Here is a 57,671-nt window from a genome sequence, read left to right on the forward strand (position 1 = left end):
ACTCGAACCCGAACTACAACGAGATTAGCTGGAACTCTGACCACCGCATCATGCTCGGCTTCGCGGACGGCACCTTCCGCCCGAACGCATCGGTCAACCGTGCGCAGCTGGCAACCTACCTGTACCGCGTGGCTGGTCGCCCCGCTGTGAACGCACCGGCTGTTTCGCCGTTCAACGATGTTCCGGTCAACCACCCCGCGTACAAGGAGATTTACTGGCTGAGCCAGCAGGGCATCACCGGTAGCGACTTCCGTCCCCTGGAAGCCGTCACCGAGTCCACCATGGCTGAGTTCATGTATCGTGCCGCCGGTTCCCCGGCACAGGATCAGGGCGGCTACGCATCGCAGGCCCTGGCCTGGACCGCCTCGAACGGTATCGGCACCGGCTCGACCTCCTCGGCAGCCATCACCCGCGACGCTATGGCAGGCTACCTGTACATCTACGCTAACTAAGGTGCAGAGCCCTAAAGCATAAAGAACCGCCCCGCTCCTGAACTTCAGGAACGGGGCGGTTACTTGTATGTGACCTACAGGGGATGCGCCTAGCGGCGCGCTACCGTATTAGAGAGCCTGGGTGGGGGTGTCGCCACCGATAGCGGGGGCCGGCTTTGCCTTCAGCGCAGCCAGACGGGCGTCCAGCTCGCTCTGGCGACCCATCTCCTCCAGGGTGTTGAACTGTGCGTCCAGCGAGGAGGAGGCCAGCTCCTGCTGACCAATAACGCGTGCCTCTTCGCGGCGAACCTTCTCTTCGAAACGGTAGATTTCGCTGGTCGGGTCCATCACGTCGAAGGCCTTCAGCGCGTCGTTGACCTGGCCCTGAGCGGCGGCGGTCTTCTGACGGGCGGTCAGCTCATCACGCTTGTACTTCAGCTCGTCGAGCTTGGTACGCATCTTGTCCAGGCCGTCCTTGAGCTGGTCCACGATCTGGGTCTGAGAAGCCAGCTGGGGCTCGAGAGCCTGGGCAGCCTTCTCTGCCTGCATCTGCTTGCCCAGAGCAACCTTAGCGAGGTTGTCGAACTTGTCAGCGTTGGCGACGTCGCCAGCGGTGCGGAGCTCATCTGCCTTGTTAGAAGCGGCCAGAGCCTTGGCGCCCCACTCCTGAGCTTCCTTGAGGTCCTCTGCGTGGTCCTTCTCCAGCAGTCGCAGGTTGCCAATAGTCTGGGCGACGGCGGCCTCTGCTTCACGGATGCTGTTGGTGTAGTCGCGAACCATCTGGTCCAGCATCTTCTGCGGGTCCTCGGCAGCGTCGAGCAGGGCGTTGATGTTTGCCTTCGCCAGCTGTGCGATTCGACCGAAGATAGTCTGCTTAGCCATGATTTCCTACTTTCTGTTCAACGGGCTGCGGGGGAGCGCTACGCTCCTCGTGAGCCGTGCCCGTACAACTTATTATGTGAGAGGTTTCTGGGCGCAGGCTGTGAAAATCATGCACGCCCGATGGCCTCAACCTGAACTTTGGGTAAATTGGGTGACCTAGAAGCTTCCGCCGTCGCCACCGCCGCTGCCCCAGTCGCCGCCTCCGCCGCTGCCCCAGTCGCCGCCTCCGCCGCTGCCCCAGTCGCCGCCTCCGCTCCAACCGCCGCTGGAGGAAGAGCCGCCGGAGCTGCTGCCCCAGCTGTGGGTTGAGCCGGAGCCCAGGGTATTCAGAATCGCACCCAGTAGCAGGCCCTTCGCGAGGTCGCTACCCCAGCTATTGCCACCGCCACCGCTGGACCGTTCGGAGAACTGGCCCATCTCGCGGGCGGCACGGTTCTGCGCATCGTTGGCCTGTTGAAGGGCAATATTTGCTTCGTTGAGGGCTTCTAACGGGTTGGAGTTACGCATCTGGTTGGCGTTCATGAGGTGACGCTCAGCTTCAGAGATCGCGGTCAGGGTCGTGGGACCCACGGCGCCGCGACGATTCTCGATGTACCCGCGGGCACCGGTGACTGCGGCGTGCGCCGAGCGGAGGGTACGGTCGAGGGTCTGGCTTGCGGCGCGAGAACGATCGCGGGTGGCGCGCATTTCTGTCATCGACTTGTCCAGTTCGCTCGAGAGCTGGCGCAGCTGATTAGCCAGTGCCAGCGGGTCGTTCGGGCGGGCGGTGGAGCTCTGCGTCACCTGTCCGAGGACCGCCTCCATACCTGCGGCCACGGCGGCCAGGTCGGAACGACCCTGAGAAGTAGCCAGGCTCTTAGCCTCGGCCACGTCACGCTGAATACTCAGCAGATCGGTGCTCAATGCCTCCTGCGCCGCGTTGAGCTCGTTGTTTCGGCTCGTCACCGCATTGGACAGCGTAAAAATCTGCGCCGATGCTTCCTCGGCAGAGCGCAGGTGGGCAACAGCCTCGGTTCGGTTGGTATCCACCAGCTGATGTGCCTTCTGAAGCTCATCGGTGCACAGGGCCAGGTTCGATTCCAGCAGGCTGGCGGTCTTCGAGATGGGCTCCAGAGCCGAGGACAGAAAGCGCTCCTTCATCTGGGCGTAGCGGGTAGAACATTCCTCTACCGTGCTACGCAGCTGCGGGAGACGCTCGTTCAGCGCTGCGATGGCCTGGGGGGCCTGCTGCTCCAGGTCGCGCATCTGGGCCAACTGGGCGTCCTGCTCCTGCGAAATGCGGGCCACGGCCTGGGAATTGTCGATAATCTCGTTCAGCCAGGCGCGCTGCTCCGCGGGGGTGTCCGGGATGGAATCGGTCAGCAACTGCTGGCGCTGGAAGGACCGGCGCATCAGCTCTTCGGCGCGAACGATTTCCTGCTCAAAGCGGGTGACCTGCTGATCGCCGTACTGGGCGCGCGCGAACTCCAGCTCCTGCTTGGCGCGGCTCATCGTAGTGTCAGCCTGTAGCAGGGCACTACCGGCTCGGGTGCGCAACTCCTCCAAGGGGATCTCCGGGACCTGCGGATGCGGAACCGGCCGGGGAGCATTATAGGCGGTCTGCCGCGGGGCGTTATTGCGGCGCCTACGGCGACGAACTGCGTACACGCCACCACCAACGGCAGCTACCGCACCCAGACCCAACACACCGGTCACCACACCCGAAGAGCTACCACCCTTCTGCGCCTCAATACCTTCGACCGCGGCCAACGCCGCACCGGAGTAATCGCTGTTCTGCAACTTGGGCTTGACGTAGTTCTGGTACACCTTCGTCTGCTGATCACTGGACAGGGTCTTGGTACTACCGGCCATGAAGTACGCCTGGCGGGTCTCAGTCGCAATCACCAGCACCACATCGGCCGAGCCCCAGTTATTCTTCGTGGCCAAGGCCTTCGTCCAGGCCTGGGAGCCCGAGGGATTCTCGAACTTATCGATGGTCACCACGTGCAGGTCCACGTTGTGCTTCTTCGAAAGAGCCGAAATCTTGGAACTCAGCGTGGAGGTATTGCCCAGCGAATTCGTGGTGTCATAGATGCGAGTACCGGTAATCTGCATGGGGTCGGCGGCCTGCGCGGTCGAGGGGCCGGCGGCGGTAAAGAACGCCGAACCAGCCGGTGCCACGACGGGGGCGAAGGACAGACCTGCGGCCAGCGCTGTGGCACCTACTACGGTGCGTAGGCGCGGGTACTGGATGCGAGAGTGACGCGCGGGGGTGTGGTCGGTCATACTATTTCCTCCGTTATCGTGACGTATTTATGTGCTCGTTCGTGCAGGTAGCGGTCATTGCGTACCCTCAACACCGGTCACACTATTAGTGTAACCGTGGCCCTGCGGCCTAGGCCCGATGATACGAAGCCTTCAGCGAATATGACCCCATTATTGTGTGGATGTTTGCCGCCCGTTTACCGGCTTCCCAGGCTTTATACAGGAAAGCCGGGGTCCAACCTCATCCCAAATCCCGACCCACCGGTTATTCAGTTAGTACCGGCGCGCAATCTCCAGATTGCTCATCAGGTGACCCACTACCTCCGCGGCATTAACATCGTGGATACTCTGTGCTATGCCGTTCACCACCTTAACCCGCGAAGACGAGGCGTACATCCAGCCCAAGAACTGCACATGATTCAGCAACCTAGAACTGCGATCTGCCTGCTTCCGTATCTGCGACCACAAAAAGGGTGTAGTCGGCACGCCACGGCCCTTATACACCTGGGAGTTAGAATGGGCGTCCAGAAGCTCAGCGAGCGCCTCAATATTTTCGGTCAGCTCCTTCAAATCCTCATCCCCGGCAGAGGGACCGACGAAATACCGTTCAACCAGGGACCAAGGCATGTAGCCGCTACAGCTGCTCACCCATACCAGCTTCAAACGCAGATTCTGCAGGCGAAGCACCTGCAGCAGAAGCCGCGAATGGGTGCGCAACACTGACAGCGGCGTGGAAGATAACTTCACCTCCTCCGAAAGCAGACCCTCGGAGAGACCCTCCCCGGAAAATGCCTTATACGGATCTGGGACGCCCACCAGAAGCACCGGCCCCTCGTAGTGAACGAACGCCAGAACCTCGGGAACGCTCGATAGGGAACGGATGCGCTCGCCAATGGTCGGCAGATCCTCCCCAACCGGGGCGTACTGTTCGCGGCTGAACATCAACGTCTGGATAGGCTGCTCGGCAAGGTCGGGCGAGTCATGAGCAAGCGCCCGCAAATCAGTCACAACCTCCGCCAGAACGCCGTCCTGCTCGACCTGTAGAAGCTCCTGGAGAAGCTCAACGACAGAGCGCGCCTGCAAGCTCAAGACCGCAGCGCAGAACTCCGCATCCTGAAGCTCAAGACGCACCTTCTCCAGGCGCTCTTCCAGCGTGGACTGCACGCCCTTGAGCTCAAACTCGCTCAGCTGCTCCGGGCGGAGCATACGGTGCGTACCATCCTCGCCGGGACGGTAGAAAAGCTCGCTAAACTCCAACGTAGACTGAATGCCCTTCAACGCCTGCTTTCGCAACTCGGGCAGAACGTCAAAGGCAACTTCCATCATCTCATTCCAGACCTTGACCTCATCGAGATTTGAATCCTTACGGACAGTCTTCTTCCAGGTCTCGGCAAGCTGCATAGCGCGGTCAAATTCGCTCAGCTCCACAAAAGCCGCCAGCTTCTGCGCACTCTCACGCAGATAACGCACCGCGTATAGGCGGACATTCAAAGAATCCGGGAGGGTATCCTCCAACAGACGCCGACGGAAGGTACGCTCAAAGCACTCTTCGGTCAGGCTAATGACGGTGGCGCTTAGGGAGAGCGCGTGGTCGCGGGCAAAAGCGAAAGAGCCCGGGGCCTCCGCCAGACGAGGCAGGGACGTATAGAACTCCAACGCCCCGCTCAGCTTCAGCCGAGACTTTCGGATGGTCTCTTCCAGATCTGCGGCAAGCACCGCGCGGTCAGCCTGGGCAGTCTCCTTGAAACTGTGCAACGGAGAAACTTGCGCACGCTCGAGCGTCTGCAGGTTCATGACCGCACGCATGAGGTAGTTCTCCAAGATCCTAACCTGCTCCCAGCGCTGACGCTGATTCAGCGGAACATGATTCTCCTGCGTACCGACCAGCAGATGCTGCGGCACACCGCTAATCGACGGCAGCGCAAAGACTTCATCCTCAGATGTACTGACAGAAAGCACCATGGGGTAGCGGCTGCGCTGCGCGTTCTCTAGAGGGGGAATGAGCTTGAAGTTGGTGCTCAAAGAGAAAGGGTCGGAAGGCGCAGGCTTGGGCTGGTCGGCCTCGTCCTTCTGCGTAGTTTCTTCCTGCTGAGGGGGAGTGGTCTCCTGCCGAACGGCGGCCTCCGACCGGGATTCTTCGCGCACGCCGGCGTCTTGAGCGTCCGCGGGGTTTTCCACCTGAAGGGGAGCGAGCGGGGAGGGCACCGCCTGCTTCGCCGCGGTGCTCTCAACACGGTTCTGCTGTGCATCGTTGGCCGGGGCGGTACCCTGCGGGGCACCCGAAGGCTGCGGATTCGGCAGGTACTGCTGCGGATAGCTGACGGCACCCCGGACGGGCTGACCCTGCCGATTCTGGGCCTGCGGAGGCTGAACATGCGGAGGGTACCCGTGCTGGGGTTGTCCCGGAGCATGGGGAGGTGCCTGCGGTGCGCTCGCCGGGTACGGGCCGTACGGAAGTGGCACCTGCTGGCTCTGCTGCGCGTCGTTTTTGCCCCGCCGTTTCTGGGCACGGAGGCTAACCAGCAGAACGACAAGGGTGATAGCGAGTACGCCCCCGAGGAGGGTGTACAGGGGTGCGGGGCCCGCCGCCGATAGCGAAGGTAGCGTGGCGAGAAGAGCGAACGCGGCGCAGGAAGTACTCATGTCATTACGATAGCCCAGCAAGCCGGGCGGTGTTGGGGCATCGGCCAGATTGCCGCATACTAAGCCTCCGTATTCGGAGCGAGAGGCGTAGGGCAGAGACGCAGAGCGAGACAACAAAAATGCGGTCCCCACCCGTATTCGGGGTGGGGACCGCATTCTCATCACTCATCACTAAACACATATGCCCCGGCTCGGCCTCACCCGAGCCAAAGGCCACCTCGGGGATACACCCCATCCGTTACGGGCCTCTCAACTCCCGTACCGGAAAACTCGTTTGACGGATAGGTTCTCGTCCGTCGTCTTGGCCAAGGTTATCTGGAGATAGCCGTGCTCTGGTGTAGCTCGTGGAGTCGTTCCTCCCGATGGCGGCGGTACACCATGCCTGAGCAGCAGGCCACTACGCCGACACCGATGCCGATTGAGCCCACTAAGATGGCGCAAAAGATCATGGTTGCAATCACTGGAGTTCCTCCTTCGTAAGTCATCTGCCCTCCACGCTACGGGCCTTCTCTGTGCCTCAGCTGTGCGTAGAGGTGAGTGCCGCTGTGTAGATTACGGTTCGTTAGACCTCCTTGTACGGGATCTTCGCATGTGGGGCAGCGAAAAATCGGTACTCAGAAAATTCCCAGGGAACTCTACGCTGAGTGACAGTGAAAAAACGCTGAGGGGCATGAACAACCCTCTACAGTAGATAGAGACAGTGCGCCCGAACGACGCACGGGTAGACTTCAAGGAGAACAACCCATGACTCAGAACACCGGATGGTCTCAGGGCGGCAACGACGGCACCTCCGATGCGACACGGCCTCTGCAGAGCGTGAACGGGCGACCTATTTACCAAAACTCGGGTTACCAGCAGGCCGGGTATCAGACCACCCAGAACGCTTACTCGCAGGCGTACCCTCAGAACGGCTATGGGTATCACACTACTGCCGCGGCTGCTTCTCGCACCCCGGAAAAGAGTAAGCGTTATGGAGGCGGGGTTATTCTCACCGCTGCCGTGCTTGCAGCTCTCGTGGGCGGTGGCGTGGGCGCCGGTGTTGGCTCCTTCACCGCCTCGGCCGGCTCTTCCTCGTCGAGCTCCTCACGCGGGTCGGTGAGCTCGAATATCAGTAATTCGTCAACTGTCACCGGTGTTGCCGAGACCGCGAAGAAGGCTCTTCCCTCAACCGTCAGCATTGTGGCTTCTAACGGGTCGACTGCTGCCGGCGGCGGTAGCGGCGTTGTTCTGGACAAGGAAGGCCACGTCCTGACGAATAACCACGTGGTGGTTTTCTCAGATAGGGAAGCTTCCGTTGTCGAGGTGCGTCTGAACGACGGTACGGTGCGCACCGCTAAGATTGTGGGGCGCGATGAAGCCTCCGACCTGGCTGTCTTGAAGATTGACCCTTCCGGGCTGAACCTGCAGCCCATCACCTGGGGAGATTCTTCGAAGCTGGTCTCGGGCGAGGTTGTGGTGGCCCTCGGCGCGCCCTATAGCCGGACCGACACGGTTACCTCCGGCGTGGTGTCGAACGCGAACCGCGTGCAGCCTGCCGATGAGAAGGGCCAGAACTACATCCCCATGGTTCAGACGGATGCCCCCATCAACCACGGTAACTCCGGTGGACCGCTCGTGAACCTCAAGGGAGAACTGGTCGGTATTAACGCGCAGGGCCAGGCAAGCCAGGACGGCGGTACCGCCGACGGTATGGCCTTCTCGATTACTTCGAACTACGCCAAGCGCATCTCTTCTGAGATTATCGCCAGTGGCAAGGCCACCCACGGTTACCTGGGCGCAAACGTTAAGAATAGCCCCGCCGACACCGGTAGCGGCTCCTCGAAGCTGATTTCCGGCGGCGTGGAGATTAGCTCCGTGACCTCCGGCAGCCCCGCAGCCAAGGCAGACTTGCGTGCCGGCGACATTGTGGTGGAGGCGGACGGACACCCCATCACGAAGAGCGACGAGCTCAATGGCACGGTGCGTGCAGCGGCGGCCGGCTCGAACATGACGCTCAAGGTCAAGCGCGGCGGGACGACCAAGGACATCACCGTGACCCTGGGTAGCGCCAACTCGTAACGCTAACCTGTAAAGCTAACCCGCCTCTTTGGTTCCGCCTCCGAGACGGGGACACGAGCCGATAGATACGGGCAGGTAGAAGAGCAAACAGAGACGAAGCTCCCGACCCTCGGTGTGAGGGTCGGGAGCTTCGTCGTACTAGTGCCACGGAAACGGCCTTGCGGGAAGGCTAGGCGTTCTTGAGAATCTCGGCCACGCGCTTCTGCAGAGCCGGGATGACCTCCTGCTCGAACCAGGGGTTCTTCGCCTGCCATCTAAAATTCAGGGGCGAGGGATGCACGAGCGGCAGGAACTTCGGAAGATAAGACTCCCAGGCGCGCACTGTCTCGGTCAGGTTACGCTCAGCCTTCGGGCCGCGCTTACCGTTCAGGTAGTACTTCTGGGAGTACGCGCCCACCAGCAGAATCAGCTGAACGTCCGGCATGAGATTCAGCAGCTGCGGATGCCACTTCGGCGCAAAATCCTTGCGCGGTGGATTATCACCGTGGGCGCCCTTACCGGGGTAGTAGAAATCCATCGGCAGCAGCGAAATCAGCTCGGGGTCGTAGAACTGCTCATCGGTGACACCCATCCACTGTCGTAGCTTCTCGCCACTGGGATCATTCCACGGAATACGGCTCTCCTGCGCAGCCCTACCGGGCGCCTGACCAATTACCACGATGCGTGCCTTGGGCGAGGCCGAATAGACCGGCTCCCAGCCCAGCTCGGTGTACTCTTTATTCTCCGGATCCTGGCGAATCTGCTCGGCCAAGGGAGGAGTAGAACTCAGAATCTGCTGAACCATCTGCTCGGACAAATCGTGGTGCGCGGTAGCCATGCTAGATGGCGCCTCCTTCAAATCCGTTCTGACGCCAGGCCTCAAACACCGCAATCGATGCAGAGTTAGCCAAGTTGAGGGAACGGCGGCCAGGCTTCATGGGAATCTTGACCCGTTCGGTAACGTGCTCATCCCGCTGTACCTCGGCGGGCAGGCCCACCGACTCGGGGCCGAACATGAGGACGTCTCCGGGACGGTACTCGATATCCGCATAGGAGGTCGAGGCCGTGGTCGTGAACGCGAAGACGCGCTCCGGCTTGAGAGCCTGCCAGGCATCCTCGAGGGTCTTGTGGACGGTCACCACGGCCAGGTCGTGGTAGTCCAGGCCTGCGCGACGCAGGTGAGCGTTATCGAAGTTGAAGCCCAGCGGCTCTACCAGATGCAATTCGGCACCGGTAATCGCGGCCAGTCGGATGGCGTTACCGGTATTACCCGGAATCTCGGGGGTATAGAAAAGAATCTTGAACACAATCCCAGTGTACCCCGCGGCCGTGCGGGGCTCGGTGGTCGCCTCCACCGCACGACGCAAGCGAACGGGGAGTGAAGCAGGGAACGGACAAAGCCAACGCACATAAGGGGACGCGCTAGAATGGCCAAGTGGGCGTGCACACCCGGCGCGTGCGGTCCCGCACCCCAGCCAATCGTGTCCCGTTGATTCGCGAGCAACCAGGAGGAACCCATGAGCACAGCATCCGAGCAGCCGGCCCGCGTCTACCTCGACCACGCCGCAACCACCGACGTGCTTCCCGCCGCCATCGATGCGATGGTCGAGCAGATGCGCGCCGGCGGCAACCCCTCCTCCCTGCACGCCCTGGGCCGCGACGCCCGCGCTACCGTCGAGTACGCCCGCGAACGCATCGCCCGCGCCATTGGCGCCGACCCCGCCGAGGTTATTTTCACCTCGGGCGGCACCGAGGCGGATAACCTCGCCGTCAAGGGCATTTACTGGAAGCGCCGCGAGGAAGACCCGCAGCGCACCCGAATTCTTGTCTCCTCCATCGAACATCACGCGGTAGAAGACACCTGCGAGTGGCTTGAAAAGGCCGAAGGCGCACACATCGAATGGATTCCCGTGGACGAACGCGGCCGCGTGAACCCGCAGACGGTCCGCGAGCTCATCGAGAAGAACCCCGATGACGTCGCGCTCGTGACCGTCATGTGGGCCAACAACGAAGTGGGCACCGTGCAGCCCATCCCCGAGATTGCCGCCATTGCTGCCGAGTACGGGATTCCCATGCACTCTGACGCCGTGCAGGCCTTTGGTGCAGTGCCGATTGACTTCCACGCTAGTGGCACAACCACCCTCGCCATTTCTGGCCATAAGATTGGCGGGCCCATGGGCATCGGCGCGCTGGTCGCCACCCGCGCCGTGCAGATGACCCCCGTCCTGCACGGAGGCGGCCAGGAACGCTCCGTGCGTTCCGGTACCATCGACGCCCCCGCCATTGCGGGCTTCGCCGAAGCCGCCGTGCACGTGGTTGAGCACCTGCCTGAGGAATCGGCCCGCATCGCCGCGCTACGCAACGAACTGGTGGCCGCCGTCAGCGCGCTCATTCCGCAGGCGCACCTGAGCGGCGAGGACCCGCTCACCGAGGAATACCCCGGCCAGAAGCGACTGCCCGGCAACGCGCACTTCACCTTCGAGAACGCAGAGGGCGACACCCTGCTCTTCCTGCTGGACATGCAGGGCATCAGCAGCTCCACCGGCTCGGCCTGCAACGCCGGGGTGACCCGCCCCTCCCACGTGCTCATCGCCATGGGCATGGATGAGGACACTGCCCGCAGCGCCCAGCGCTTCACCCTGGGGCATTCGAGCACCGGTGCGGATATTGCGCGCCTCATCGCGGCCCTGCCCACCGCCTACACCCAGGCCGCCAAGGCCGGGTTGTCGTCTCAGCTGCCGGACGCATCCCGCTGGCACTGAGTATTCTCGCTTAGAACGTCCCAGAACCATCCAAAACACCCCGCCGCCCCGGATTCCACCCTTAGACCGGAGGTTCGCTGAGGGTGCACTGCCCGGTACCGGGGCATCGCTCTGCGTACAATAGGTAGCTACAGCCCCGGGCCCGTGCTTCTGCGCGCCCGCGCATCCGAGGCAGCCGATAGAGCATCGGCGTGTAGACGACACCAACACATGACAGGCCAAACATCCCTCCGCGCACCGCGTGGAAAGATACGGCCACGGAAACGAGGAATAGCGTAGTGAAGATTCTGGCAGCTATGAGCGGCGGCGTTGACTCCGCCGTGGCCGCGGCCCGCGCCGTCGATGCGGGTCACGAGGTCGTGGGTGTGCACCTGGCCCTCTCGCGCATGCCCGGAACCCTGCGCACCGGCTCCCGCGGATGTTGCACCCTCGAAGACTCCATGGATGCACGCCGCGTCTGTTCCCAGCTGGGTATTCCCTTCTTCGTGTGGGACTTCTCGGAACGCTTCAAGGAAGACGTCGTGGACGACTTCATCGCCGAATATGAGGCCGGGCGAACCCCCAACCCCTGCATGCGTTGCAACGAAAAGATCAAGTTCGCGGCCCTGCTCGAGCGCGCCGTCGCCCTCGGCTTCGACGCCGTGGTGACCGGCCACTACGCCCGCGTCATCACGAACGAGGACGGTAACCGCGAACTGCATCGCGCCGCCGACTGGGCCAAGGACCAGTCCTATGTGCTCGGCGTGCTCACCCACGAGCAGCTCAAGCACGCTTGGTTCCCCCTGGCCGACACACCCTCGAAGGCGCAAGTACGCGCGGAGGCCGCCGAGCGCGGCTTCTCCGTGGCGAAGAAGCCGGACTCTTACGACATCTGCTTTATTCCCGAGGGCGACACCCGCGCGTGGCTCGGCGAGCACATCCAGATGCGTCCGGGCCTCATCAAGGACACGAGCGGTCAGGTACTCGGCGAGCACCCCGGCGCCCAGGCCTACACGGTCGGCCAGCGCAAGGGCCTGGCCCTGGGTCGCCCCGCCCCCGACGGCAAGCCTCGTTTCGTGCTGGAGGTGCGACCCCAGGAGAACGAGGTGATCGTCGGCTCCCGCGAGCTTCTGGCCGTGGACGAGATTCGCGGCATCCGCGCCACCTGGGCGGGAGTCCCGGTGGATCAGGCAGCCCGCTTCCTGCAGGAACCGGAGCAGCCAGGCGCTCGCAGCGAAGAGTTTGAGGTGACCGCGCAGGTGCGTGCACACGCCGACCCGGTGCGCGCCAAGGCGTACCTGACCTGGGCCCCCGACCCCGAATCTGAAGAAGAAGGCGCGCTGCGCCTGGAAACAGTAGTGCGCCTGCTGGACCCGCTCTCGGGCGTCGCCCCCGGCCAGACCATGGTGCTCTACCAGGGCACCCGTGTGCTGGGACAGTCCACGATTGCCCGCGCATACTCCCTGAACCGCGAGGATATTCAGGAAGCCCTCAACGCCCAATCCGCGTAATACTTCATCAGCACCGATAACCTACCCGAGGAGATCCTCATGACCGAACCCACCCCCGAGCAGAGCCAACCCGTCCCGTTTGACCCTTATGCCACCTCCATGGGTGATGAGGTTGCGCCCGAGGTCTACGAGGAGCTCTTCGCGATGCGCCGCTCCATCGACAATTTCGATGCGGCCCTCGTGCATATTCTGGCGGAGCGCTTTCAGGCCACGAAGCGTGTGGGCCTGCTCAAGGCTAAGCACAATCTGCCGGCGGGCGACCCCGGCCGTGAGGAAGCTCAAATTGCTCGTCTGCGCGCCATGGCGAAGGAGTCCAGCCTGGACCCTGAGTTTGCTGAGAAGTTCCTGAACTTCATTATTTCTGAGGTGATTCGTCACCACATGCGTATCGCAGCTGAGCAGCAGGATGACGAGCAGGGCGAGAACCCTATCTCGGCTGATCATGCCGACTAACCCTCGCCGGGGTGTGCGAGGCCCTGCGCTGGAACCGACGCCTCAGCGCCTGCTGATGCCTGGCGAGTACCGTGCCCCCGAGGGCGACGAGCTGGACGAGCGGGAGCTCGCGGCTCTCGCCACTGAACGCCCCCTGGTGCGCGCCAGCGGCACCGGACCTTTTCCCGGAACCTCCCTGGCGGAGGCGATGGCCCGCATCGAGGGGGAGCTGGGGGCGCCGCATCTGCTGTACCTGCCGCAGCTACCGGCGGCCGGCTGGAAGGGCACCGTGACCGCTCGCACCCTGGCAATCTGCGAGGGAATCGCCTTTGACGGTGCGTCCTTCGGCTGGCGTATGGTGCACAGTACCGGCCGCGGAGCACGCGAGTCGGCCCTGGCAGAGGACCGGCTTCTTTCCACCATTAACCTGCTGGCCGACCGAGTGGGTTCGCGGGCTTCGGGCCGTCGTACCTTTGAACAGGCCGGGGGAGAGGCCCCTACCCGTCCCGTATACAAGGTTCAGCTCACCGGCCCGCTGAGCCTGGCCGCGCAGGTGTACCTGCCCGGCGGCGAACGCGCGATGAGCGATGCTGGCGCGAGCCGCGATTTGCTGGATTCTTTCCTCGAGGGGATGGAACGCTGGTTCATTCTTCTGCGGGAGGCCCTGCAATCCCCGAACGCGCCGCTGGCTGTGCAATTTGACGAGCCTGAATTTCAGCGCCTGCTGGAGGGGTCTATCCCCACTGTGAGCGGCTTCCGCACCCTGCCGGCGCTCGAACCTCACGTCTATCGCGAGGTGTACCGGCGCCTGGTGGAGCGGTGCACCGACCTGAACCTGCAGGTCATCCTGAGTATTGACGGTACCGGGGTGAAGCCGTTGCGCGCGCCGAAGGTGAGCGTCAAGCCCGCCCCGAGCCTGGACGCGCTCGAGCTGCTCAAAACTATGCAGACCGTCGCCAAGCCCGACCTGTCCTGCGCCCTGATGTTGCATCCTGACCGTTCCCGTCCGCGTGGGGCTGGAATGCTGCATGTGCCTCCTCTGAGCGACCCGCGTTCTTGGGAACCTGTCGCTCAGCTAGTGGATGCGGGCGCTCGCGTCTGGCTGCCGGTCGTCACCGAGGAAATGGTGCCTCACCAGGCACGACGCCTTTTTAGCCTGTGGCGCGAGGTGGGGCTAGAGGTCCGTCAGTTAAGTTCCGTGGGCCTCATGCCCGATGACGCCCGCCTGCCCGCTGGAGGCTACGCCTCGTTGAGCCTTACGGAAGCAACGGCTTCTCTGACGCGAGTGACAGAGTGTGCCAGGGCTCTGGGCGAGTGCGGGGTATGATTAGAGGAATGACATTTTGGTGTAAGTAATTCCGACAATTCTTTTAGGGAGGTACTGTGAGCGTAGGCGACGCGCACACCATTCTGGTGGTTGATGATGATGATGCCCTGGCGGAGATGATCGGTCTTGTGCTCGCGCAGGAAGGGTTTAACGCCGTTTTTTGCGAGAACGGTGCACGCGCCTTTGAAACCTTTATGCGCTCCACTCCCGACTTGGTTCTTCTGGACCTGATGCTTCCCGGAATGAACGGTATTGAGGTGTGCCAGCAGATTCGCCGTTCTTCGAACGTGCCGATTATCATGCTGACCGCTAAGAGCGATACTGAGGATGTGGTGAAGGGCCTGGAGGCTGGCGCAGATGACTACATCGCCAAGCCGTTTAAGCATGCTGAACTGTTGGCCCGCATCCGTACTCGCTTGCGTCCGCGTGAGAGCCGTCAGTTGGTTGTCTCGATTGGCGATATTGTCATGGATATGGATGGCCGCACGGTCAAATATCACGACACTGAGGTTCCGATGACTCCGCTGGAGTTCGATCTTTTGGCTGCTCTGGTGCGCCACCCGGGCCAGGCTTTGAGTCGTCAGGAGCTGTTGGACATGGTCTGGGGTTACACCGATGTGAGCGATTCTTTGGTGAACGTGCACGTCCAGCGCTTGCGTGCGAAGTTTGACGAACTGGGCGCGGATCGCTTTATCCAGACGGTGCGTGGCGTTGGATACAAGATTCCGTCTGAACTGGTTGGTTCCTCCGCGAACTAAGCAGTAACACACGATGACTCTCACCACAGCGGCGAAGGGATAATCTGATTGTCTGTTGCGAAGTTGCGCCGTAAGCACGGCGCTTTGGCGGCGGAGGCGGTTGCCTCCGCCTCTTCGCGTACCCGAACCCCTCGGTCGCGGGAGGACCACCAGCCGCGTCGAAGCCTGCCGCATCGGATGCGCAGGCTCTGGCGTGAGTCCCTTCAGTTCCGTGCGTTGGCAACTGCTGGTGTGCTGATGTTCTTGAGCTTCTTGGCGGTGGGTTGGTCCCTGTCGAGTCAGATTGCGACGAGTCTGTTTGAGAACCAGAAGTCGCAGGCGCTACAGGAGTCGATGAGTGGTTTCCGTAACGTGCAGAGCGTGTTGGATTCTTCCGAGATGCGAAGCGACAGCGAGATTCGCCGTAACGTGAGCCGCACGCTGACGGTGTTGGATGCGGGCGCGTCGGGTAAGCGTAGCTGGATTCTGGTGCCGTTGGAGGGGCAGGGTAAGCAGGGTTTTATTCCTGAGCAGAGTAGCGATAAGTTCCTTAACTCTTCGAGTATTCCCACGGATTTTAAGAACACTGTTCGCGATAAGAACGGTGTGTATTGGCAGACTTCTACGGTGACGACGGTTGAGAATAATCGTGAGCGCACCTACCCCGTGCTCATCGTGGGTACGCATATTTCTATCGCACAGAACCCTAATTACGGTCTGTTCACTGTGTATGACATGACCGATTCTTCTGCAACGATTGCGCACATTAACTTTGTGCTTTTCGGTGGTTTCTGTGCCCTGCTGACTGTGGTGCTGTCTGTAGTGTGGTTTGTGACCCGATTTGTGGTGCGCCCGATTACGCAGACCGCTATCACGGCGGAACGTTTGGCTGCCGGCGATTTGGATCAGCGTGTGTCGGTTAAGGGTGAGCACCAGGCGGCGCGTCTGGGTATTTCCTTTAACCGCATGGCTGATTCCTTGCAGGAGAAGATTGTTCAGTTGGAGCGTCTGTCGACTTTGCAGCAGCGTTTCGTGTCGGATGTGTCGCATGAGTTGCGCACCCCGCTGTCTACGGTGCGTCTGGGTACTGAGTTGCTGTATGATTCGCGTGAGAATATGACTCCGATGCAGGTGCGAAGCGTGGAGCTTTTGCACGGTCAGGTGGATCGTTTCCAGTCGATGCTGGCCGACCTGCTTGAGATTTCGCGTTTCGACGCTGGTAGTGCAATGCTGACGATTGACACTGAGGACTTTATCCAGGTGCTGTCGAATATTCTGCAGGAGGCTCTGCCTCACTTGGAGCGTACGAATACGAAGCTGAATGTGCACACTAATCACGAGAGCATCATGGTCGATATGGACCGTGTGCGTATTGAGCGTGTGTTGCGCAATCTGCTGTATAACGCAATTGAGCATGGTGAATCCCGGCCGATTGACGTGTATGTTGACGCGAATGCGACGAACTTGGGTATCGCTGTGCGCGACCATGGTATCGGTTTGTCTGAGGATGAAGCTGTTCAGGTCTTCAACCGTTTCTGGCGTGCTGATACTTCGCGTAAGCGCACTTTGGGTGGTACCGGTCTGGGTCTGTCGATTGCGGCTGAGGACGTACGCCTGCACGGGGGCACGCTTGAGGCGTGGGGTGAGAAGGGCCGCGGCGCCTGCTTTACGATGAACCTTCCGCTGGTTCATGGTGCCCCGCTCGGGGAGTCCCCGGTTCTGGCGACGGGTGAGCCGGAGGCGTCAACCAGTCGCCCTGCGATTGCGAAGGATACCTTGCCTTCGATTGATCCGCGTCAGAAGAAGGACGCTGCGGAGGGTAAGGAAGGGTAGCTTCGCCCTGACTTACTGTGCTCGGGATGTCAGGGGACCGGTTTTCTCAGGTGCTCGTTCCTTCCCTGACGAAGCGCGGTGTGGCTACCGGTGTGTTGTTGCACTCGATGATGATTCACACCCGCGCTGTGCCTCGTCACATTGCGCGCACTAGGTACCTAACCAGTACAATCGAGGAACGTATATTTTCACTCCGTTGTTACTTCTGTGGGAACGACGGCCATAACGTCATTGTTTTAGAGGAAGGTCTGACCCCTATGCCCCAGGGCGCTGTTTTCTCTCGGCGTATTGCGCTCTCTGCGGGTGTCGCCTCGTTGGCGGCTCTCTTCAGCTCTTGCGCGGGTCTTCCTTCGAACGACCGCGTGACGCAGCACAGTAGTACCCTGGGGGCGAAGGATTCGAAGACTTCCCCGGCACGCGCATCTGGCCCGCTGACCGGTGCCACCCCTGAGGCTATTATTGAGGGTTTTATTCGTGCGGGGGTTGACAGTATTGAGAACTATGCGGTGGCCCGGCAGTATCTCAGCACCTCGTATAGCCAGCGGTGGAACCCTATTGGTACGACCCGCGTGTACCGCAATACGGTTCAAGCTCGGGTTGATGAGGGGGGTTCTTCGTCCGAGCCGGCAGAGAGCACTTACCACGTGCGTTTCCAGCAGACTGCTACGGTGAACAGTCAGGGTCTGACGAGTACTTTCCCTGAGGCGCAGACTGAGACTCAGGATTTCAAGCTGGTGAAGGAAGACGGTCAGTGGCGTATTAGTTCGTGTCCTGACGGATTGTGGCTTGACGGCAGTGAATTTGAGCGGGTTTTTAGCCCTTATCGCCTGTACTTTTATGATCGGTCCTTCCGGTATGCGGTGCCTGATATCCGATGGTTCCCGCATATTGAGAACTACTTTGATCTTTTGGTGCGTACGCTGATGTCCGGACCGGCGTCCTATTTGAAGGGTGTCGCTTTTTCTGCTCTGACAGATTCTATGACCTTGGATGAGGCGCGCCTGGTGAACAACCAGGACGCTACGGTGCGTCTGACGGGTGAGCGTTTGGATGATTCTCGTTTGGCGCGTATTCGCGAGCAGATTGTTCACGGACTCAGCAACTTCTCTGGTTTGGAGAAGACCGAGGTGTACTATAACGGCGCTCTCATTCCCGAGCAGGCCCCGAACGGGTATACGCCTGTGTCGTTGACGCTTTCTGTTCCTGACCGTACCGTGGCTATTACTGCGAACGGGCAGATGGTAGCTCGTGACAACTACATGAGTTCTTCGGGCGAGCAGATGCTTCTGCGCGGCGTTAGCCAGCTGAGTGCTCCTGCGATGAGCTATTCGGGTGATATGTTCGCTTGTCTGGCGAATGATGCAGGTAGCCTGTACACGGTGTATCAAGGGACTGCCCGCCGTGTGTGGCAGGGCTCGAACCTGACTGCTCCGACCTTTGACGCGTATGGTTGGGTGTGGGTTGCTGATGCTGAGGGCACGGTGCGTGCTTTCAAGCCAAACTCCGAGGATGCTCAGGAGCGTGAACGCGGGGTCGATATTGGTATGTCCTGGCCGCGCAATTTGAGCTTCACCAGCATTAATGTGTCGCACGATAGCGCGCGCATCGCGGTTGTTGCCTCGACGGAGGGTGCATCGGCTGTGATTATTTCGGGTGTGGTGCGTGACGATGCTGGTAAGCCGCTCAACCTGACCGAGATGGTTCGTCTTAGCTCCTCTGTGGTGCCTCGCAATGCGCGTTGGGCCGGTGACCAGAGCGTTGTGGTGGTCAACGTGAAGAATGGCGAGTCCGAGGTGATTTCGCTGAGTGGTGAAGAGACGAAGCTGGATCGCTTGGATGGTGTGATGAGCGTGTCGACGGCCGATAACACGTCTAACATTATTGCTCACCGTTCCGATGGTTCTTGCTATGTGCTGGAGGAACGTGGCTGGACTCGTCTGGATACTCTCCTGCACGAGATTAGCTACGCCGGCTAGGGAACGCGCATGAATGTACAACAGCGTGGTGTGAGTTTTGGGCGAGTCTCGGGCCGGAAGCTGGGGCGCTCCGCGGACTGGGCGGCTCGTGCGTGGGGCTCTTTGGGCGAATTGCTACTGCCGCGGTCGTGTTCCTGCTGTTCTGTGGCTCTGCCGTATGGTTCGGGGCCCGCGCTCTGTGACGAGTGTTTGATGCGCTGGAAGCGAGCCTGCGCTAAGACTGAGCGGGTTGACCCGATGCAGGATGTTCCGGAAACCGTGGTGGCTTCGCGCTATGACGGGATTGTGCCCCGGGTTGTTCTGGGAATGAAGAACGCGGGACGAACCGATCTTGTGCCGTTGATGGGGGATGCCCTGGCCCGGTGTGTGTTCAAGCTGCTGCGGGCACATCGAGAGGATTTTGGGAGGAGTTCTGTACTCGGTGCCACTGAGCGTGAGGTTCTTCTGATTCCGGCTCCTTCATCGTCCTCGAGTGTGAGTCGTCGAGGCTATGCCCCGGCTACGCTCCTGGCCCGTGAGGCGGCCCGTCGGTTGAAGGGGCGCCTTCCCGCCAGCTTGCGGGTGATGCCCCTGGACATCGTGGGGTACGCATCTGCCTCATCCCGGAATGATGGGGGAAGTATTGGAGATGTTGCGGGTACCCTGGCTGGGCTCCTGGGTGGCGCCTCCGGCGGAGGGGAGCAGAAGACCCTATCTGCGGTAGCCCGTTCCGAGCGGATGCACGGGGCCCTGCGCGTGCTGGAGCCAGCCCTGGTTGCGGGGCGGCTGTGCATTATTTGTGATGATGTGGTAACGACAGGCGCAACGGCTGCCGAGATGGTTCGTGTTCTGCATGAGGCTGGTTCCGTGGTGCTGGGTGTGTGCGCGGTGGCCTCTGTTCCGAAAAAGGCATCGCCCTAGAACTTGATGTGTGAGATGTGTCTTTCCTGCGAATGGGTCTGCTGATTGTTCTGACTATTGATCAATAGAGAGTAACGTAGACGAATATTTGTCACATATAGTGATGTACGGCATCCGTTCGTATTAGAATATAGGCAAGGGACGGCATCGTCGTCGGCCCCCGTACCGGGTCCAGCCGGACGCGGTATAAACCCCCGAACTGGAGGGAATGATCGTGGAAGTCAACATCTACGGCCGCAATATCAAGGTCACCGAACGCCTGGAAGAGTATGTGAACGAGAAGGTTCAGAAGTTTGCTCAGCTCGGTGATAACGTGAAGGATATCGACGTCAAGTTCAGCAAGGAAGGCAACCTTGGCGGTGAGTCTATCCGCGTTGAGATTACCGTGGTCGGTACCGGCCCGGTCCTTCGCTCTGAGGCCCAGGGTAATGATAAGTTTGCGGTCTTTGATGAGACCTACGGTAAGCTCCTGGAGCGTCTGCGCCGTGCACGCGACCGCCGTAAGCTGGCAAAGCGCGGTGGCAAGCACCCGGTGTCTGTAGCTGACGCTACCGGCTCGATTCCTGTTGTGGGTGAGGCGATTACCGAGATTCTGTTGCCGGATGTTCCGGTGGAGGAAGCCGCCTTTGATAACAGCGAGGTTACTCTGGCTGATGAAGCGGCGTCTCCTATCGAGATTCGTCACAAGAGCTTCAAGGGTGAGCGCCTGACTGCTGCGGAAGCTGTTGATCGTATGGAGCTGGTGGGCCACGACTTCTACCTGTACATTGACAGCGAAACCGGCGCCCCGGCTGCGGCATACCGCCGTAAGGGTTGGAGCTACGGCATCATCACTCTGACCGAGGACTAACCGGCCAGAGGTTTTGACGGCTCATACCGTTGAGAAATCTTCTGTGAGGCGTTGGTAACGGGTTCTAACCCCTCACTCTGAAAAGCCCGGGCCCTGACGGACGCATGGCACTACGTATTATTGCCGGTTGGTCCGCTACGGGGCCCGGGCTCTTGTCTGCCCCGCGCAGGGTGCCGCCGGGCTCTTGGCTCACGGCCCGAGCGTAGAGCGTAAAAAAGAGCTCGGACGGGCGAATTAGGCGGCTCTGCCATACAATATGTAGGAAGGCCTCACCGCGCGCATTCTTGCGTGCCCTTGGTGAGGGTACCGAGACAATCAAGGAGTAGAAGCTCAGTGGCATCTTTCTTGGAGAAAATCCTCCGAACCGGCGATAAGAGGGTTCTGCGACAGCTCGAGGCGTACACGAAGGCGGTGAACTCGCTCGAGGATAGCTTCGCATCCATGACTGATGAGGAGCTACGAGCAGAAACCGATAAGTTCCGTGAGCGTGTCAAGGACGGCGAGTCCCTCGATATTCTGCTGCCGGAGGCCTTCGCGGTGGTTCGTGAAGCGTCCAAGCGTACCCTGGGCAAGCGTCACTACGATGTGCAGGTGATGGGCGGTGCCGCACTGCACCTGGGCAATATTGCTGAAATGAAGACCGGTGAGGGTAAGACCCTCGTTGCGACCCTGCCCGCATACCTGAACGCGCTGAGCGGCAAGGGTGTGCACATCGTGACCGTGAATGACTATCTGGCTGAGTATCAGGCGAACCTCATGGGCCGCGTGTTCCGCTTCCTAGGCATGGAGTGCGGTGTGATTCTCTCTTCGATGGAGCCTGATGAGCGTCGCAAGCAGTACGCCGCAGACATCACCTACGGTACGAACAACGAGTTCGGCTTCGACTACCTGCGTGACAACATGGCTTGGACCGTGGAGGAGCAGGTTCAGCGCGGCCACAACTTCGCCATTATCGATGAGGTCGACTCCATCCTGATTGATGAGGCGCGTACCCCTCTGATTATTTCCGGTCCCGCCGCGGGCGAGGCAAACCGCTGGTACGCAGAGTTTGCGCGTATCGCCGCAACGATGCTCAAGCGCGATGAGGACTATGAGGTAGACGAGAAGAAGCGCACCGTCGGTATTCTTGAGTCCGGTATCGACAAGGTGGAAGACCACTTGGGCGTGAAGAACCTCTACGAGTCGAAGAACACCCCGCTTATTGGCTTCCTGAACAACGCCATTAAGGCGAAGGAGCTGTTCACCAACAACAAGGACTACGTGGTCATCGACGGCGAGGTTCTGATCGTGGACGAGCACACCGGCCGTATTCTGCCGGGCCGCCGCTACAACGACGGCATCCACCAGGCGATTGAGGCGAAGGAAGGCGTCGAAATCAAGCCTGAGAACCAGACCATGGCGACCGTGACCCTGCAGAACTACTTCCGCATGTACGACAAGCTCTCGGGCATGACGGGTACCGCAGAGACCGAGGCAGCCGAGTTCATGAACACCTACAAGCTGGGCGTCGTGCCGATTCCCACCAACAAGGGTGTGCAGCGCATCGATAACCCCGATAAGGTGTACCGCGACGAAATCGCCAAGTTCAAAGCGGTCGTGAAGGACATTAAGGAGCGCCACGAGAAGGGCCAGCCGATTCTGGTCGGTACCGCCAGCGTGGAGAATTCCGAGTACCTCTCGCGCCAGCTGGCGAAGGCCGGTGTGCGCCACGAGGTGCTGAACGCGAAGAACAACGAACGTGAGGCCGCGATTGTGGCTCAGGCGGGTCGTAAGGGCGCCGTCACCGTGGCGACCAACATGGCCGGCCGCGGTACCGACATTATGCTCGGCGGTAACCCTGAGTTTGAGGCCGTCGAGAAGATGCGTGAGCTGGGTCTTGATCCCAACACCAACTCTGAAGCGTACGAGGCCCGCTGGCCCGAGATTCTGAAGGTATGCGAAGAAGTCGCTGCTGAAGAGCATGAGGAAGTCACCAAGCTTGGTGGTCTGTACGTGCTCGGTACCGAGCGCCACGAGTCTCGCCGTATCGACAACCAGTTGCGCGGTCGTTCCGGCCGTCAGGGCGACCCTGGCGAGTCTCGATTCTACCTGTCGCTGACCGATGAGCTCATGCGCCTGTTCAACACCGGCATGGCAACCCGCCTCATGGCTGCTGCCCCCGAGGACTCGGCCCTGGATTCCAAGATTGTCAGCCGCGCTATTGCTACCGCGCAGGCCAACGTTGAGGGCCGTAATGCTGAGCAGCGTAAGAACGTGCTCAAGTATGACGATGTGCTCAACCGCCAGCGTGAGGCCATCTACAAGGACCGTGGCCGTATTCTTCACGGTGATGACCTGAAGGAACAGATTTCCGGTTTCGTGGATGAGGTTCTGACCTCCATTATTGACGCGCGTGTCTCTGAAGGCCACGCTGAAGACTGGGACTTCGAGGACCTCTGGAGCGCCCTCAAGCAGGTGTACCCCATCTCCATTACCGCGGATGACCTGGCAGAGGACGCCGGCGACCGCACCAAGATTACCCGCGATCAGATTGTGAAGGAAGTCCTGGCGGACGCCCACGTCGTGTATGACGAGCGTGAGGAGAGCGTCGGCGAAGAGAGCATGCGAGAGATTGAACGCCGCGTGATGCTCTCGGTCATCGGTCAGCGTTGGCCCGAGCATCTGTACGAGATGGAATACCTCAAGGAGGGTATCGGTCTGCGTGCGATGGCTCAGCGTGACCCGCTGGTCGAATATCAGCGCGAGGGCTACGACATGTACCAGTCAATGCTCGACGCTGTTCGCGAAGAGACCGTGACCTACCTGTACAACCTGGACCTGTCTAAGCAGCGTACTCAGGCTTCTGCCGTGCGCCTGGCTGAGCCGTCGCGCCCGAAGTTCCTGCAGTACTCGGCCCCTGATGAGGACGGCCACACTCAGGTGCATGTGGCGCGTTCTCAGAAGAAGTAGCCTCGGCGTAAACCCAGAAATATACGGAGAGGGTGCGAATCCACCATTGGATTCGCACCCTCTCCGTATACCCGCTAGTTTACGTCTGTCTGACTCTGCAGTTGTTCGATGGAGGTAACGAACCAGGCTCCGTGAAGTTCCCGGACCTGCAGGGCAATTACTTTGATGCTCTGGCCACATCGGAATAGAGCAACCGCCTCGTAGAGCTTAGGATTGACCCGCTGAGCGCGAACCCGCAGTAGCATCGGAGGCTTTGAGAGCGTTTGTTCTGCGGGGACCTGACGAGGGTTCTTGGGAAAGCGCGGCAGCAAGCGGTGGAAGCAATCAGCCGAAACCCACTGGGCGAGCTGCTGGCGCGAGCGTCGTGCAGCCATGATTTCAAGGTATGCGATGGCTACGCCTACGCAACGTCCCTCAATTTGGCGGGAGATAGCGTCTGCAGGACGCAGAGGGCGGCCAGTTCGAGGGCGAGGTGCCCGGCCTGAGGTGGTCTGCTCGTAACGCGGGAGAGGAACAATCGATACGGGGGAGGTAAAGCCTCGGGCCTGTACAAGGGCCAGGGTGCCTGGCGCCTGTGGGAGCTTTTGCGAAGGGCCCGGGACAGGGCTGGCCGTTGGGGAGTCAGCGTTCGGGGGAGGAAACGTGCGGAGTGCTGAGGTGCGGCGGGGGAGCGGGGGTAGAAGATGTGTGAAGCCCATGACGGGTTCCTTTCTGAAAATAGTGTGGAGAAAAAGTCTGGTTAGCGGTGGGACGTCTGAAGCGGCTGCTCGGGAATCTGGAGTACTTGTCCCTCGTACAGCACATCGGCGTTCCGCCCCAGCGCCTCGCGGTTGGCGCTGTAGATGTCGAGGGTGTAATCGTAAATAACGGAGGCCTCGGTGCCTTCGCCCAGCTGTTCGGCGGCGATGGACCATAAAGTATCTCCGGCACGTACCGTGTAGGTATAGATGCCCTGGGCGTTGTGCGAGGGAGTGAAGAACGGGCTACGATCCTGGGGCGATCCTGCGGATTGGGTGTGGCTCGGGGCTAGGGGAATCTCACCGAGGGCGATGATTTGCGCATCGTCCGATTCAGCGCGGTATGCGACCGATAGGCTGTCGGTGTGATGTCCGCTTGGGTGCGCATCCGAGGTTATCGACGAGGCGGTCTGGGTGGTTGAGCCGGGGGAGTGAGGAGCCTCTGTAGCGTGGGCCGGTGCTAAGACCGCACCAAGCCCAATGGCCGTGCCGCCTAGCGTCAGAACGATGCGGCGCATAAAGAGCGGGCGGAAAATGCGCGGTGTTCTCGGCGTACGAGGCTCCAACGGGTGGATGTCTTGACGAGCGGTTCGAGCTTCATAGAGGGTGCAGACGAAACTGACAATCCACCAGCAGGTGATGAGGATTGCCGAGGCTCCCGTGCAGAGGAGCACCGCGTCGGTGAGCGGGTGAGCAGAGGGAAGGCTCGGCAGGTAGGCGCAGAGGGCAGCTAGCACAATCGCTGAGAGCACCGGTGGAGCAATGAAGAGAACGATGTCTTGACGACTGGCCTGTGGCTCAGAATGGAACACTTCGGGGCAGGACACTACGCCGCTTACACCGTGTGTATGTTTTATTGTTTGGTCCACGATGACCTCCAATGAGTGTGTTTGGTAACTGTATTTGTACTCTAGTTATACCCTATATATCCATCTTTGGACAACAAAACACATCAAAATGCATGAAAATTCTAATTTTTTCCTCGAACGCAAGGCATGAGGAGCGATTCTTTGCCATATTGGGACCTGAGGGCCTGTCGCGTCTCAAGATTCCTAAGTATCCGGTAGGGTCGAACTATGAGTATGGAAAAGTTCCTTCGGGATATAGAAGCTCGGCTGGCCTCCGAACGGGCCTGGGAGCTCGAACAAGATACCCGCCAGATTGCACGCGTGCAATACTCCACCATCGCTCTTGATGATCGTCTCCTAGCTCAAAAGGGTGGACCCATTCGGGTCTGCGCGACAGATATGCAGGTCTACGAGGGGACTCTCGACACCGTGGGAGAGGAATGGATTAGTATTGAATCCCGCGGTGAGAGCATCCTTGTCCCTCTGCGGGGTATGCTCTGGTGGGAAGGGGGCCGTGCGCCCGGTCGCGCAGAAGTCCACCCTGGGCGATACCGCATGAAGATGCAACTTGCCCTGCGAGCGCTGGCAGTAGCGCGCGAACCAGTCCGCCTCTCTCTTGAAGGCGGAGCTGTCAGCTACGACGGGGTCATCGAGCGCGTGGGAGCTGATTTTTTGGAGCTGCGCCTCCTCAATGGGGGACAGTATCCTCGCATCTACGAACGAGGATCTTATGCGCACGAATCTCGGGATGCGAGGGCTCCCGGTGTGGGGGTTCGAATCATTCCGTTGGCGCGCCTAAGTGCCGTCATTGCGCGTATCTCTCGTTAGCTCCGCGCTCACTCCGCACCGGATAGTAGCACCGGATAAAAATAATCGTTCAGAAATGGAGTAAGGGCCCACCCCCTCACCAGAGGGGACGGGCCCTTACAGACACCAGGCAGAGCGCCTTCGGTAAAACCAGTAATGCTGTATTACTCAGCCTTCGCCTTAGCAGTTAGCTTACCGGAAGCAATGGCTTCCAGAGTCTGCTCGTGACGCTCGGTAATGTACTCCTCGAAACGCGAACGTTCGATACGCCACTGATTACGGCCGCCAATCTGGATTGCAGGCAATTCACCGCTACGCACCAAAGCACGCACCTGCGAAAGCGAAACCTGCAGTTCTTCAGCGACATCGCTCAGGGTAAGGAAGCGAGGTGCAGTCATGAATCTATCCTTTCCATATGTGGAATCTTGGGCCCCGGTGTCACGATATCGCGGCACTACATATAGAGTTCTCATCGAACATCTATAGAGTATCTTCAGTATATGACACTGGGGTAAAAATTGCTTGCAAAAGCCTTATACTGCCTGAAATATTATCGAATCGTGTCCGAAAATAAGGGTATGTGCGTGAATATTTCATAAGCGAAAGTATTGTTGAGTGAATACACTAAATGAAATATCCTGTTAGGGTTAGACTCCTAGAAGTCTCATAGAGATGTCTAACACTCCACTCGCTCATCGGTTAGTTGAATATGACGACTCGGCGACCCGCCGAACTTCCATACCGAAAGGCCACAACCCACATGCGTACACGACAGAACGCGACGACGCGTTCTACCCTCACCGAACCGCACGCTAAGCGCCTCAAGAGGCCTACCATCAAAGACTGGAGATTCATTCTGGGGATTCTCCTGGTCCTCGTCTCCATGACAGGTGTTCAGCTCTACGTGCAGGCGAACAACCACAAAATTGAGTACTACACTGCCAAAACAGAAATCCGCATGGGAGAGAAAATTACCGACGATAAGCTCGCCCGCGTGGAAGCCAATATCGACGCTGCCCAAGATAAGTACTTCACTCGAGCCGACACCAGTCTGACCCAGGGGAAAATTGCAACGCAACGCATCCCCGCCGGAAACCTCATTAGCAAGGACGCAGTCGGTGCCGAAACCCCCTCCGGCCGTCGCCTCGCAACCATCACCATTGACCGTACCGCCGCCTCCACACTGAAGACGGGGGAACGCGTAGATGTATGGACCTCAGGGCCCCGTAACCAGGACTCCAAACGCCAGGAAGCAGCCGAGAATAGCTCCTCGAGCGCCCACGCTATCGTGACCAACGCTGAGATTGCCTCAATCGCTGTGGACGAAGGAGTACTCGGTGCCAATGGCAAAGCCACCGTGCAACTGTGGGTGAAGGAAGAAGCCGTCGCCGCTATCGTGCAGGAAAGCAACAGCGACTCGAAGCTCAGCCTCATTCCCGGCACTTACGGGGAGGGCGAATGAACATCCCGATTATTCTCTACGGCGACGACGGTACACTCCTGAAAAGTATTGAGACCCAACACGGGCGCATTACGGTCGCCCGCACCGTACAAGATTTCAGTGAAGCACTCGGCATGGCCCATACCGGTATCGCCAGGGTACTGCTCTGCGTCCGCGTTCCTTCTGAGGTGAGCGCATCGATAGTTGACTCTCTCGCTCAATCCGAGGTTCTACTCGCTGTCATCGCGCCCGAAAACCTGCCGCTACCCACTGAGGTTCACCGCATCCGCACCGATGCCGCATTGGAAGAGATTCTGGGCTCCATCGAACGAGCTGTCGACGCGGCCCTAGGGCGGCCTCGTAGCATGTACGGTGTGCATCAAACGACGCTCAGCGCAATGCCCGGAAATGCCCTAACTGCGGATCCTTCCGGCTACGGCTACGATGCGGCGGGTCAGAACGCGGTAGGCTACGGCTACGATCTTGGATATGGGCAGGCAGATCGCTCCTTACCTGATTCGTCGGGTGGAGCATACGGCTACGATTTGGACAGCAGCGCTTTGAACGCCGAAGCCAACACTGCTCCATACGGGTATGGAGTTTCTGCAGGGAATGAAAACAGTTCTTTAGCGTCCAACCCTGTAGATCAGAACCCCGAGGCGCCGGTGTCTCCAAGTGATGAAGAATCCGTGCTGGCCCGCGCAGCCGCCATCGTGGATGCAATCGCTCCCGGCAACGAATACACCCGCCGCTTCGAAGAGGAGATTGAGGACAGCCTGCCCCAGCATCCTGATATCACTCAGGATCCCGCAGCCCCGGTCCGCTACCAATCCGGGCATCGCCTCGGCAAGATTCTGACCGTTTGGGGAACCCACGGCGCACCCGGCCGAAGCACCATCGCGTTCAACCTCGCGGCTTTGGCCGCCCAGAAAGGGCAGAGCGTGTGCCTGATTGATGCGGATACCTACGCCCCCAGCCTTGACGCACTCATGGCCCTAGAAGACGCAGGATCGGGTCTGTCCATCATCTGCTCGGACGCTGACCGCGCGCAGCTCGATGAGAAGAAAGCCGGAGCAATCATGGAACGGGTCCCGCTCAAGCAGGGATTCTTCGACTTTCTGAGTGGAATTACCTCAGCCTCTCGCTGGCCTGAGGTGCGTGCTCGTGCCTTTAGCGAGGTGCTGGGGTGGCTCAAGCCCCGCTACGACATCATCATCTGCGATGTGGCCGCACCCATCGAGATGGATGAGGAGCTCACCTTTGATGGCCCTGCACCCCGCCGCAATGCCGCAACCCTCACCGCCCTGGCGGAGTCTGACCGTGTGATTGTCGTGGGAGAAGCCGACGTGGTGGGTCTGCCTCGTCTCATTAACCTGGCCCGTGAGGTTCAGGAGAGGCCGGATCTCATGGCGCCCGGTGCGAGCGTGCAGTACTGGCTCAACCGTTCCCGGCGTGAAGCAGCGGGCTTCAACCCCGAGGCAAGAATGCGCGATAACTGGTCCCGCTACCTCTCCGTTCCCCTGAATGGAGTGATTCCTTACGAACGGAAGATAATGGATCGCCTACGCCGTAACGGGGAAGCCCTCCTGGAGGTAGCGCCTCGACACGCCCTGGTGCAGGCTTTCGATGCGATGCTGGAGGGAATGTACGCGGTACAGCCTGTGACCTGACCTCCTTTCTCGCACGACTCAGTCACTTCTGCCCTTCGTATATCTCAGTCCCCATAGATATACCCGGCGTCTCGCGCCCGGTAGCCCCTCGCGGGTACACCGGATGTGATGCGTCGGGTATATTTTTCGAAGGGCTATATAGCGTAAGAACGATTTGCTCTGGGCAACTTGCTCTGGGCAACGGATTGTTTAGGGAAATCGTAGGTCATGAGATTGCCTCGTATCGTTGCTTTTTCTAGCCGTCCCTGTGACGGTGGAAGGCCGCCACGGCGCTTTCAAGCGAGCTCTCAGACATGCACGTTACACTGGCCGAAATATTACCGCCTGAAATGGGACTCGGGCGGGCAACCGCATAAAATGGTTGAAGATACCTGAACTTACGGGAAGCACACAAACATGTCTTTTGCAGAAGGAACTCTGAGCGCCTGCGACTTTGGCCCCGGCGATATCGAACGCGTTCACCTCATCATGGGAGAATGGCAGATTATCTCTGACATTGCCCAGAGCGACCTTGTCCTCTGGTTCCCCACTGACTACGTCGTTGCCGATGGCACCTCCCCGGACGCCGTTTCCGGTCCCCGCGAAACCAGTACCTTCGCCGCCCTCGCCCATGTGCGTCCCTCCAACGTCCGCACTCTCTTCCACCACGACATCATCAACCACACTATGGAAGACGGTATTCGTGACGAAGCCTATCGTGCGTGGACGACTCAGAATATCAGTACCTATACAGACCCGAGTAGGGGAGAAGGCGTGGGTTATCGCCCGGAGGTGAATGTCACCTTCGTGCCGATTGTGCGTAATAACCGCACTATCGCGCTACTCACTAGCCATCGTGTTGCCGCTCCTCATACCTATCCCACTCTGAGTGAAGAAGTCTACGAGTTTGTCACTGACACGCTACTGACCATGTTGCACACCGGTCTGTGGCCCGACCCTCTGGCTCAGGGTAGCCGCACTCAGGGTAATCCCCGCGCGATTGATGGCATTATCGTGCTCGACCCGACCGGCCGCGTGGTTGTCGCATCGCCCAACGCCAATTCGATGTACGCCCGTATGGGTATGACCGGTTACCTTGAGAAGCGTAACTTGGCCGACGTAACCCGTGCGATGCTCTCTCCCGGCGAGGAGGCGGACGAGACCCTACAGCTGGTTCTGGCCGGTCGTAGCGACCTGCGGACGGAGCTCACCATCGCCCGAGCACGCGTGACCATGCGTGCTATCCCTCTGCTCAAGCAGAGAGGGGCACACCTTGAGCGTCTTGGAGCTCTGATTCTCTGCCGCGACGTCACTGAGTTGCGCCGTCGCGAGATGGAGCTCATGACCAAGGACGCAACCATTCGCGAGATTCACCACCGTGTGAAGAATAACCTGCAGACGGTGTCTGCTCTGCTGCGCCTGCAGTCGCGCCGCATGACCACCGACGAGGCGCGCCAGGGTTTGGAACAGGCAATGCGTCGCGTGGCCACGATTGCTACCGTGCACGAGGCACTCTCGCAGGGCCTGACTCAGAACGTCGACTTTGATGAGCTCATTGAGCGTCAATTCCACTTGGCAGCCGAGCTGGCCTCTCCCGGTCAGCATGTGACGACTAAACTGCTGGGATCCTTTGGGGCCCTGCCGAGTCAGTTCGCAACTCCTCTGGCACTAGTCATTAATGAGATTGTTGCCAATGCCGTGGAGCATGGACTTGATGGCGAAACTGGAACGGTGACGCTCGAGGGTATTCGCGGTACCAACGGTGAGGGGGAAGACACCCTGACCGTCGTTATTGCCGATGACGGCAAGGGTATGGGTGATAAGAAAATTGAAGAATCCGGCCCGAGCGCGTACCGACCGGTCAGCGGCAAAGAGGGGCTGGGTATGCAGATTGTGCGCACTCTGGTGGCGAGCGAACTCAACGGTTCAATTCGTTGGGAAGCCAACGAACCGACCGGTACGCGCGTGATTATTAAGGCTCTCCTCCTGTAGGGTGAACAGTGGACCGGGGCGTGGAATCTTGATTTTAGGGCTCCGCGGCCGGGTTTCTTACGACTCCGGGTATAGCAAAAGCGTGGTGCGGTGACCGATAAGTCACTGCACCACGCTTTTAATGCCCTATTGAATACTCCGGAAGTTAGGATGCACGGCGGGCGCGAGCTGCGCGACGCTTCATGGCGCGACGCTCATCTTCACTGGTGCCACCCCATACGCCGGAGTCCTGGCCGGTCTCGATGGCCCACTTCAGGCAGACGTCAATAACTTCGCAAGAGCGGCAGACAGTCTTAGCCTCTTCAATCTGCAACAGGGCAGGTCCGGTGTTTCCAACGGGGAAGAACAGCTCCGGATCCTTGTCCAAACAAGCTGCACGACTACGCCAATCCACGGCGGACCTCCTTCTCTATATGCAGTCCCGCCGAGGCGAGATGCTGTTTATTATTCCTGTGCGCGTATCAAATAGACCCACTGTTGGGGCATGCGCTCCAAGTTAGGGTGAAATTTGACTTATCAACTTTCGCACGTCGGGGCTGAAGTGACAAGTGCTTTAAGCTAAAAATTTCAGTATTACACTGAGGCATCTATCACTAAGGTAAACCTTTGTCTAATAAGGGTTCCGAAGGGTCGCATTGTGAACACTGATCAATTCGGCGGGAGAATTGATGACGTTTTCACCGGCTTCGGCGCCGCATTATACTCCGGATAGAATGGAACGGAGAGCTCTTCCTGGAGCGGTACATTTTAGGTATCTGTCTCCGTCGGGGGAGAAGCATCTGTGTAAGAACAATACCCAAGGCCCCTGTGCGGCATGATGTGCAAGCGGCCCAGAAATCACCGACCGCGCGCCCCGCAGAGGAGAGCACGCCCGCCTCCGAGGAGACCCCATGACGCCACGCCCGTTCAGTGTCCTGTACGCCTTCATCCTGACCGAAATCTTTGCGGCCTACCTTCTGATTCGAGGCGTCCTGTACCCCATCCTCCTTTCTCATGGTGAGCCTGCCCAGGGCATAGTCGGTGGCGTACTTCAAATACTCATCGCCGCGGGTATGACCTTCTACGCCCTGCGGTTCTACCGTGGACGTTACGGCTCACGTCTGCCCATGATCCTGATGACCCTCTGCGCCCTGTGGGTCACCGCCAGCACGCTGGTTCAGAGCGTGAGTACCTACGGTGTGAGTATTGAGGGTTTCAACCCTCTGATCGTGGCGGGCGTCATTGGTGCAGCGATGGCCTTTATCTTTGTGCTGCTACCTAGTAGCCGCCGCTATATTGAGGCCGTCACCGAGGAACGCGGCGAAGAAGCCAACCGCCTTGGCCGTCGCCGTTAGGCTATTGCCTGGTTATCGCTGCCATAGGGCGAGTATCGAGGGCCTTCGGTAACGGAACCTGTACCGCTTCAACCGCGCTACCGTCCACCGCTACCATACGTCCGGCTGGCTGCCCACCCCGTGTAAAACGATCTGCGGGAAGCGCCGTCACCGTACAGATATCAGCCTCCGCCAGGGACGCGGGCGCGAGCAGAAGCGCACGTGAGCACCCCATAAGCGCCGAAAGTAGCGGGGAAGAGGCCCTCCTCGGCCAGGGCGTGTAGGCCACGAAGACCGCGCGAAAGGCTCCGCGGCGCTCCAGCAGAACGTTCTGCACCCCGGCCGAAAGGTACTGCAAATCATCGACGAGTATCAGAGTCTGAGCGGGATAATCCACCCCAGCCAACAGTGAGCGTACCGTTTCCTCCGTGAGTGGTGCGGAGCCGTCACCGCCCTTGATGCAGAGCACCTTCAGATGCGGGTTGAGCTGACGGATACTCTCGAGTACCGTGCTCTTACCCGTCGACCGGGCGCCCGGGACGGGAATAATAGTTCCACGCCCGGCGCCCAGCCATACGGGCAGATGACGGCGGTTAAACCCCACAAGAAGTCGTTCATCTTGAGGATTGCAGGTCTTGTGCGCCACATGAAGATACTCCTCCGAGGGCATACGGAAATATTCCGGGAACTGGCGTAACAAAGTACTTTTCTGGGCGGAAGCACTCGCAGTCGGCTGCGCATACGCCCCAAAGTCTCGGAGAGACGACGTGCAGGGAGCTAACACGGAGGCAGTAAGCGGCTGGTCCCCGATGAACTCATCGTTGATGCTCCCCTCAACACAGTAGTGGCCCTGGGCCGGGACGGGGTAGTCGCGGCTGGCCGAACGCATCAGATCTGTATCGAGGAAGCGGCGGCTCAACAGTGTGGAATGCGCGACCGTGCCGAAGCGTCCTCTCGGGCTCAGCGCAGAGGTGAACAGCACCGAGTAGCCGCGCCGGTAGCCTTGCGAGAGCACATCGTAGAGCAGGTTCTCTGTATCGGGATGGCGGATGAGCGCATCCAGCCATCCGTCCAGACCGTCCACGATGATGAGCGGACGGTGCCCTTCACGTTCGGCGAGTAGGTGCTGTTCTCGCGGCTCCTCAAGGCAGAAACGCAGATGCTGGAGCTCTTGCGGCCCCACAAGCACCTCAAGGAACGGAGAATAAGGTTCCATATCCCGCTGGAAGGAACCGTCGGAGGTGAGCAGAACCACCGGGGTGTTGGCTGATAGCGCCTGAGCAATCAGACTCAGAAGGAAGGGGATACGTTCCGCGCTCTGAGCCAGAATCCCCAGGGTTTGCTTGCCGCTCCACTGGTAATAGCTGCGAACACCGTAACGAGCGATCTCCAATTCTCCCAGCAGATACCCGTTCCCTCGCTCTGTCCCTTCGGGCAGAAGCGGCAGGGGCAGAGAATCGGGTAGCTCCTCGGGGATGGGGCAGTATCCTTCGTTCTCTTTCTCGCTGGGTCCATCGACCGTACCCGAAATGCCGTGCCGCCCAGAGGCACCGCAGGGCTCTGTTGCTGCGCTGAAGGTTTCTCTGATTGAGCGGGTGAGGCGCTCGTCTTCCCCGTAGTGTTCCCGAGGTGATTCCTCCATGACGTTGATGCACCTCCACCCCTCAGGCTCGAGTGAGAAGACCTTCGGGGGAACCGTCCGCACCTCGGAGGGCACACCATCCGTGAGGGGCGCGCGGAACGCAAGGGAGCGCCCATCTGGCAGGCGAACGTACCCGGCTCCAGGCTGAGCGGCCGAGATATAGGCGGCTGCTTCGTGTTCCAGCAGGTTGTAGGAATCTTGCGCACTGGCCACACGTAGACAGATACTCGTGGCGATATTAGCGCGGATATCCTGCGAAATCGTGCCCTGGGGGCGTTGCGTAGCAAGAACGAGGTGCAGACCCAGAGAGCGACCAATCGTTGCGATGCGCATAAGTTCTGTCATCGCATCGGGCATGGAATCAATCAGCATGCGGAACTCATCTACGACGATGAGTAGCTCGGGGTATCGGGGGAGTACACCTCGAGCCCGGCAATCGGCGAGGTAGTCGCGGTAGGAATTGACCCCGGCCGCCTGCAAATCTGTTTCCCTCCGATGGACGTCTGCCCGCAAGAATTCTAGGGCGCGTTCAACAGCGGAAACATCGAAATTGCTCAAGATGCTCAGCGTATGGGGTAGCTCGGCGAGAGGGCCTAGGCCTGCGGAACCCTTAAAATCCACCAGAATCAGCCCGAGACGCTCGGGCGGGTAGGCCAAGGCAGTACTCAGCACCAGAGAACGTAGCAGCTGGGATTTACCGGCACCCGTGGTGCCGCCCAGCAACCAGTGGGGCCCGTGCTCCGAAAGGCCGAGCGAAAGCGAGCCCGCCTGCGAAACCCCCAGATAACAGCGGACGTCTTCAGCATAAAGCCCCCTCGACCACCGTTCCCTAAGCCCTTCAGCAGATAGGTTAATCCCCTCTTCACACCTTTCGTTTTTCTTTGCCCGCAGGGAGGAGAACCGATGCCCGGATTGATGCACCTGAACGTCGCTAATTTTGCCTGCTTGCGGTCCTTCTGCGCTCCGATAGAGATAGCCAAGAGCCGGGACAAACGCCTCGACACTCAACCCATCGGCATACAGGCACAGACCATTGAGGAGAAGAGGATGCACCTGTAGGACCCCCTCGCTGGGTTGCTCCGGAGGCTTCGAGTAATGCCGGGCTACATAACGAATGGACTGACGGTGGCTCCCCTCGCTGGTGCACTGGAGCCACCCTGCTGTGAAGAGAGACTCGCAGTCGGTACGAGCAGATGCCACGTGCGAAGCTTCTTCGGGGGCGGCAATGATACATAGAGCCGCCGATGTACCCTTGGGCTCTTTGGAAGCCCGCGCGCCGTTCCGTGCTGTAGCTTCGACGGATTTGGCCTCAGCCTGGAGCGCGTGCACGAGCGGAGCATAAATATTGCATGCATCCTCCGGCACAATCAGCAGGGGAGGGGTCTGTGCAGAAAGCTCGCCGCGCAGGGTATCGTGAAGAGCCTGCCGTTCCTCAGCGCTTGTCCCGAGATGCTGAGAATACACGCTGACGCGGGGTGCTACGGCGAGGGTTTGCAAGAGCATGTTGATTTGCTTCTGTCCCGCGCTCGCAGGACAGCCGAGCAGGATTGCGATATTTCCTGGATAACCGGCAACTAGCTGAACAAGATAAGCACGCAGGTGTCCCTCATCGAGCGAAAGGCGGTGCCCAAGCGCCGCGGTGGGCAAAGGGATGTAGTGGGGCGCCCTCGGGAGCTGGGGGAGTGAGGCGAGCGTTAGGTTACGCCCGCGTAGGTAGGGTAGCCGAGGGCCGCATCCGAGCACGATGCAAGGCTGAGCGGGGAGCACGGCAGGGGCTGGGGGAGTTTCTGCGAACGCCAGATTTGCAGCGGTGGGGAGATTCAATGCTCGTTGCTCCTCTTGTTCGGCCGCCGTGCGGGTCATAGCGCGGCCCGCACGGTTTTCGGCTCTGCTCCCAAAGAAGTGTAGGAGCATGAGCAGGGAGGAAGCTGCTGACATAAGTAGCAGAAACCATAGGCCGGTCAGCAGGGCAATGGCTAGGCCCACAAGGATGGGCAGGCAGATGCTGAGTAGAATCTGCTTGAGTTTGCGGGGTTGGGCAGGGTTGACCGTGACGGGCTCAAAGGGATTGTTGTTGAAAGAGATAGCTGAGGAATCCTGAGACCTGTCAGTGTTGTCTCTGGGAGTGGAATGTGCTGCGCGCCCGGAAGGACTCGGACCTGAAACGTTGGGGGCTCGAAGAACGCAGAGAGATGACCCTAATAGGAATGGCTCGTTCCAAACAATGGGTTGTGATTGATTGTTCTGGACTCTTCTAGATTTGCGTGCGGGAGCATTTGCTGGGCGCCACAGCACTCCCGAGCTGTCGGCGTGGAAGGCTCCGTGCACTCCGCGTAGGAAGGGGTCTCGCAAATACACGTGTCTGGTTTTTCCCCGCCGCCCGCGTGGGGACCTGCCCAGCGTGGTGTCTCCTCGAGGAATTGGGTAGGATTTACCTGCGTCGGGGCCGCGTAGAACGTAGAGGGTGCTGATGGCATGTTCGCTGCTGTCTGTGCCGGTGGCATGTTCTTCTCCGGTGGGATGGCCGCCTCGTGCGGGAAAGCTCAAAAGCTTCCCGCCACCGGCGGCTTGTTCTCGTAGAGCGGCGCTTAGATTGTGCTCCAGGTGCTTTTCTTCCTGGGGCAGTGTGATGTTTTCGATCGTACTTGGTTCGCCTTCGACCCGTACGACGCGGGGGTAGGGGTGTTCTGTGGAGGTCTTAGTGTGGTCAAGAAAATAGAGAGTCATGCCTATAGATAAACTTGTAGTGAATCAAAATTCAACATTTTCTATCAATGATGACTTAAATATTCGATTATTGCGTTTTTGCCACCAAGATACCTTGGAATCTGTGGATAACTGCATATTCGTATATAAGTCTCCTGGGGACGATTCTTGAGTTATCTATGGTGTGGTATGCATGTGCGTACTGTTGGTGAGCATATGCACTGTTTCTTGAAGGGTCTAGCTGAACCTATCGGCCGAGCCGCTTCCTTTAGTGAATATTTACGCGTAAATAATTTCTTGTTCTGTTGCATGGGGTCGTGGAGTCTCTTCTTCCGCAACGCACCTAAAAATCTCCGGGGGCGCGCTAATCCCGTCCTTACTCATCCGGAACTCATCGGGGGATGGCGCAAGAACTCATTCTCAAAAGTACTGAAAGTCATGTCATAAGTATGCGGACCAGTTGATAAGCGGGTATCTTAGAGTATGACTATATCCATCGTGGGAGGGGCGACGTATGCCTGCCCGCGCGGATCGTGCCCTCCCCGAATCAGCGGGGAATTGCCCGGTCTGGAAGGCGGAAACCATCCCCGATAGGGGCAGGAACGCCGTGATAATACAGGAGAAAACATTGACTGCTGACCTCGTAGTTGTCGGATCGGGCCTCTTCGGCCTGACCATCGCAGAACAGGCCGCCACCGAGCTGGGCCTGAAAGTCGCTCTGCTGGACCGTCGCTCCCACATTGGCGGTAACGCATACAGCGAGAAGGAAAAGCAGACCGGCATCGAGGTGCACCGCTACGGCGCCCACCTGTTCCACACCTCCAACGAGCGCGTGTGGGAGTACGTGAACCGCTTTACCGACTTCACGAACTACGTGCACCGTGTGTACACCCACCACAATGGCATCGTGTACCCCATGCCGATTAACCTCGGTACCATCAACCAGTTCTTCAACGCCGCTTACTCTCCTGCAGAGGCAAAGGCGCTGATTGCTGAGCAGGCTGGCGAACTGGCTGGTACCGACCCGCAGAACCTCAACGACAAGGGCATCTCTCTGATTGGTCGCCCCCTGTATGAGGCCTTCATTAAGCACTACACCGCAAAGCAGTGGCAGACCCCGCCGGAGGAGCTGCCCGCGTCCATCATTTCCCGCCTGCCGGTGCGTTACACCTACGACAACCGCTACTTCAACGACAAGTACGAGGGTCTGCCGGTCGACGGCTACGCCGCTTGGCTGGAGCGCATGGCCGCACACCCGAACATTGAAGTTCACCTGAACACCGATTTCTTTGAGTCCGGCCATGAGTACTCTCGTGAGAACGTGCTTGGCCAGATTCCCGTGGTGTACACCGGCCCGGTAGACCGTTACTTCGACTACGCTGAGGGCGACCTGTCCTGGCGCACCATCGACCTGGAAGAAGAAGTTCTGCCGATTGAAGACTTCCAGGGCTGCTCGGTGATGAACTACCCGGATGCAGACGTCCCCTTCACTCGTATCCACGAGTTCCGTCACTTCCACCCGGAGCGTGACTACACCAAGGATGCAACCGTTATTATGCGTGAGTTCTCCCGCTTCGCGAACAAGGGCGACGAGCCCTACTACCCGGTGAACACCGCCGTGGACCGCGAGAAGCTACTGGCTTACCGCGACCTGGCCAAGGGCGAGGATAACGTGCTGTTCGGCGGCCGCCTGGGTACCTACAAGTACCTGGACATGCACATGGCTATTGCCTCGGCGCTGTCGATGTTCGACAACAAGATTCGTCCGCACTTCACCGACGGTGCCAAGATTGAATCCGGTGGTGTGGACGCATAGTTATGGCTACTCAGATTTTGAAGACCCTGCAGCGGGTTATCTTCCCCAGCGCGGTTGAGACCGACGTCGTGCCCCTCTATGTGGATGCGGGCGTCGCAACCGGCGTTCAGCTGCCGACTCGTATCGATGGTGACGCCTCAACTTCCATCGCGGAAGCGATGAACACCTCCGGTCAGTCCCTAACAAGTGCGAGCGCAAACCGTGACGCCGCAAACGGCCTGAACAGCCGCCGCTCCATCACTGTGAGCGCGGGCCAGAGCTTGTCGTTCGGTACGTACTTCAATGCGTTCCCCGCTTCGTACTGGCGCCGCTGGACTGACCTGCAGAAGGTTACCCTGAGCGTTCAGACCCGCGGTGAGGGCATGGTCATTGTGTATAAGTCCAATGGCCGCGGCGTGATTCAGCGTGTGGATGCCAAGTTGCTCTCCGGTGAGGAAGCCAATACTTTCACCTTGCCGCTGGCACCTTTCGGTGATGGTGGCTGGTACTGGTTCGATTTGTCTGGCACCACCGACCTTGAGTTGGTTGAGGCAAACTGGCTGGGCGACATCGAGCCCCGCGCGGATGTGAAGGCTGGCCAGGCAACCGTGCAGATTACCACCATGAACAAGGTGGAGTACTGCATCAACAACATTCGTGCGTTGGGTGAAAGCCCCGAGATTTTTGATGCCGTGCACGAGTTCCTGATCGTGGATCAGGGCACCCAGAAGGTTCAGGACCACGAGGACTTCGAAGAGGTTGTCAAGCCCCTGTCCGGTAAGTTCCGCATCATTAACCAGGGCAACCTGGGCGGTTCGGGTGGTTTCTCGCGCGGTATGTTCGAGGCCGTGAATAATGGCTCCGACTACGTGCTGCTACTGGATGATGACGTCATCGTTGAGCCCGAGTCGATTCTGCGTATGGTGACCTTCGCGAATTACTGCAAGGAGCCCACCATCGTGGGTGCGCACATGTTCGACATGTTTGACCGCTCGGTTCTGCACGCCTTTGGCGAGGTCGTGGACCCGTGGCGTAACTTCTACGCTAAGCCGCATGAAGACATGGCGATGGGTCACAATTTGGGTACCCACAACCTGCGCAACACCCCGTGGCTGCACCGCCGCGTGGACGTGGACTACAACGGTTGGTGGATGTGCCTCATCCCGACCGCGGTTATCAAGGAAATCGGTCTGTCGTTGCCGCTGTTCCTAAAGTGGGACGATGCCGAGTACGGCCTGCGAGCCAAGGCCGCGGGCTTCGCGACCGTGTCCTTCCCCGGTGCGGGTGTGTGGCACGTGTCCTGGACCGATAAGGATGACTCCGTCGGCTGGCAGGCTTACTACCACGAGCGTAACCGCCTCATCACGGCTCTGCTGCACTCTCCCTTCGACAAGGGTGGCCGCGTGCTGCTGGATTCACTCTTCCTCGACGTCAAGCACACCCTGTCGATGCAGTACTACACCGAGGCCGGCCGTCTGTTGGCTCTCGAAGACCTGCTGTCGGGTCCCGAGCACCTGCACCCTTCGCTCTCGAAGCGTCTGCCGGTGATTCGTGCTATGGCCAAGGAGTACCCGGAGTCCCAGGTGAAGCCGAACGTGGATGACTTCCCGGCTATCCAGTCGAAGAAGCCTCCGTTCCGCGGCCGTCGTGCTTTCGCGTCCCCCGGCTACAAGAAGCTTGTTTCGTGGACCGCGAAGACCGTGGGTCGCCAGCTCTTCAAGCCCGTGAGCGAAGAGGCTAAGGCTCACCCGCAGATTCAGCTGAACTACGGTGAAACCAACTGGTGGACCCTATCCAAGTTCGACTCGGCTCTGGCTACGAACGCTGAGGGTACCGGTCTCTTCTGGTACCGCCGCGACCCCGAGCAGCTGAAGTCGAAGCTGATTCACGCCGCGAAGCTACATGCTCAGCTGGTGACTGGCTGGGAGAAGCTGCGCGACCTATACCGTTCGAAGGCCGCAGAAGTGGCTTCTTATGATGCCTGGGCTAAGACCTTCGCTGAGCATACGGATTCTGAGCTGACCCGATGAGCGATTTGAGTTCTCTGCCTCTGAAAGCACCCGGCCGCGGACGCGGCATCCTGGATGCGGTGAAGAACCGCTACCTGCTTCGGCTGCTGGTCGATAAGGAAATCCAGGTGCGTTACCGCGGCTCGGTGCTGGGTATTCTGTGGTCGTACATCAAGCCGGGCGTGCAGTTCCTGGTGTTCTATATTGCCATGGGTATGTTCCTGGGCTTGGAACGCGGTATGCACAACTATGCGGTGTACCTGTTCTCGGGCATGATTGCCATCAACTTCTTCTCGGAGGGGTTCGGCAACGGTGCCCGCGCCATGGTGGTCAATAGCGCGCTGATTCGCAAGATTTACCTGCCGCGTGAGCTGTTTTCACTGTCAACGGTGTTTGTGGCTCTGGTGCATTTTGTGCCCCAGATTGCGGTGATGCTGTTGGCCTGCATCCTGGTGGGGTGGTCCCCGAGCTTCCTGGCGTTGGGGTCTATCCTGGCGGGTATGGTGATTGTGATGCTGCTGTCCTATGGCTTGGGCCTGATTTTTGGTGTGGCGAACGTATTTTTCCGTGACTCGGAGAATATTGTAGATATGCTGCTGATGGTCGCCACATGGTTCTCGCCGGTGCTGTATTCCTGGGCTATGGTGCGTGACACCCTGTACCCCTGGGTGTTCAACGTGTTCATGCTTAACCCGTTGACGGTTGCTGTGGAGCTGTTCCACTACGGTTTCTGGCGTCCGACGTTGCGCATGGAGGAGTTGGCTCTGCCGTCTTCTCAGGTGGTTCCGCATCTCTTCACTTTCTGGACTCCGATTGCTATCGGTATTTCCCTGCTGACCGTTCTGATTGGCGATTTGCTCTTCCGTAAGTTTGAGGGCAACTTCGCTCAGGAGCTCTGATCTTGTGGATATTAAGAAGTTGGAGTTCCCACCGGTGAGCCCGGATGCCCCCGTGGTGATTCGGGTGGATAACCTGGTTAAGCGTTTCGTGTTGCGCCACACACGTTCGATGAAGGAGGCCTTTGTCTGGCTCATTAAGGGCCGTAAGGGTGACCTTTCGGAGAAGTTCAATGCGCTCAACGGCGTGAGCCTGGATATTCGTCAGGGTGAGCGTGTGGCTCTTCTGGGTTTGAACGGCTCGGGTAAGTCTACGTTGCTGAAGATGATTTCAGGTGTGATGCGTGCTGACGGCGGCGAGGTTTTGACGCGCGGCAATATCGCGGGCTTGATTGAGGTGGGCGCTGGTTTCCACCCGGATCTGACCGGCCGCGATAACGTGTACCTGAATGGCGCGATTTTGGGTATGTCTAAGGAGGAGATTGAGGCTTCCTTCGATTCAATTGTGGATTTTGCTGAGATTCACGAGTTCATCGATACCGAGGTGAAGTTCTACTCTTCCGGTATGTACCTGCGCTTGGCTTTCTCGGTTGCTGTGCACACGAGTCCGGATATCTTCCTGGTGGATGAGATTCTTGCGGTGGGTGATGAGCCTTTCCAGAAGAAGTGCATCGCGAAGATTCAGGAGCTATGCTCTGTCGGTAAGACTCTGGTTGTGGTGAGCCACGATTTGGACTTGGTGTCGAAGATTTGTGATCGCGGCGTGGTGCTGGAGCACGGTAACCTTCGATTCGATGGTCCGATTAATGATGCTGTGAAGGTGATTCGCGGCGGCGACTAAACGTTAGGCATCATGGTAAAGGGGGCGTGCATTCCCGTGAGGGGAGTGTACGCCCCCTTTCTGTGTCCTTGTACTGTACTTTTTAGGCTGCGTTTCAGCTCGTTAGGGGAGACATGGAGGGCTCCGGATGATTCCGCAGGTTGGATAAACTGTCAAATATTACATACGTATTTGGATAGAAAGATGCGTTTAATGAGCGGTGCTAATGCCTGCATATTGCCTGTCTTTTGGGGTACCGCGGAATGGATGTGACGATTGACTAGGGGATTTATATCGTTCGGTACGTTCTCTGCATAAAAATGTTGTGCATCGCAGTGAAAAATAGCAAGAAACTATACCCGTAAATATTAAGTAGCGAAATATATAGTTTTGGTAAATTTAATGCCTTGTGGTTAGGATGATGGACGTAATAAGTTACAATCGCAAAGTTACACGTAGCACCACCACACACCGCAGCATCGGATCATTTCAATGGAGAATACCGTTCTGAATACCAAAGCAGAGCATCTGGCTTTATTCGAAGAGAACATTCGTGAGGCCATGCGTAGCCGCAATCTGGACCCTCGAGGGGACAGGGAAGCTGTGCGCGCACTCATCGGCGAGTGCTTGGATGAGTACGAGCAGCAGCGCACCCGTATTTCCCTGCCTGACCTGGGGGAGCGGAGCGTCGTCATTCAGCGGCTCCACGATGAAATCTGCGGCTTCGGCGTTCTCCAGCCGTTCCTTGACGATGAGAGCGTTGAGGAAATCTGGATTAATTCGCCCGACGAAATCTTCATTGCCCGCAACGGCGAGAGTGAACTCACCGGCCTGCACCTGAGCCCCCAAGCCATTAGCAGTCTGCTGGAACGCATGCTCAAGCCATCGGGCCGCCGCCTCGACCTTTCCTCTCCTTTCGTGGATGCCTCCCTTCCGGACGGTTCCCGTCTGCACGCGGTAATCCCGGATATTACGCGCCAGCACACGAGCATCAATATTCGCAAGTTTGTGGTGCGTGCGCGCCGTCTACCTGATTTGGTTCGCATGAATTCCCTGAGTGCCGGAGCGGCCTCGCTGTTGCACGCTGCGGTGGAGAGCGGCATGAATATTCTCGTCTCGGGTGCAACCCAGGCGGGTAAAACCACGATGCTCAATTGCCTCTCCGCTTCGATTCCGCCGAGGGAGCGCGTGGTCACCTGTGAAGAGATTTTTGAGCTGTCTGTGCCGCTGCGAGATGTAGTGGGTATGCAGTGCCGCCAACCAAACCTTGAGGGTACCGGCGCTATTGAGCTACGCCGCCTGGTTAAGGAGGCTTTGCGTATGCGCCCGGACCGCATCCTCATTGGTGAGGTACGTGAGGCGGAGTCTCTGGACATGCTGATTGCGCTCAACGCTGGACTGCCCGGCATGTGCACGATTCACGCGAACTCGGCACGTGATGCCGTGACGAAGATTTGTACTCTGCCGCTGCTGGCGGGCGAGAATATCTCTTCCTCATTTGTGGTGCCTACTGTGGCTTCGTGCTTTGACATTGTGGTGCATTGTGGTCGTGATTCACGAGGTCAGCGCCAGGTCGAAGAGATTAGTATGCTTGGTGGCCGCGTTGAGGACGGCGTGATTGAGATGTCTCCGCTGTTTGTGCGTCGTGACGGTCGGATGGTTTGTGTGGCCCTGGAACTGCCGAATGCCGAACGTTGGGTGCGGGCGGGGCATCGTCCCGAACAGGTGTTGGCCGCCGCGAAAGCGGGGCAGTGATGTCGCTTTTCCTTAGCTTGATTCTGGGTATCGGCGTATGTTTGGTGTACCTTTCCTGTTTTCCGGAGGGGCAGAAACCTGTCCGTAGCACTGCCGACTCTGCATTGGTTGTGGCGTTGCGTAAGGCTGGGATGCACACGCTGACCCCTCGAACTTTCACCTGGGTGAGTGTTGCAAGCGCCGTTGTCCTGTCCCTGTTGCTCTTGATGATGAGCCAGTTGGTGGCCTTGGGTGTGCTCGGGTTTATTGCTGGCTTTGTGGCTCCTCGCGTGGTGGTGAATCATCGTGCCCGCGCTGCGGATGCGCGCATCTGGCAGCTGTGGCCGGATGCTGTCGACCACCTGCGTTCGGCGATTCGTGCTGGCCTTTCCCTGCCGGAGGCGCTGATTCAGCTTTCCTACCGCGGTCCGGAGGAGCTTCGTGGAGCCTTCGCCCATTTTTCGCGTGATTATCGCGCTTCGGGTGAGTTTGTGCCTTCGCTGAATCGGCTTAAGGAGTACCTCTCGGATCCTGTGGCGGACACCATTATTGAGGCCCTCAAGATTGCCCGCGAAGTGGGTGGTTCGGACCTGGGTAAGCTTCTGGGGGCGCTTAGCGATTTTCTGCGAGATAATGCGCGCACTCGTTCGGAGCTTCTGGCTCGCCAATCCTGGACTGTGAACGCGGCCCGGCTCTCGTGCGTGGCTCCTTGGTTTGTTCTCTGTCTGATGGCCACGCAGCCAGCGGCGCGCATGGTGTATAACTCCTTTGCCGGGGCTGTGCTCATGATGGCCGGGGCGGCGATTTCGCTGGTCGCCTACCGCCTGATGCTCCGCATCGGTGAGCTTCCGCGTGAACGGAGGGTTTTTGGATGAACATTCCCGTTGTGTTTGCCTTGTTGCTGGCGGTCGGTCTGGGGCTGATTCTCTCATCGCTTTTGAATACTCGAAGCGTTTCCTTCGCGGATCGCGTGGCCTCGCAGCTTCGCGGTGAGACTTTGCGTGAGTCGCTGCTGAGGGAGCAGGAGCGTCGAGAGCCGAGCCTGATGGAAGCTCTCTCGGGTTTCTGCGGGCCGTTGCTACGTTCGCTTTCTGCGACCTTGAACGGCTCATCATTGAGCGATGGTTCGGTGCAAGATCGCCTGCGCCGGGCAGGGTCTTCTCAGAGTCTGAGTGCTTTCCGAGCTGAACAATTGCTTTGGAGCCTGGCTGGTGTTACGGCGATGAGTGCGCTGACGGTGGTTGGCGTGTTGCAGGAGCGTTTCTCTCTCCCCGTGGCGGTTGCACTAGTGCTGGTGAGCGGCCTGAGTGGATTTCTAGCCCGTGATTGGTGGCTGGGAGAGGCTGTGAAGAAGCGAGAGAAGCAGCTGGTTGCCGAATTTCCTGCCTTGGCGGAGATGATGGCGCTATCGGTGACTGCCGGCGAATCAGCGTTGGCGGCTTTGGAACGTATTTGCTTAACCTCCCAGGGCGAGCTAGCTCGTGAGTTTTCCGAAATTCTGGCACAGACCCGAACAGGCGTGTCCTTACTCAGCGCTCTGCAGGACTTTGCGGAGCGTACTCGCGTCCCGGCGCTGAGCCGCTTCGTTGAGGGTATTGCTGTGGCGATTGAGCGCGGTACGCCTCTGGCGGAGGTGTTGAGGGCTCAAGCCCAAGACGTACGCGATAACGCAAAGCGAGACCTGATGGAGGTTGCGGGTAAGAAAGAAATTGCGATGCTCGCCCCGGTGGTGTTTTTCATCCTGCCGCTGACGGTTATTTTTGCGGTGTTCCCGGGCCTGTCGCTCATGCGTTTGAACTTTTAGATTTTGCGGCGGGTACACACCGTACCGGCTGCACCGCGGTGGGCTGGGCTGATTGCCCGGTGCGCCGCACCAACCACACACTACACCCTTTGATGAAGGAGAAAATTATGTTCCGTCGTTTCCGCACCACCCTCACTGTGCTGATTGCCCTGGCTGTTGCATCCGTGCTGGCTCTGCGCCTGAAGAACAAGCAGGATGACCCCGAGCGCGGCGACGTGCCCGGCTGGGTCATGATTACCATGATGAGCGCTGTGCTGGTTGCCGCTATCTTGGCGATTGCTCAGCCTGCTCTGACCAAGATGTTCAACGATGCGATTGCTCTGGTTCACCAGTAATGCGTAAGCCCCGCATCGCTTCTGAGCTGACTGCCGCTGAGCTATCCTCCGCGGAACTTTCTGTGGAGGATAGCGAGCGCGGTGATGCCAGCACGGAATTCGTCATGGTCGGTGCGCTGTTGGTGTTGCTGACCATGGCGATTCTGCAGGTTTCTTTTGCCCTGTATGCACGAACCATGTTGGTGGATGCTGCGGCGGCTGGGGCACGTTACGGTACGATGCGTGACCGCACCCCGCAGGAGGGCATGGAGCGTACCCGTCAGCTGATTGAGGGGGTTCTTCCGTCCTCGTACGCTGAGAATATTTCGTACCGTCAGAGTAGTGATTCTACGGGTGTGCGCACCTTGGAGGTGACGGTGAAGTCGCCGTTGCCGGTGCTGGGTCCGTGGGGTTTTCCGGATTCTATTGAGGTGAAAGGGCATGCGATTTATGCGGAGCATCATTCCGGTGATTAGTGGCTTTTCGCTTCGACAGCGTGTGAAGGAATGCCTGAAGAGCCGCTCTGGTTGGTCTCTTTCTAACCAACACAGCCCTGAAGAGGGTAGCGCCATTGTGGAGTTTTTGGGTTTGGGTATTACTCTGCTCATCCCGGTGCTTTACGGTATTCTGACGATTTTTAGTCTGCAGTCTTCGGTGATGGCGGCTCATGCGGCGAGCGCCCAGGTGGTGCTGTATGTGCAGGAGCAGCCGCAGGATTCGTCGGTGGGTCCTGATTTGGCGAAGCGTCTAGCGGCGCACGCCGCCGCGGATTACGGGGTTGAGCCCTCCGACGTGAGCGTGTCGTTGAGCTGTTCGTCGGGGGAGTGCGTCTCGGGTACGAAGGCGTACGCCACGGTGACGGTTCAGGCGCGACTGCCGCTACTACCTTCGTTTATGGGTGGTGGCGTGATTCCAGTGAGTTCTCATGCGACGAGTTGGGGGTCTGGTCATGCTGATTCCTAATGGTTCGCCGGCTCACCTGTTCGCGGCTGTACGGGAACGGTATGCCTGCGCTCGTGCCCGTGCGCAGAGCCGGGCGCTCGCTTCTAACCCGGAGGAGGGTAGCATTGCCCCGCTGATTGTGGGCATGCTGGCGTTGCTGCTGCTCATTGGTTCGGTGACGGTGGCGATTACGGGTGCGTATTTGCAGACTCAGCATCTGCAGGATATGGCGGATGCTCAGGCGAACTCGATTACCCGCACGATCCGCACCCCTGAGGAAGCAAGTGGTTCGGCGGCGTGGGAGTATGCGAACGCGTACCTGGCTGAGGTTCAGCCCGGGCAGGATTTTCAGGCACTACGTCTGGAGAACGTGTCTGTGGATTCTGACCAGAGTGTGCATGTGTACTTGTCGGCTCGTATTCGTCCGCCGCTGCTGTCGATTCTGGTGCCTGATGGTATTGAAGTGACCGCTCATGGCTCGTCGCGTTTGAAGATGAGTCAGGGACCGACCACCGATTAGAGACGTTTGAGCCCATAGACTGCGAGGGTGCATCTGCAAGGTAGTGTAACGGCTAGCGGATGCACCCTCGTTTTTATCCCGTTTACCTTCTACTTGCTGTATTCTTCTGCGCTGTGGGCTGTTGCGGGCTGTAACGGCGGGACTTTCTGGCCGTTTCACGATAGTGTTAAAAGCTATGGCATCCTTCGATTTTTCTGCTGAGATTAAAGAGCTTCGCGCTATCTTCGCCTCGATTGCCGCTGTGAGCGACATTGAGGGGATTGAGCGCGCCATTGAGGACCTGTCTGCGCAGGCTGCCGCACCCGATTTGTGGGATGACGTGGAGAATGCGCAGAAGGTGACCAGTGCCCTGTCCTATAAGCAGGCGGAGTTGAACCGCTTGCGTTCGCTATCCTCTCGTATCGATGATGTTGAGGTGATGGTGGAGCTTGCAGAGGCTGAGGATGCCGAAACCGCCGCCGAACTACTGACCGATGCCCAGGAGGAGTGCGGCCAGATTCGCGCCAAGTTGGAGGATTTGGAAGTTCTGGTCCTCCTTTCCGGTGAGTACGATCAGCGTGAGGCTGTGGTGACCATCCGTGCGGGTGCCGGTGGTGTGGATGCCGCCGACTTTGCGGAGATGCTGCTACGCATGTACCTGCGCTGGGCGGAGAAGAACGGCTACCCGACGAAGGTGTTGGACACCTCCTACGCTGAGGAAGCGGGCCTGAAGTCGGTGACCTTTGAGGTGAACGCGCCGTATGCTTTTGGCCGCCTGTCGGTGGAGGCGGGTACTCACCGCCTGGTGCGTATTTCGCCGTTTGATAATCAGGGCCGCCGCCAGACGTCGTTCGCGGCGGTTGAGGTGATTCCTCTGATTGAGCAGACGGACGCTATTGAGATTCCCGAGTCTGAGATTAAGGTGGATGTGTTCCGCTCGTCGGGCCCGGGTGGTCAGTCGGTGAATACGACGGACTCGGCGGTGCGCCTGACTCACCTGCCGACCGGCATTGTGGTCTCGATGCAGAATGAGAAGTCGCAGCTGCAGAACCGTGCGGCGGCCCTGCGCGTGTTGCAGTCTCGCCTGTTGCTGTTGCGTAAGGAGCAGGAGGACGCGAAGAAGAAGGAGCTTGCCGGCGATATTAAGGCGAGCTGGGGTGATCAGATGCGTTCTTACGTGCTGCATCCGTACCAGATGGTGAAGGATTTGCGCACCGGCTATGAGGAGGGTAATACCTCTAATGTTTTGGATGGCGGTTTGAACGCCTTTATTGATGCTGGTATTCGCTGGCGTGCTTCGGGGCGCGCGGCTGAAGACAGCTAAGACGTGAAGGATTGAGTGATGGCTCAGAAAAAGAAGAAGGACGCGAATAACGCGATTATTGCCCAGAATAAGAAGGCTCGCCACAACTACAACATTGTGGACACCTATGAGGCGGGCATTGTTCTGTTGGGTACCGAGGTGAAGTCTCTGCGTGATGGCGGCGCGTCCATTGTGGATGGCTTCTGCCAGGTGACCGACCATGAGATGTGGCTTGAGGGTATTCATATTGCGGAGTACGGCTACGGTACGTGGACGAACCATGCGGCTCGTCGCCGCCGTAAGTTGCTTCTGCATCGTTCGGAGATTAATAAGCTGGCGCAGAAGCTGAAGGAGACCGGTTATACGGTGGTTCCGTTGAAGCTGTACTTCTCGAATGGCCGTGCGAAGGTTGAGATTGCTTTGGCGACCGGTAAGCGTGAGTACGATAAGCGTCAGGCTCTGCGCGAGCGCCAGGATGATTTGGAAGCGCGCCGCGCGATGCGTTACCGCAACCTCGGCTAGGGAATAGTGCACCGCCTTCTCCCGCAGGGATGGCGGATACCTCCCCTACCTATAATGGTAGGTGGACGGTGCGCCAGCCGGATGCTATCTGCGATTCCACGCTCCGCCGCGCGCTGACACAAACTGTATTGATGTAAGGAGACCGATATGTTTGAGTCCTCGAACGTTCCGCCGTTGCCCGGCGGTTCCACTTCCCCCGTTTCGCAGGATAGGGCGGAGCGTAGCTCGCAGCCTGGTGTGGGGCCGAAGCCGGGTTCGGGGCTGGCTATCGCCTCTTTGGTCTGCGGTATTTTGGGTACTCTGACCGGTATTTTTATCTATAGTGGAGTTTCTCTTGGCCTGGCGGGTATCGTGTTGGGTATTGTTGCGCTGGTGAAGGTGAAGAACGGTACCGCTTCCGGCAAGGGCCTGGCGATTGGTGGTATTGTGACCGGTGTCCTGAGCTTCGTGGTGGCCGCGGTGACCATCTCGGTTCTCGTACTGAACGCCATGATGGGCCAGGAATGCATCAACAACGGTCACGAGACCGCTGATGGCGGTTACGTGTGCACTCTGGGTGGGCATGAGCAGACTTTGAGCCCTTCGGAGTATAAGAACCTGAGCCGTTTCTAATGCGAACGAGGCTGCTTTCTAGTGTGGGCGGCGTGCGCGCCAGCTCTGGAGCATATTCGTGGGTGGGAGGCGTAGCGGCTTTCCTTGGCGAAAAGATGACGTGGTGTATGGCTAAAGAGCGGCTTATTTATATAATAATTGGGTAAGGCTTGGCGTTACGTGGCGCTTTGAGCGAGATGAAACTGTTCACTGCAACTGTGAAAGAAAGAATGACGGATGTCTGAGAATAACTACGGAAACCCCCAAGGGAACGGGCAGAACCCCTATGCTGCTCAGCAGCCTGCTTCTTCCCAGCAGAATGATGCGTACGGTCAGGGCTCGTACGGCCAGTCCTCCTACGGCCAGGATTCAGCCGCTCAGTCCTCCTACGGGCAGAACTCGTATGGTCAGTCCTCCTATGGTCAGGGTTCCTACGGCCAGGAGGGTCAGAACCAGTTCGGTCAGGATTCCTCGGCTCAGCAGCCTTCTCAGTATGGCCAGGGATACCCCCAGCAGGGCCAGCCGGGTGAGTTTGATAACTACCAGTACCAGCAGAACTCCTACCAGCAGCCCGGCCAGGATCTCTACAACTACGGCCAGCAGGGTAATTACCCTTACCAGGCCTCGAAGAAGACCCCGGCGTTGGCTATCACCTCGATGATTCTCGGTATTGTTGGTATTCTGACCGGTTTCTTCGCCATCGGTCTGCTCCTGGGCATTGTTGCCGTTGTTCTGGGTATCATTTCGCTGAAGCAGACTAAGGCTGCCGGTGCGGGTCAGGGCTTTGCAATTACCGGTATCATTACCGGTGCTTTGGCCTTTATCTTCGGCCTTATCATGGTGTTTGTTTATATCTTTGCCTTCCAAACCGTGCAGAAATGTGCCGAGGTTGGTACCAACGACGGCCACGGTCACGCAGTCTGCCAGGTTGGTGACGATCCGGACGACCTCATGACTGTCCCGGCACGTTAATAAACTTTATTGCGCTACTTGAGGAGCGTGTAAGGGGAGGGGCGGAGCGCTCAGAGTTTCTGAGGCTCCGCCCCCCCTCGTATGTGGGGAGTTTGTATTGGTGGGAGGGGAGAGATACTCGGCGCATGCATGTTGGGGGGGGGCGAGAGACTTGCGCTCGCTCGGGCGCCTCCGATATACTGAATCTCTACCGTGTTTGAATGGCACCATGGCGTCTAGGTACGTTGAGGAAAACTTTCAGAAGACGGTGGGCTTTTTGATAAAAGCATAGGGGGATGATCGGTTTCGACGATGTGAGTTGAGATGGGTGAAGCGTGCCGAGGATGCAGGGTTATCTCGTTAACGCCCTCTGCAAAAAATTAAGTGCAGAATCTAAGCGCACTGACTTCGCACTCGCTGCCTAAGCGCGAGTTGCCGTCTGTCGGCCTGAGCATGCCTTTGGCTCAGTTACCGGCATCGACTTAAAAGGCCACTGCTGCTAGCCCTTGTTGCGGGGGTTAGCGGGACTTTTACGTGACTAGGTTCGTCGGTATATGTGTTTATGCAAGTACCGGAGCCGAAAAGTAGCGTTCGCATAAACTGCGCACGGAGAAGCCCCGTTGACGCCACATCGGACCGGGGTTCGATTCCCCGCATCTCCACGATCTCCCAACCGCCCGCTCACCTTCACCGGTGTGCGGCGGTGATTATCGGTTCCAATCCAGAGGAAGAACCGCGGTAGGTTTCTACCACCCGGCAGGACGCCTCACGGCGTCACCTGCCGGGTATTTTTATGCCCAATTGCCGGTCTGTTCTGGGGTGTACCGGCGTGCTCGTGGGTTGGGCGTCAAAAGGTTTGGGCTAACGTCAAAAAGTATGGGCTGGCGTCGAAAGGTTTAGACGGACAACATCTTCATCCACACCGACTCTGCCGGGGCCATCAAACCCGACAAAGAAAAATCCACCGAGAAGATCGACGGCGTGGTGGCCACCATCATGGGCCTCGAACGCGCGATTAGATGCGGCAGTGGACTCGCTACTGAGAGCGTGTATGACAGAAGAGGCATATTTTTCATGTAATGCCAATTTACGTGTTGTATCTGACGAGACTCTCTGATAGATTGCTGACACAACCGCAATTTCTGCTTGGAATTGGGGGTTAGCTGCTTCCACGATTGCAAGAGCTTTAGGGCCAGCATTCGTTGGTGGTTTTGGAAAAGCCCTTGGAGGTCCGGCACTAATTGCCGCTGCGCTAGCTGTTGTAGCAGTGTCCTGCGCTCTTTAATCTGGGAGAGGTCAAATGCGTGCGAAGAATATATTTACACTAGGATTTCTTCTCACTATTGTTCCGATGTTCTGGGTGGTTATCTCAATTGCCAGAGATTGGGAGTTCTTCGATCCAGTATCAATTCTAGGTGCAATTTTAGGAGGTCTTTGTGCCACTTTTGTAGCCAGAAGGATGCTTGAGAGTGATTCAAAGTTCCCTAAGGGACCTCCTAAGGGACCTAGCGTGTAAAACATTGCATAGAAGTTTCTAAGAGAAAGAACCGCGGTAGGTTTCTACCACCCGGCAGGACGCCCCACTGTGTCACCTGCCGGGTATTTTTATGCCCAATTGCCGGTCTGTTCTGGGGTGTGTCGGCGTGCCCGAGGGTGCTCAGGTGACCGTATCGTAACGAGAACGTCACGTAAGAAGACGTAGAGAGAGATCATGACGTAGTATCAAAGAGTAGATATCATTCTGACGACGCGACGCTTGAGCCTTCGCGGCCGTATGATGAACGATAGAGAGCCAATGGATACCCACGTTGCCGGGTGTTCTGGGGGCGTACCGTCACCCACCGGAACTCGGCGACACCCGATCAAGGACACACCATGGATAACCAGAACCCCACTTCCGCTTCCGGTGGTGCCCACGGCGGATTCGCCCCGGCATCAAACACTAGCGCTCCCTACGGCGCTTCACAGGCTCAGCCCGGGGAGCCCGGCACCGTTGCCGCTCCTTCTTTTCAGCCCGCCTACGGCGCTCCGAGCGGTCAGCCTGGCGCACCTGCGGGAGTAGCTGTCGCGCCTGCTGCCTACCCCGATCGCGACGATACCTACCGCCGTATTCCGGCTGAATACACCGTTCCAGAAGAACACCGCCGACCTTACGGCGATGCCACCGGCGACTTCCGTGGCCCCGGCTACTTCTACTCCGTCGGCGCCTTCTGCTCCGGCCTAGGGGCCCTGGTGCTTGCCATCTACGCCTGGATGGTTGTGGGTCTACGTTCCCTCGAGATGAGCGAGACCAGTAGCCGTAGCTACCGTTCCAGCTCGTTGGCCTACGATTCGACTTCGGTTGTCGGTCTTTTCCTGACGGGCCTAATTCCCGCCGGTATCGCTATCTGGCTGGCCATCTACTCCGCGCAGGTCAATAGCGGCCACGCCACGAAGTACACCTCGAAGATGAACACGTTCAACATCTTCGCCTACATCCTTGCTGGCCTGAGCATTCTGGCCATGCTCGGCGTTCTGTTTGCTGCTCTCTAAAGACACGGCGTAATACAGGAAGGCGGCGGCACCCCGGTATTGGGGTGCCGCCGCCTTCGTTGTACGCGCTGTTCTGGCGGAGAAAAAGCTCTAACCCTCTGTACTGAGAATTTGGAGGACCAGCTCCTGCACCGCGGCGGTATTACTGGCCACCAGCGACACCGCTTCAGACGCACCGGCATGCTCGGGTAGGTTGCCCTCGAGGGTGGAAGCAACGCCACCAGCCTCACGGATGATGGGCAGGAGAGCCGCCACCTCGAAGAAGGACAGGGACGAATCAACTGCGGTATCCACAGCTCCTTCAGCGAGCAGGCACGCCGACCAGAAGGAGCCGTAGGCGCGGGAACGGTTCGCAGAGCGTAGGAGATGCAACAGGCGCGGGGTAAGGTCCTGGACTGAGGGACCGGCCCCCTCCCACGAGGTGACATCCGTGTACGCCACGGAGAGAAGGTTGAGCGGCGTCACCTCAGAAACCTGGAGGCGGGTTGCCTGCGCGAGCGACTTGCCCGTGTACGCACCCGAACCGCGGGCCGCCCACCAGCGGCGGCCCAACGCCGGGGCGGAGACCACGCCCACCACCGGCTCACCTTGGTCCAGCAGGGCGATGAGCGTCGCCCACACGGGAACACCACGACGGAAGTTATCCAGCTCGGCGAGAGGTGCGATAACCCACTGACGTGCCGCCTGGCCGTTGTGACCAGCATGTTCGCCGGCGATGCCGTCTCGGGTGCGGACCCTCGACAGCTGAGCCCGCAATAGTTCCTCAACCTCCAGAGCAACCTCCAGCGCATAATCGGCGGGTGCCTCCGGAACGACTGGCTCGGGTTCGGCTTTCTGCTGCGCGGCACGCTGCCAGGGTGCCAGGGGAACGGGTTCAGCTGGCTTCTGCTCCTTATCACCGATGGCGGTACCGCCATCGGTGGGGGAGTACGCGGGGCGGTCACGGAAACGGGAGGAGCTGACCCGGTCCACGCTATCGGCCAGAATATGCGCGAGACGCAGGTCGTCGGTGTACAGCGGGGTACGGCTCATGGTTGGCTCTTCTCACGGTAGTAATCGGTGATGAGGTGTGTGGTTAGGCGAGGGCGCCCAGCTCCTTCTCAGAGTCCCCCTCCTCGGGGGTCAGCAACAGAAGCTTGCGTAGCGATTCTAGACGCTCGGGACCACTGGGGCCTGCCTTCCCCGCGGCCACGTAGGCTTCGATACCGCAATCGGGGGCCTGCACCGCGTGGGTGCAACCCTTCGGGCAGTCGGCGGCGCCGGGGGCCAACTCGACGAAAGCATCGACCACGGTCTCACGCGGTACATGCGCCAGGCCGAAGGAACGAATGCCCGGGGTATCGATAATCCAGGTACCCGCAGGAACTGGGCGACCATCGTGCTCCACGGGGCGTAGAGCCAGGGCTGAAGAGGAGGTGTGTCGGCCTCGACCGGTCACCGCGTTCACGTGACCGGTTGCGCGGTCCGAACCGGTCAGCGCATTCACTAGCGTGGACTTACCCACACCCGAGTGTCCCAGTAGGACCGATACCTCACCCAGCAGCTCCTGCAGCAGCTCCTGCACGGGAGCCGACTCGAGACCCCGGGCGCCATCCTGGCTGGGCGCCAGACCGTCCGAGGAGGCCGAGAGAACAATCTTGAGGCCGCTGGCGGCGTAGTAGTCCAGCAGATGCTGGGGGTAACGCACATCGGTCTTCGTGATGCACAGAATCGGTTCGATTCCGGCGTCAACCGCCGCCACCACGGCGCGGTCAATGAAACCGGTACGCGGTTCGGGGTTGGCCGCAGCGACCACAATGACAAGCTGCTGGGCGTTGGCCACGACCACGCGTTCCGAAGGGTCGGTATCGTCGGCGCTTCGGCGTAGCACGGAGGTGCGTTCCCCCAGACGCACGATGCGCGCCAAGGTATCTTTCGCGCCGGAGGTATCTCCGACCACGTCCACGAAGTCGCCGGTCACGATCGGGGTGCGGCGCAGTTCCTTGGCACGGGCGGCAATCAGGGTGCGCTCGTTCTCGGTGCCTTCGTCCACGACCACGGACCAGCGGCCCCGATCCACGGTAATCACGCGGCCGCGAATGGCTTCCTCGAAGGTGGGGCGGTCCTTCGTGCGGGGTCGAGAACCCTTTTTGTTGGGGCGAACGTGCACATCCGACTCATCCCACTCGGAGAAGTCACGAACATTTATGCGGGAGGAACCCATTAGCGCACCTCCTCGGTGTTCTGCGCATTCCGCGGGGTTTCGGGGGCCTCACCGGCCCACTGCGCGAGCATCCCCTCCCACATGGAGGTGAACTCGGGCATCGTCTTTGCGACGGTTCCCACGTTCTGCACGACGGTGTTTCCGCGGCAAAGGCCGATAATGGCCGCGAAGGTAGCCACCCGGTGGTCGTCGTAGGTGCGGGCCACCACGGTCTCGGCGTGGGCATCCGCGGGAATGGGAGCCTCAATTACGAGGCCGTCCTCAGTATCGTGGGCACAGCCGCCCAGACGGTTGATCTCGGCGGCTAGGGCAGCCAGACGGTCCGTCTCGTGGCCGCGCAGATGCGCAATGCCGTGCAGTTTGACGGGGCCGTGCGCCAGCGCGCACAGGGCCGCCATGGTCGGGGCGAGCTCGCCTCCAGCTGACAGGTCGTAGCTGAGCGGCCTCTCCGGCAGAGAATGCGGACCGGTCACGGTCAGAGCACCGTCGTGATACTCGACGCGCGCACCCAGAGTCGGCAGAAGCTCACGCCACATATCGCCCACTTGCGTGGTGCCAGCCGAAGAATCAGCCGCGGGGGCGGGCCAGTGGGGAACACTCACCGAAGCACCTGTGGCTACGGCAGCCGCAAGGAAGGGGCCGGCATTCGACAAATCGGGTTCCACGGTGACCTCAAAACCGGGGAAAGAACCTGGGGAAACAACCCAGCGATACTCGCCGCCCTCGGCGGGATAGTGCTCCTGCACCTGCACACCACGTTCACGGAGCGCCTCGACCGTCATCTGAATGTGCGGAATTGAGGGAACCGAGGAGCCCTCATGCACGAGCACGAGCCCCTTCGGCAGGCGCGGAGCCATAAGCAGAAGCGCAGAGACGAACTGCGAAGACGAAGAGGCATCAATCCGAACGACGGGGGCCTCATCCACCGGCGAGGAAGCTAGGCCCGCGGTGTGCAGAATGAAAGGTAGCGCATCGGGAGCCTCAACACAGTCCACGTGCACACCCAGCTGCCGCAGGCCCTCCAGCACGGGGCCCATAGGACGCTGGCGTGCGTGCGGGTCGCCGTCAAAGGCGAACTCACCGGGTAACAGGGCTGCCAGGGCGGGTACGAAACGCATCACGGTGCCGGCCAGACCGCACTCGATGCTGACGTGGCGAGCCTCGCGAACCCCAGAAGGCTCGCCTGGCTCCGAGAAATCCAACGGGGTAACCTGCAGGTCGGGGCCGAAGGGTGAATCGGTGGGAACGAGCTCAACCCCGGCACCCAGGCGGCGCAGCGCCTCAATCATGAGGGCAGAATCGCGGGAGTGCAGGGGCGCACGCAGGTACGAGGGAGAATCGGCCAGGGCAGCCAGAAGCAAGTACCGGTTCGTGAGCGACTTCGAACCAGGGATATGCACCGTCGCGTGACGGCCGGCGGCCGAAGCAGGGGCTGGGGGAGCGGGCCAATCACCCGCGGACAGCTGCACTGAAGCGTCGCTCATAAATCCTCTTCCAAATCGGCACGCTACGGATATAGCTCACGCACACGGCGGAACCCGTAGCCGGTCTAGGTCTATTCTACCGGGTGAAGATTGGCCCCACCTCGCCGGAACCCCCAGATGAGACAGGCCCGCCCGGCACTCGCGAGGCCCGGCACTCGAAGGGAACGCCGAGTAGGCCCTGGAAGAAAACCGAAAGACGCGGCGCCTAGCTACGCACTTGATTGCAGAAGTCCCGCACATCCTGTAGCAGACGGTTCTTAAGCTCTGCCGGAGCTTTCTGCGCGCAAGATGAACGCATCTTTTCGCGGAGCGCCAGCTCGAAATCCTTCACATCAGCGCATTCGGGGCAAGCGGTGAGGTGACGCTGAATCGTGCGCACCTGTTCGCTACTCAACTCGCCATCCAGGAACTCGTAGAGCTTCTTAAGAGTCGTGGAGCAAGGCTCACCGCCACAGTCCTCAGAAAGGGCAGCGGAGGTATTCGGGGTGTCAGACATCAGAGGTTCCTTTCGCACGAAAGATGCCGGGAATAGCAGTAGGTAAACGCTCGAGGGGCTACACCGATTTAGAGGAGGTTTTCGCCCTGGCTTTGCTTGTTGCGGAGGCGGCCTTCGCCTCAACCTTGGCAACGGTGGAGGGACGCAGACCGTTCTCCCTCGCATAGTCGAGCAACTTCTCACGCAGGATGCGTCGTCCTCGGTGCAG

At 59.3% G+C, this 57,671-nt stretch carries 48 protein-coding genes and 1 other RNA gene (2 of these 49 cut by a window edge); 33 read left to right on the forward strand and 16 right to left on the reverse strand.

Annotated features, from left to right (window positions below):
• Positions 1 to 452, forward strand: the 3' end of a protein-coding gene (locus tag JX292_RS06820) for an S-layer homology domain-containing protein (RefSeq protein ID WP_204862890.1). Its footprint begins 1,951 nt before the window's first position; only the last 452 of its 2,403 coding nucleotides appear in the window; its start codon lies beyond the left edge, outside the window; its stop codon occupies positions 450 to 452.
• Between the two features lie 108 nt (positions 453 to 560).
• On the opposite strand, the gene JX292_RS06825 is transcribed toward JX292_RS06820, so the two are convergent.
• From JX292_RS06825 to JX292_RS06835, 3 genes are all read right to left on the reverse strand, one after another.
• On the reverse strand, positions 561 to 1,313 hold the full coding sequence (locus JX292_RS06825; RefSeq protein WP_204862892.1) for a PspA/IM30 family protein: 753 nt from the start codon (positions 1,311 to 1,313) through the stop codon (positions 561 to 563).
• A gap of 156 nt (positions 1,314 to 1,469) precedes the next feature.
• Positions 1,470 to 3,578 (reverse strand): TPM domain-containing protein, encoded by a 2,109-nt coding sequence (locus JX292_RS06830; protein ID WP_204862893.1) that lies wholly within the window; start codon positions 3,576 to 3,578, stop codon positions 1,470 to 1,472.
• Between the two features lie 252 nt (positions 3,579 to 3,830).
• Entirely contained in the window at positions 3,831 to 6,200 is a 2,370-nt protein-coding gene (locus tag JX292_RS06835) for a non-ribosomal peptide synthetase subunit (RefSeq protein ID WP_204862894.1), read from the reverse strand.
• A gap of 744 nt (positions 6,201 to 6,944) precedes the next feature.
• Here JX292_RS06835 and JX292_RS06840 point away from each other — a divergent pair.
• The gene (locus tag JX292_RS06840) at positions 6,945 to 8,258 is read left to right on the forward strand and encodes a S1C family serine protease (protein ID WP_204862896.1); all 1,314 of its coding nucleotides are present in this window, start codon (positions 6,945 to 6,947) and stop codon (positions 8,256 to 8,258) included.
• A gap of 169 nt (positions 8,259 to 8,427) precedes the next feature.
• Here JX292_RS06840 and JX292_RS06845 read toward each other — a convergent pair whose 3' ends face one another.
• On the reverse strand, positions 8,428 to 9,075 hold the full coding sequence (locus tag JX292_RS06845; protein WP_204862898.1) for a uracil-DNA glycosylase family protein: 648 nt from the start codon (positions 9,073 to 9,075) through the stop codon (positions 8,428 to 8,430).
• A 1-nt stretch (position 9,076) separates the two neighbouring features.
• A complete protein-coding gene (locus JX292_RS06850; protein WP_204862899.1) occupies positions 9,077 to 9,544 on the reverse strand; it encodes a tRNA (cytidine(34)-2'-O)-methyltransferase in 468 nt (155 codons plus the stop codon).
• A gap of 210 nt (positions 9,545 to 9,754) precedes the next feature.
• Between JX292_RS06850 and JX292_RS06855 the strand changes: the two genes are divergently transcribed.
• The 10 genes from JX292_RS06855 to secA all read left to right on the forward strand — a co-directional run bounded on the left by JX292_RS06855 (position 9,755) and on the right by secA (position 23,493).
• A complete protein-coding gene (locus JX292_RS06855; protein ID WP_204862900.1) occupies positions 9,755 to 10,999 on the forward strand; it encodes a cysteine desulfurase family protein in 1,245 nt (414 codons plus the stop codon).
• Between the two features lie 278 nt (positions 11,000 to 11,277).
• Positions 11,278 to 12,489, forward strand: a complete 1,212-nt coding sequence (mnmA, locus tag JX292_RS06860; protein WP_204862901.1) for a tRNA 2-thiouridine(34) synthase MnmA — start codon at positions 11,278 to 11,280, stop codon at positions 12,487 to 12,489.
• A gap of 39 nt (positions 12,490 to 12,528) precedes the next feature.
• Positions 12,529 to 12,942: a chorismate mutase gene (locus JX292_RS06865; RefSeq protein WP_204862902.1), complete on the forward strand. Its 414-nt coding sequence runs from the start codon at positions 12,529 to 12,531 to the stop codon at positions 12,940 to 12,942.
• Positions 12,932 to 14,248: a methionine synthase gene (locus tag JX292_RS06870; protein WP_204862903.1), complete on the forward strand. Its 1,317-nt coding sequence runs from the start codon at positions 12,932 to 12,934 to the stop codon at positions 14,246 to 14,248. The genes JX292_RS06865 and JX292_RS06870 overlap by 11 nt, the downstream gene beginning before the upstream one ends.
• A gap of 56 nt (positions 14,249 to 14,304) precedes the next feature.
• Positions 14,305 to 15,006: an MtrAB system response regulator MtrA gene (gene mtrA / locus JX292_RS06875; RefSeq protein ID WP_204862904.1), complete on the forward strand. Its 702-nt coding sequence runs from the start codon at positions 14,305 to 14,307 to the stop codon at positions 15,004 to 15,006.
• A gap of 48 nt (positions 15,007 to 15,054) precedes the next feature.
• The gene (gene mtrB, locus JX292_RS06880) at positions 15,055 to 16,818 is read left to right on the forward strand and encodes an MtrAB system histidine kinase MtrB (protein ID WP_204862906.1); all 1,764 of its coding nucleotides are present in this window, start codon (positions 15,055 to 15,057) and stop codon (positions 16,816 to 16,818) included.
• A 257-nt stretch (positions 16,819 to 17,075) separates the two neighbouring features.
• Positions 17,076 to 18,794: an LpqB family beta-propeller domain-containing protein gene (locus tag JX292_RS06885; protein ID WP_204862910.1), complete on the forward strand. Its 1,719-nt coding sequence runs from the start codon at positions 17,076 to 17,078 to the stop codon at positions 18,792 to 18,794.
• A 192-nt stretch (positions 18,795 to 18,986) separates the two neighbouring features.
• A complete protein-coding gene (locus tag JX292_RS06890; protein ID WP_239653681.1) occupies positions 18,987 to 19,694 on the forward strand; it encodes a ComF family protein in 708 nt (235 codons plus the stop codon).
• Positions 19,695 to 19,908: 214 nt separating this feature from the next.
• Entirely contained in the window at positions 19,909 to 20,544 is a 636-nt protein-coding gene (hpf, locus tag JX292_RS06895; RefSeq protein ID WP_204862915.1) for a ribosome hibernation-promoting factor, HPF/YfiA family, read from the forward strand.
• A gap of 333 nt (positions 20,545 to 20,877) precedes the next feature.
• Entirely contained in the window at positions 20,878 to 23,493 is a 2,616-nt protein-coding gene (gene secA, locus JX292_RS06900; RefSeq protein WP_204862919.1) for a preprotein translocase subunit SecA, read from the forward strand.
• 74 nt (positions 23,494 to 23,567) lie between these two features.
• Here the strand turns inward: secA and JX292_RS09090 are convergent, their stop codons facing one another.
• The 3 genes from JX292_RS09090 to JX292_RS06910 form a co-directional block, all read right to left on the reverse strand.
• On the reverse strand, positions 23,568 to 24,191 hold the full coding sequence (locus tag JX292_RS09090; RefSeq protein ID WP_275586152.1) for an Rv3235 family protein: 624 nt from the start codon (positions 24,189 to 24,191) through the stop codon (positions 23,568 to 23,570).
• Between the two features lie 41 nt (positions 24,192 to 24,232).
• Entirely contained in the window at positions 24,233 to 25,057 is an 825-nt protein-coding gene (locus tag JX292_RS06905; protein ID WP_239653683.1) for a LysM peptidoglycan-binding domain-containing protein, read from the reverse strand.
• Positions 25,058 to 26,049: 992 nt separating this feature from the next.
• On the reverse strand, positions 26,050 to 26,283 hold the full coding sequence (locus tag JX292_RS06910) for a helix-turn-helix domain-containing protein (protein ID WP_044150292.1): 234 nt from the start codon (positions 26,281 to 26,283) through the stop codon (positions 26,050 to 26,052).
• Between the two features lie 362 nt (positions 26,284 to 26,645).
• Here JX292_RS06910 and JX292_RS06915 point away from each other — a divergent pair, with 362 nt between their 5' ends.
• From JX292_RS06915 to JX292_RS06925, 3 genes are all read left to right on the forward strand, one after another.
• A complete protein-coding gene (locus JX292_RS06915) occupies positions 26,646 to 27,347 on the forward strand; it encodes an SAF domain-containing protein (RefSeq protein ID WP_204862922.1) in 702 nt (233 codons plus the stop codon).
• On the forward strand, positions 27,344 to 28,996 hold the full coding sequence (locus JX292_RS06920) for an AAA family ATPase (protein WP_204862925.1): 1,653 nt from the start codon (positions 27,344 to 27,346) through the stop codon (positions 28,994 to 28,996). Before JX292_RS06915 ends, JX292_RS06920 begins: the two co-directional genes overlap by 4 nt.
• A 396-nt stretch (positions 28,997 to 29,392) precedes the next feature.
• Complete coding sequence (locus tag JX292_RS06925; RefSeq protein WP_204862926.1) at positions 29,393 to 30,967, forward strand: sensor histidine kinase; 1,575 nt, start codon at positions 29,393 to 29,395, stop codon at positions 30,965 to 30,967.
• A 145-nt stretch (positions 30,968 to 31,112) separates the two neighbouring features.
• Here JX292_RS06925 and JX292_RS06930 read toward each other — a convergent pair whose 3' ends face one another.
• Positions 31,113 to 31,361: a WhiB family transcriptional regulator gene (locus JX292_RS06930; RefSeq protein WP_004005030.1), complete on the reverse strand. Its 249-nt coding sequence runs from the start codon at positions 31,359 to 31,361 to the stop codon at positions 31,113 to 31,115.
• Between the two features lie 496 nt (positions 31,362 to 31,857).
• On the opposite strand from JX292_RS06930, the gene JX292_RS06935 reads away from it, so the two are divergent.
• The gene (locus tag JX292_RS06935) at positions 31,858 to 32,301 is read left to right on the forward strand and encodes an alpha-N-acetylglucosamine transferase (protein WP_204862927.1); all 444 of its coding nucleotides are present in this window, start codon (positions 31,858 to 31,860) and stop codon (positions 32,299 to 32,301) included.
• Position 32,302: 1 nt separating this feature from the next.
• On the opposite strand, the gene JX292_RS06940 is transcribed toward JX292_RS06935, so the two are convergent.
• On the reverse strand, positions 32,303 to 35,425 hold the full coding sequence (locus JX292_RS06940; RefSeq protein ID WP_239653684.1) for an FtsK/SpoIIIE domain-containing protein: 3,123 nt from the start codon (positions 35,423 to 35,425) through the stop codon (positions 32,303 to 32,305).
• Positions 35,426 to 37,256: 1,831 nt separating this feature from the next.
• On the opposite strand from JX292_RS06940, the gene glf reads away from it, so the two are divergent.
• The 16 genes from glf (at position 37,257) to ssrA (ending at position 51,413) form a co-directional block, all read left to right on the forward strand.
• Positions 37,257 to 38,444, forward strand: coding sequence for a UDP-galactopyranose mutase (gene glf / locus JX292_RS06945; protein WP_204862930.1), 1,188 nt, complete (start codon positions 37,257 to 37,259; stop codon positions 38,442 to 38,444).
• A gap of 2 nt (positions 38,445 to 38,446) precedes the next feature.
• Positions 38,447 to 40,453: a glycosyltransferase gene (locus JX292_RS06950; protein WP_204862932.1), complete on the forward strand. Its 2,007-nt coding sequence runs from the start codon at positions 38,447 to 38,449 to the stop codon at positions 40,451 to 40,453.
• The gene (locus JX292_RS06955; protein ID WP_204862941.1) at positions 40,450 to 41,331 is read left to right on the forward strand and encodes an ABC transporter permease; all 882 of its coding nucleotides are present in this window, start codon (positions 40,450 to 40,452) and stop codon (positions 41,329 to 41,331) included. Before JX292_RS06950 ends, JX292_RS06955 begins: the two co-directional genes overlap by 4 nt.
• Positions 41,332 to 41,335: 4 nt before the next feature.
• Positions 41,336 to 42,109 (forward strand): ABC transporter ATP-binding protein, encoded by a 774-nt coding sequence (locus JX292_RS06960; RefSeq protein WP_204862943.1) that lies wholly within the window; start codon positions 41,336 to 41,338, stop codon positions 42,107 to 42,109.
• A gap of 471 nt (positions 42,110 to 42,580) precedes the next feature.
• Positions 42,581 to 43,843, forward strand: a complete 1,263-nt coding sequence (locus tag JX292_RS06965; RefSeq protein WP_204862945.1) for a CpaF family protein — start codon at positions 42,581 to 42,583, stop codon at positions 43,841 to 43,843.
• Positions 43,843 to 44,697 (forward strand): type II secretion system F family protein, encoded by an 855-nt coding sequence (locus tag JX292_RS06970; RefSeq protein WP_204862953.1) that lies wholly within the window; start codon positions 43,843 to 43,845, stop codon positions 44,695 to 44,697. Before JX292_RS06965 ends, JX292_RS06970 begins: the two co-directional genes overlap by 1 nt.
• Positions 44,694 to 45,626 carry a type II secretion system F family protein gene (locus JX292_RS06975; RefSeq protein WP_204862954.1) on the forward strand — a complete coding sequence of 311 codons (933 nt, stop codon included), beginning with the start codon at positions 44,694 to 44,696 and terminating at the stop codon, positions 45,624 to 45,626. The genes JX292_RS06970 and JX292_RS06975 overlap by 4 nt, the downstream gene beginning before the upstream one ends.
• 107 nt (positions 45,627 to 45,733) lie before the next feature.
• Positions 45,734 to 45,961 (forward strand): hypothetical protein, encoded by a 228-nt coding sequence (locus JX292_RS06980; protein ID WP_070676030.1) that lies wholly within the window; start codon positions 45,734 to 45,736, stop codon positions 45,959 to 45,961.
• On the forward strand, positions 45,961 to 46,416 hold the full coding sequence (locus JX292_RS06985) for a TadE family protein (RefSeq protein ID WP_204862955.1): 456 nt from the start codon (positions 45,961 to 45,963) through the stop codon (positions 46,414 to 46,416). The genes JX292_RS06980 and JX292_RS06985 overlap by 1 nt, the downstream gene beginning before the upstream one ends.
• A complete protein-coding gene (locus JX292_RS06990; RefSeq protein ID WP_239653685.1) occupies positions 46,391 to 46,903 on the forward strand; it encodes a pilus assembly protein TadE in 513 nt (170 codons plus the stop codon). The genes JX292_RS06985 and JX292_RS06990 overlap by 26 nt, the downstream gene beginning before the upstream one ends.
• On the forward strand, positions 46,866 to 47,402 hold the full coding sequence (locus JX292_RS06995) for a pilus assembly protein TadG-related protein (RefSeq protein ID WP_204862957.1): 537 nt from the start codon (positions 46,866 to 46,868) through the stop codon (positions 47,400 to 47,402). Before JX292_RS06990 ends, JX292_RS06995 begins: the two co-directional genes overlap by 38 nt.
• A gap of 175 nt (positions 47,403 to 47,577) precedes the next feature.
• Positions 47,578 to 48,705, forward strand: a complete 1,128-nt coding sequence (gene prfB / locus JX292_RS07000) for a peptide chain release factor 2 (protein ID WP_204862958.1) — start codon at positions 47,578 to 47,580, stop codon at positions 48,703 to 48,705.
• Between the two features lie 18 nt (positions 48,706 to 48,723).
• Complete coding sequence (gene smpB / locus JX292_RS07005; RefSeq protein ID WP_204862963.1) at positions 48,724 to 49,206, forward strand: SsrA-binding protein SmpB; 483 nt, start codon at positions 48,724 to 48,726, stop codon at positions 49,204 to 49,206.
• Positions 49,207 to 49,353: 147 nt separating this feature from the next.
• Positions 49,354 to 49,818 carry a DUF4190 domain-containing protein gene (locus tag JX292_RS07010; protein WP_204862965.1) on the forward strand — a complete coding sequence of 155 codons (465 nt, stop codon included), beginning with the start codon at positions 49,354 to 49,356 and terminating at the stop codon, positions 49,816 to 49,818.
• Positions 49,819 to 50,034: 216 nt separating this feature from the next.
• Positions 50,035 to 50,769: a DUF4190 domain-containing protein gene (locus tag JX292_RS07015; RefSeq protein ID WP_204862967.1), complete on the forward strand. Its 735-nt coding sequence runs from the start codon at positions 50,035 to 50,037 to the stop codon at positions 50,767 to 50,769.
• A 271-nt stretch (positions 50,770 to 51,040) separates the two neighbouring features.
• Positions 51,041 to 51,413: a transfer-messenger RNA gene (gene ssrA / locus JX292_RS07020) on the forward strand.
• A 202-nt stretch (positions 51,414 to 51,615) separates the two neighbouring features.
• Here ssrA and JX292_RS07025 read toward each other — a convergent pair.
• Entirely contained in the window at positions 51,616 to 51,921 is a 306-nt protein-coding gene (locus JX292_RS07025; protein WP_204862969.1) for a hypothetical protein, read from the reverse strand.
• Between the two features lie 702 nt (positions 51,922 to 52,623).
• Between JX292_RS07025 and JX292_RS07030 the strand changes: the two genes are divergently transcribed.
• Entirely contained in the window at positions 52,624 to 53,280 is a 657-nt protein-coding gene (locus JX292_RS07030; RefSeq protein WP_204862971.1) for a hypothetical protein, read from the forward strand.
• Positions 53,281 to 53,370: 90 nt separating this feature from the next.
• Here JX292_RS07030 and JX292_RS07035 read toward each other — a convergent pair whose 3' ends face one another.
• From JX292_RS07035 to JX292_RS07055, 5 genes are all read right to left on the reverse strand, one after another.
• Positions 53,371 to 54,312 (reverse strand): inositol monophosphatase family protein, encoded by a 942-nt coding sequence (locus JX292_RS07035; RefSeq protein ID WP_204862973.1) that lies wholly within the window; start codon positions 54,310 to 54,312, stop codon positions 53,371 to 53,373.
• Positions 54,313 to 54,355: 43 nt separating this feature from the next.
• Positions 54,356 to 55,483 (reverse strand): ribosome small subunit-dependent GTPase A, encoded by a 1,128-nt coding sequence (gene rsgA / locus JX292_RS07040; protein ID WP_204862978.1) that lies wholly within the window; start codon positions 55,481 to 55,483, stop codon positions 54,356 to 54,358.
• Positions 55,483 to 56,967 (reverse strand): 3-phosphoshikimate 1-carboxyvinyltransferase, encoded by a 1,485-nt coding sequence (aroA, locus tag JX292_RS07045; RefSeq protein WP_204862979.1) that lies wholly within the window; start codon positions 56,965 to 56,967, stop codon positions 55,483 to 55,485. Before aroA ends, rsgA begins: the two co-directional genes overlap by 1 nt.
• 205 nt (positions 56,968 to 57,172) lie before the next feature.
• The gene (gene rsrA / locus JX292_RS07050; RefSeq protein WP_204862982.1) at positions 57,173 to 57,463 is read right to left on the reverse strand and encodes a mycothiol system anti-sigma-R factor; all 291 of its coding nucleotides are present in this window, start codon (positions 57,461 to 57,463) and stop codon (positions 57,173 to 57,175) included.
• 58 nt (positions 57,464 to 57,521) lie between these two features.
• Positions 57,522 to 57,671 carry the 3' portion of a sigma-70 family RNA polymerase sigma factor gene (locus JX292_RS07055; RefSeq protein WP_204862984.1) on the reverse strand. The gene runs 528 nt beyond the window's last position, so the window shows 150 of its 678 coding nt (coding positions 529-678); its start codon lies beyond the right edge, outside the window — the gene reads right to left on this strand; it ends in the stop codon at positions 57,522 to 57,524.

Origin of the sequence: Rothia mucilaginosa, assembly GCF_901875305.1 — a bacterium.
Taxonomy (GTDB): domain Bacteria; phylum Actinomycetota; class Actinomycetes; order Actinomycetales; family Micrococcaceae; genus Rothia.

Coding starts and splice junctions, on each gene's coding strand:
- JX292_RS07015 (WP_204862967.1), top strand. CDS start 50,035: ATGTCTGAGAATAACTACGGAAACCCCCAAGGGAACGGGCAGAACCCC.
- JX292_RS06975 (WP_204862954.1), top strand. CDS start 44,694: ATGAACATTCCCGTTGTGTTTGCCTTGTTGCTGGCGGTCGGTCTGGGG.
- JX292_RS06965 (WP_204862945.1), top strand. CDS start 42,581: ATGGAGAATACCGTTCTGAATACCAAAGCAGAGCATCTGGCTTTATTC.
- JX292_RS06990 (WP_239653685.1), top strand. CDS start 46,391: ATGCGGAGCATCATTCCGGTGATTAGTGGCTTTTCGCTTCGACAGCGT.
- JX292_RS06980 (WP_070676030.1), top strand. CDS start 45,734: ATGTTCCGTCGTTTCCGCACCACCCTCACTGTGCTGATTGCCCTGGCT.
- JX292_RS06950 (WP_204862932.1), top strand. CDS start 38,447: ATGGCTACTCAGATTTTGAAGACCCTGCAGCGGGTTATCTTCCCCAGC.
- JX292_RS06910 (WP_044150292.1), bottom strand. CDS start 26,283: ATGACTGCACCTCGCTTCCTTACCCTGAGCGATGTCGCTGAAGAACTG.
- JX292_RS06855 (WP_204862900.1), top strand. CDS start 9,755: ATGAGCACAGCATCCGAGCAGCCGGCCCGCGTCTACCTCGACCACGCC.
- JX292_RS06925 (WP_204862926.1), top strand. CDS start 29,393: ATGTCTTTTGCAGAAGGAACTCTGAGCGCCTGCGACTTTGGCCCCGGC.
- aroA (WP_204862979.1), bottom strand. CDS start 56,967: ATGAGCGACGCTTCAGTGCAGCTGTCCGCGGGTGATTGGCCCGCTCCC.
- prfB (WP_204862958.1), top strand. CDS start 47,578: ATGGCATCCTTCGATTTTTCTGCTGAGATTAAAGAGCTTCGCGCTATC.
- JX292_RS06915 (WP_204862922.1), top strand. CDS start 26,646: ATGCGTACACGACAGAACGCGACGACGCGTTCTACCCTCACCGAACCG.
- JX292_RS09090 (WP_275586152.1), bottom strand. CDS start 24,191: ATGGGCTTCACACATCTTCTACCCCCGCTCCCCCGCCGCACCTCAGCA.
- JX292_RS07035 (WP_204862973.1), bottom strand. CDS start 54,312: ATGAGCCGTACCCCGCTGTACACCGACGACCTGCGTCTCGCGCATATT.
- smpB (WP_204862963.1), top strand. CDS start 48,724: ATGGCTCAGAAAAAGAAGAAGGACGCGAATAACGCGATTATTGCCCAG.
- JX292_RS07010 (WP_204862965.1), top strand. CDS start 49,354: ATGTTTGAGTCCTCGAACGTTCCGCCGTTGCCCGGCGGTTCCACTTCC.
- JX292_RS06970 (WP_204862953.1), top strand. CDS start 43,843: ATGTCGCTTTTCCTTAGCTTGATTCTGGGTATCGGCGTATGTTTGGTG.
- JX292_RS06835 (WP_204862894.1), bottom strand. CDS start 6,200: ATGAGTACTTCCTGCGCCGCGTTCGCTCTTCTCGCCACGCTACCTTCG.
- JX292_RS06825 (WP_204862892.1), bottom strand. CDS start 1,313: ATGGCTAAGCAGACTATCTTCGGTCGAATCGCACAGCTGGCGAAGGCA.
- JX292_RS06995 (WP_204862957.1), top strand. CDS start 46,866: ATGCGACGAGTTGGGGGTCTGGTCATGCTGATTCCTAATGGTTCGCCG.
- JX292_RS07030 (WP_204862971.1), top strand. CDS start 52,624: ATGGATAACCAGAACCCCACTTCCGCTTCCGGTGGTGCCCACGGCGGA.
- JX292_RS06935 (WP_204862927.1), top strand. CDS start 31,858: ATGACGCCACGCCCGTTCAGTGTCCTGTACGCCTTCATCCTGACCGAA.
- JX292_RS06890 (WP_239653681.1), top strand. CDS start 18,987: ATGCGCTGGAAGCGAGCCTGCGCTAAGACTGAGCGGGTTGACCCGATG.
- JX292_RS06885 (WP_204862910.1), top strand. CDS start 17,076: ATGCCCCAGGGCGCTGTTTTCTCTCGGCGTATTGCGCTCTCTGCGGGT.
- JX292_RS06830 (WP_204862893.1), bottom strand. CDS start 3,578: ATGACCGACCACACCCCCGCGCGTCACTCTCGCATCCAGTACCCGCGC.
- JX292_RS06870 (WP_204862903.1), top strand. CDS start 12,932: ATGCCGACTAACCCTCGCCGGGGTGTGCGAGGCCCTGCGCTGGAACCG.
- JX292_RS06865 (WP_204862902.1), top strand. CDS start 12,529: ATGACCGAACCCACCCCCGAGCAGAGCCAACCCGTCCCGTTTGACCCT.
- JX292_RS06920 (WP_204862925.1), top strand. CDS start 27,344: ATGAACATCCCGATTATTCTCTACGGCGACGACGGTACACTCCTGAAA.
- JX292_RS06955 (WP_204862941.1), top strand. CDS start 40,450: ATGAGCGATTTGAGTTCTCTGCCTCTGAAAGCACCCGGCCGCGGACGC.
- JX292_RS06985 (WP_204862955.1), top strand. CDS start 45,961: ATGCGTAAGCCCCGCATCGCTTCTGAGCTGACTGCCGCTGAGCTATCC.
- JX292_RS06845 (WP_204862898.1), bottom strand. CDS start 9,075: ATGGCTACCGCGCACCACGATTTGTCCGAGCAGATGGTTCAGCAGATT.
- rsrA (WP_204862982.1), bottom strand. CDS start 57,463: ATGTCTGACACCCCGAATACCTCCGCTGCCCTTTCTGAGGACTGTGGC.
- JX292_RS06840 (WP_204862896.1), top strand. CDS start 6,945: ATGACTCAGAACACCGGATGGTCTCAGGGCGGCAACGACGGCACCTCC.
- JX292_RS06940 (WP_239653684.1), bottom strand. CDS start 35,425: ATGCTCTTGCAAACCCTCGCCGTAGCACCCCGCGTCAGCGTGTATTCT.
- rsgA (WP_204862978.1), bottom strand. CDS start 55,483: ATGGGTTCCTCCCGCATAAATGTTCGTGACTTCTCCGAGTGGGATGAG.